General features: G+C 48.4%; 30 protein-coding genes and 1 CRISPR repeat array. Of the genes, 20 read left to right on the top strand and 10 right to left on the bottom strand.

All coding sequences use genetic code 11. The features are described from left to right. The 6 genes from ACFI32_RS13815 to ACFI32_RS13790 all read left to right on the top strand — a co-directional run. On the top strand, positions 1 to 4,030 hold a 4,030-nt coding region (locus ACFI32_RS13815; protein WP_462627192.1), incomplete at its 5' end, for a beta strand repeat-containing protein. A gap of 128 nt (positions 4,031 to 4,158) precedes the next feature. Beyond that, on the top strand, positions 4,159 to 5,790 hold the full coding sequence (locus ACFI32_RS13810; RefSeq protein ID WP_462627191.1) for a TolC family protein: 1,632 nt from the start codon (positions 4,159 to 4,161) through the stop codon (positions 5,788 to 5,790). A gap of 77 nt (positions 5,791 to 5,867) precedes the next feature. Continuing rightward, positions 5,868 to 8,051 (top strand): type I secretion system permease/ATPase, encoded by a 2,184-nt coding sequence (locus tag ACFI32_RS13805; protein WP_462627190.1) that lies wholly within the window; start codon positions 5,868 to 5,870, stop codon positions 8,049 to 8,051. A 41-nt stretch (positions 8,052 to 8,092) separates the two neighbouring features. After that, entirely contained in the window at positions 8,093 to 9,262 is a 1,170-nt protein-coding gene (locus ACFI32_RS13800) for an HlyD family efflux transporter periplasmic adaptor subunit (RefSeq protein WP_462627188.1), read from the top strand. A gap of 93 nt (positions 9,263 to 9,355) precedes the next feature. Then, positions 9,356 to 9,961 carry a DUF411 domain-containing protein gene (locus ACFI32_RS13795; RefSeq protein WP_462627187.1) on the top strand — a complete coding sequence of 202 codons (606 nt, stop codon included), beginning with the start codon at positions 9,356 to 9,358 and terminating at the stop codon, positions 9,959 to 9,961. A gap of 319 nt (positions 9,962 to 10,280) precedes the next feature. Further along, positions 10,281 to 10,667: a DUF305 domain-containing protein gene (locus ACFI32_RS13790; RefSeq protein WP_462627186.1), complete on the top strand. Its 387-nt coding sequence runs from the start codon at positions 10,281 to 10,283 to the stop codon at positions 10,665 to 10,667. A 110-nt stretch (positions 10,668 to 10,777) separates the two neighbouring features. On the opposite strand, the gene uvrA is transcribed toward ACFI32_RS13790, so the two are convergent. Beyond that, positions 10,778 to 13,309, bottom strand: a complete 2,532-nt coding sequence (uvrA, locus tag ACFI32_RS13785; RefSeq protein ID WP_462627194.1) for an excinuclease ABC subunit UvrA — start codon at positions 13,307 to 13,309, stop codon at positions 10,778 to 10,780. Between the two features lie 549 nt (positions 13,310 to 13,858). Here uvrA and ACFI32_RS13780 point away from each other — a divergent pair. Beyond that, the gene (locus ACFI32_RS13780; RefSeq protein ID WP_462627185.1) at positions 13,859 to 14,722 is read left to right on the top strand and encodes a universal stress protein; all 864 of its coding nucleotides are present in this window, start codon (positions 13,859 to 13,861) and stop codon (positions 14,720 to 14,722) included. A 136-nt stretch (positions 14,723 to 14,858) separates the two neighbouring features. Here the strand turns inward: ACFI32_RS13780 and ACFI32_RS13775 are convergent, their stop codons facing one another. Continuing rightward, complete coding sequence (locus ACFI32_RS13775; RefSeq protein ID WP_462627184.1) at positions 14,859 to 15,131, bottom strand: hypothetical protein; 273 nt, start codon at positions 15,129 to 15,131, stop codon at positions 14,859 to 14,861. A gap of 180 nt (positions 15,132 to 15,311) precedes the next feature. After that, positions 15,312 to 15,860 (bottom strand): cysteine hydrolase family protein, encoded by a 549-nt coding sequence (locus ACFI32_RS13770; protein ID WP_462627183.1) that lies wholly within the window; start codon positions 15,858 to 15,860, stop codon positions 15,312 to 15,314. Between the two features lie 133 nt (positions 15,861 to 15,993). Here ACFI32_RS13770 and ACFI32_RS13765 point away from each other — a divergent pair, with 133 nt between their 5' ends. The 3 genes from ACFI32_RS13765 (at position 15,994) to ACFI32_RS13755 (ending at position 18,441) form a co-directional block, all read left to right on the top strand. Next, a complete protein-coding gene (locus tag ACFI32_RS13765; protein ID WP_462627182.1) occupies positions 15,994 to 16,974 on the top strand; it encodes a GlxA family transcriptional regulator in 981 nt (326 codons plus the stop codon). 159 nt (positions 16,975 to 17,133) lie between these two features. Beyond that, a complete protein-coding gene (gene arfB, locus ACFI32_RS13760; RefSeq protein ID WP_462627181.1) occupies positions 17,134 to 17,547 on the top strand; it encodes an alternative ribosome rescue aminoacyl-tRNA hydrolase ArfB in 414 nt (137 codons plus the stop codon). A 96-nt stretch (positions 17,548 to 17,643) separates the two neighbouring features. Further along, complete coding sequence (locus ACFI32_RS13755; protein WP_462627180.1) at positions 17,644 to 18,441, top strand: PhzF family phenazine biosynthesis protein; 798 nt, start codon at positions 17,644 to 17,646, stop codon at positions 18,439 to 18,441. Positions 18,442 to 18,467: 26 nt separating this feature from the next. On the opposite strand, the gene ACFI32_RS13750 is transcribed toward ACFI32_RS13755, so the two are convergent. Next, on the bottom strand, positions 18,468 to 19,607 hold the full coding sequence (locus ACFI32_RS13750; RefSeq protein WP_462627179.1) for a glycerate kinase: 1,140 nt from the start codon (positions 19,605 to 19,607) through the stop codon (positions 18,468 to 18,470). A gap of 344 nt (positions 19,608 to 19,951) precedes the next feature. On the opposite strand from ACFI32_RS13750, the gene ACFI32_RS13745 reads away from it, so the two are divergent. From ACFI32_RS13745 to mobA, 6 genes are all read left to right on the top strand, one after another. Continuing rightward, positions 19,952 to 21,142, top strand: coding sequence for an MFS transporter (locus ACFI32_RS13745; protein ID WP_462627178.1), 1,191 nt, complete (start codon positions 19,952 to 19,954; stop codon positions 21,140 to 21,142). 148 nt (positions 21,143 to 21,290) lie between these two features. Next, the gene (locus ACFI32_RS13740; RefSeq protein ID WP_462627177.1) at positions 21,291 to 22,202 is read left to right on the top strand and encodes an HpcH/HpaI aldolase/citrate lyase family protein; all 912 of its coding nucleotides are present in this window, start codon (positions 21,291 to 21,293) and stop codon (positions 22,200 to 22,202) included. A gap of 294 nt (positions 22,203 to 22,496) precedes the next feature. Beyond that, positions 22,497 to 22,925, top strand: coding sequence for a hypothetical protein (locus tag ACFI32_RS13735; protein WP_462627176.1), 429 nt, complete (start codon positions 22,497 to 22,499; stop codon positions 22,923 to 22,925). 341 nt (positions 22,926 to 23,266) lie between these two features. Continuing rightward, a complete protein-coding gene (locus tag ACFI32_RS13730; protein ID WP_462627175.1) occupies positions 23,267 to 25,585 on the top strand; it encodes an FdhF/YdeP family oxidoreductase in 2,319 nt (772 codons plus the stop codon). Between the two features lie 119 nt (positions 25,586 to 25,704). Next, positions 25,705 to 26,667: a formate dehydrogenase accessory sulfurtransferase FdhD gene (gene fdhD, locus ACFI32_RS13725; protein ID WP_462627174.1), complete on the top strand. Its 963-nt coding sequence runs from the start codon at positions 25,705 to 25,707 to the stop codon at positions 26,665 to 26,667. A gap of 49 nt (positions 26,668 to 26,716) precedes the next feature. Continuing rightward, the gene (mobA, locus tag ACFI32_RS13720) at positions 26,717 to 27,457 is read left to right on the top strand and encodes a molybdenum cofactor guanylyltransferase (protein WP_462627173.1); all 741 of its coding nucleotides are present in this window, start codon (positions 26,717 to 26,719) and stop codon (positions 27,455 to 27,457) included. A gap of 117 nt (positions 27,458 to 27,574) precedes the next feature. Beyond that, positions 27,575 to 28,684: a CRISPR direct-repeat array (repeat unit 28 nt; unit sequence TTTCTAAGTCACCTGTGCGGTGAATAAG). Positions 28,685 to 28,862: 178 nt separating this feature from the next. On the opposite strand, the gene cas6f is transcribed toward mobA, so the two are convergent. The 6 genes from cas6f to cas1f all read right to left on the bottom strand — a co-directional run bounded on the left by cas6f (position 28,863) and on the right by cas1f (position 38,256). After that, a complete protein-coding gene (gene cas6f / locus ACFI32_RS13715) occupies positions 28,863 to 29,468 on the bottom strand; it encodes a type I-F CRISPR-associated endoribonuclease Cas6/Csy4 (RefSeq protein WP_462627172.1) in 606 nt (201 codons plus the stop codon). Between the two features lie 3 nt (positions 29,469 to 29,471). Next, on the bottom strand, positions 29,472 to 30,515 hold the full coding sequence (gene csy3, locus ACFI32_RS13710) for a type I-F CRISPR-associated protein Csy3 (RefSeq protein ID WP_462627171.1): 1,044 nt from the start codon (positions 30,513 to 30,515) through the stop codon (positions 29,472 to 29,474). Positions 30,516 to 30,582: 67 nt separating this feature from the next. After that, the gene (gene csy2 / locus ACFI32_RS13705; protein WP_462627170.1) at positions 30,583 to 31,557 is read right to left on the bottom strand and encodes a type I-F CRISPR-associated protein Csy2; all 975 of its coding nucleotides are present in this window, start codon (positions 31,555 to 31,557) and stop codon (positions 30,583 to 30,585) included. After that, a complete protein-coding gene (gene csy1, locus ACFI32_RS13700; protein WP_462627169.1) occupies positions 31,554 to 32,924 on the bottom strand; it encodes a type I-F CRISPR-associated protein Csy1 in 1,371 nt (456 codons plus the stop codon). The genes csy2 and csy1 overlap by 4 nt, the downstream gene beginning before the upstream one ends. Positions 32,925 to 33,642: 718 nt before the next feature. Beyond that, the gene (gene cas3f / locus ACFI32_RS13695) at positions 33,643 to 37,140 is read right to left on the bottom strand and encodes a type I-F CRISPR-associated helicase Cas3f (RefSeq protein WP_462627168.1); all 3,498 of its coding nucleotides are present in this window, start codon (positions 37,138 to 37,140) and stop codon (positions 33,643 to 33,645) included. 126 nt (positions 37,141 to 37,266) lie between these two features. Next, a complete protein-coding gene (gene cas1f / locus ACFI32_RS13690) occupies positions 37,267 to 38,256 on the bottom strand; it encodes a type I-F CRISPR-associated endonuclease Cas1f (RefSeq protein ID WP_462627167.1) in 990 nt (329 codons plus the stop codon). A 316-nt stretch (positions 38,257 to 38,572) separates the two neighbouring features. On the opposite strand from cas1f, the gene ACFI32_RS13685 reads away from it, so the two are divergent. From ACFI32_RS13685 to ACFI32_RS13670, 4 genes are all read left to right on the top strand, one after another. After that, positions 38,573 to 39,226, top strand: coding sequence for a glutathione S-transferase (locus tag ACFI32_RS13685; RefSeq protein ID WP_462627166.1), 654 nt, complete (start codon positions 38,573 to 38,575; stop codon positions 39,224 to 39,226). Between the two features lie 109 nt (positions 39,227 to 39,335). Further along, the gene (locus tag ACFI32_RS13680; RefSeq protein WP_462627193.1) at positions 39,336 to 40,049 is read left to right on the top strand and encodes a DarT1-associated NADAR antitoxin family protein; all 714 of its coding nucleotides are present in this window, start codon (positions 39,336 to 39,338) and stop codon (positions 40,047 to 40,049) included. 84 nt (positions 40,050 to 40,133) lie between these two features. Continuing rightward, entirely contained in the window at positions 40,134 to 40,823 is a 690-nt protein-coding gene (locus ACFI32_RS13675) for a hypothetical protein (protein WP_462627165.1), read from the top strand. 816 nt (positions 40,824 to 41,639) lie between these two features. Then, the gene (locus ACFI32_RS13670) at positions 41,640 to 42,002 is read left to right on the top strand and encodes a TIGR04076 family protein (protein WP_462627164.1); all 363 of its coding nucleotides are present in this window, start codon (positions 41,640 to 41,642) and stop codon (positions 42,000 to 42,002) included. Positions 42,003 to 42,142: the final 140 nt, after the last annotated feature.

The following is a 42,142-nucleotide window of genomic DNA, read 5'->3' as shown; positions in this document are numbered from 1 at the left end:
TGCGGTAACGGTGACGGGCAGTGGTGATACAGGTGATACCATTGAACTTAATGGCAATGGCACGACGCTTGGTACGACCACCGTTGGCCCAGATCAAACTTGGACGACGACTGTTGATGCTAGCCGTTTAGAAGACGGTGATGTGACCTTAACTGCGACGGCAACGGATGCGGCAGGCAATACAGCCGCGGATGATGCAGCCGCGACGTTAGATACCACGCCGCCAGCGGTTGTCACACCGCAAGTGACCGATAATGTGGCTAATGACGGTGATCTATTAGACCCTGCAGATCCGGTAGCAGAAGGTGACACCATTAATGATGCGACACCAACACTCACTGTTGCGGCAGACGATATTGAAGCGGATGCGACATTGACATTACTCGTCGATGGTAGCCCTGTCGCTGCTGATATCGTGACTAATCCTGATGGCAGCGTGAGCTTGACCCCAAATGTGCCACTGGCTGATGGTGATTATAGCTTGAGCTACCGTATCGCTGATGAGGTAGGTAATAGTAATGACTCACCTGTAGTGAATGTCACGATTGATACCGCCATTGTTGCCAATGACGATTTGGCTTATTTGGATCTGGGTGCGTTACAGACGACAACGTATCCGACCATTACTGATTCTGACTTAGATATTATTGGCGTGGCGGAAGGCACTGGTGATGCACAAAATCAGCTGTCCTTTACTGTTAATGATGGTACCACCGGTTCAGTTGATATTGTCGTGTCACAAACTGCGCTGGTGACAGTCGCGGATGCTGTTAATGTCGAAGTGTATAACAGTAGTGGCGATTTGGTTTATGTTGGTACAACGGGTAATGACCCCTTAGTGGGCAATGCACTGAATATTGAGCTTTTAGGCCTAACGGGTAGTGATACGTTGACCGCCAGTGTGATGGGGCTTGAGCCTGATATTTATAATATCGTGGTACGTAACGACGACAGTGCGCTTGCAGATCTGGTCAATGACTTAACACTGACCGAGCTTGGTGAGGCAGGGGTTGTCTTAGGCGCGGGCAATCAAGCAGCCGTGCTCGATGCGGTTGAAACTGCTCTCAATGCCGACTCAGGATTATTACAGCTTGGTACGCTTGTACGTACCTTGCTAGAGCCTGTACTTGATGGCACGACAGATATTGGCGCAGGTGAGCTGACCGGTTTGGTTAGTGATGTTCTATCGCTAGGTGGTTTGGGCGATCAGCTTGATGTGGTGCTCGATGTGGTTGCCACCGAGCTGTTGTCTAATACCTTAACCTTGCTTGAGACCACTACTGTCAGCGCTACTGTCACCGAAATAGGTTATGCAGCAAATACAGAGGTAACAGGCAATGTCATCGACCCCGATCCTGCCGTAGAAGAGGAAGCGGGTGAAGATGTTGTGACCTTGGATACTGAGCTGACCACCGTGATCAATGCGGACGGTACCTATGCTACACCAGCGGATGTGAATGGCGTGCAGACCTTTACCATTGAAGGTCTCTATGGGGTATTGGTTATCGACGCCAATGGCGATTATACCTATACCGCCAATGGCGCCACCGCCATGCCCGGCGCGACGGATACCTTTAACTATACGGTGTCTGATGGCGTCAGTACCGACAGTGCATCATTGACCGTCACCTTGTCGGGCGAGCCTGCCGCGCCGCAGGTGGATGATATCGATAACAACTATGCACAAGATGGTACCTTGCTCAGCACCACCATTACAGGTATGGCTCAAGCAGGCATTATCGTCAATATCGATGTGGATGGTGATGATGTGTTTGAAGCCACCGCCACTGCAGATGCAAATGGTCAATTTACGTTGACACTAACCCCTGCGCTGGCAGATGGTGTTACCGCAGATCTGACCGCGACTGACGGACTTGGCAATACGTCAGCGGTCACGCCTGTGATTGGTGATACCGTTATCAATGTTGCTGTCGATGATATCATCAACAATGCGGATCTTGATGCAGATGGTGCAGCTGACAGCACCACCGTTAGCGGGGCAACCGAAGCCAATGCCACCGTTGATGTGTTGGTAGACGGCACGATCGTTGCCAGTGGTCTCGCTGATGCCAGTGGTAACTTTACCATTACCTTTGCCCCAAGTTTGGCAGTGGGCCAAGCACTTACTGTCACTGCCACTGACAGCTACAACAACACAGCGACTACGGCACCGATTATCGGCACAGGCATTCTTGCCAATCTTGATACCGATCAGCTTGACTTGGGGGCGCTGGTTACCGTTATTGACGATCAAGTGGTCGTCAATGCTGAAAATACGCAACTACTTGGGTTGGCTGAAGGTAATAACAACCCAGTGAGCAACACCACCTTTAGTGTGCCTGAAGGTACCAGTGGTGATGTGGTCATTACTGTCGAGCAAACCGCGCTATTGGCTGTTGCCGATGCGGTCAATGTCGAGGTGTATAACAGCAACGGCGAATTGGTCTATGTCGGTACGACAGGAGACAATCCATTGATTGGTGATGCGCTGGGTGTTGATTTGTTAGGACTGACCGGTAACGGCACGCTGGTGGCGACTGTCTCGGAGCTTGCGCCTGATGACTATAGCATCGTGGTACGTAATGACCGTAGCGCACTAGAGACTTTGGTCAATGATCTCACACTAGAAGAGCTGGGTGATGCGGGTGTGGTGCTGGGTGCCGATAATCAGGATATTGTTTTTGATGCTATAACAGATGCTCTTGGTCCAGTCGTTGGCAATGCAGTCGTCGCACTATTATCACCTGTTTTGAGTACGGCAGGTGTTATTCCACTTGATCAAGTCATCTCTCTTGTTGAAGGTAGCACCACACTGAGACTACTTGGTGCGGTTGATGATGTACTTGATAGTATTAGCGAAACGTTACTATCCAATACCCTAACGCTACTACAGTCCACCGATGTTACGGCGACCCTGACGGCGTTCCAATATGCTGATAATACCCAAATCACAGGCAATGTCATTGACCCTGATGCCACGGCTACAGATGAAGCGGGCGAAGATGTTGCACCAGACGGTACGCTCATTACGGAAGTCACAGTAACCAATCCAGATGGTAGCGAATCTTTAGCAACGACTGGTGATGTTGGTGGGGTGACGCAATTTACCATTGCAGGACAATACGGCACGCTGGTTATCCTTGCTAATGGTGATTACACCTATACCGCTAATGGCGATTATGACTCACTTGGTCAAACCGATGTCTTTAACTACACCATCGATGATGGCGTCAGTCAGTCAGAGACCGAGCTGGTGATCACTTTAGGTACTGACACGCCAACCATTACCACTGATGCTATCGTGCGTAATGACACCGATACGGTCAATGTGATCGGTCGTGCCGTGGGTATCGATGTGGGCACAGCGATTGCCATCAGTCTGGTTGATGACAATGGCGTGACCATCAGTGGCGAGACGGTCGTGCAGTTTGGTGGCAGCTATAGCTTTACGGTCGATGGTTCTGCCTTAAACGGCGTCGTCACCACAACGGCAACCGCGCTAGATACGGACGGCACACCGCTGCTGGATGTAAACAACGATCCGATCAGTGCGCAAGACACCGATGTGAAGCAGCCTACTGACGCGCTTGGCATCACCGTGGATGCGTCTATTGACCTTGGTCTTGGCGACAACACCATCAATGTTGACGCCATTATCGATGGACAAATCAGCGGCGGTGACGGTATCGACACGCTCATCTTAACGGGCGCTGATACCAGCATTAGCCTATCGGACATCATTGAGACCGAGGTTATTGACATCAGCGGTAGTGGGGCCAACACCTTGTTTATCACCTCAGATGATGTGATTAATGCCAATGTCACAGGTGATATTTATGTGCGTGGCGATGCTGATGACACTGTTGACTTGGGTAACGTGGGTGCTGACTTGACTGAGGGCGCAGGTGCCGAAGCATGGGCTATGACCGAAACCAGTACTGTTGACGGCATAGACTACAATGTTTATGTCTTCAACAATGACTTAAACACACAAGTGTATATCGATACCAATATTGATAATATTATTTAAAATGACCAGCAAAAAAATGCCTTTTTGTTCATCTTAGAGGCATTTTTTATTTGTTTTTTTGTCTAATAAAGGGTAATGTATGCCAAACATTTGCCAGTCAAACAATAGCGGATATCTGCATACGAAATATGAAAATACCGTTTTATAAACCGTTGGTTAATAATTACCTAGCATTGTGTCGTATTACATTGCCGTTTATCCTAGCTTTTTCATTCAGTATACCCTCTGAGGCAGCCTCAGAAAATTTACAAGTCAACCAGCTGATTAATCATGCCATTAGTAGTCACCCTCGCATTCAAGCCGCCATAGCGAGCCAGCAAGCAACAACTGAAGGTATTACCGCCGCAAAATTGAACTTATTTCCAGAACCGAGTATCAGCTCAGGCTATGACCGCGACGATGATTTTGTGTCACAGGTCAATATTCGTCAGCCACTGTGGACAGGTGGGCGCTTGAGCGCCAATGTCAACCAAGCCATCTATGATGACAAAGCCGCCGTAGAAAATATCTACGAGCAGCAAAATACCGTCGCCAAAACCACCATTGACGCGTGGCAAACCTACATTCAAGCCATTGCCCAGCAGCGCATCCATTTAGATAACTTAAGCGTACTGGCCGACTTTGAAGCCATGATGCAGCGCCGCGTGGGGCAAGGCGTGTCTGCCCGTATCGAGCTGGATCTGGTGACCAACCGTATTTTGCAAGAACAGACCGCTTATCAAGGCGCGCTTGAGCAGCAGCGGATTGCGGCGGCGCGTTTGTCGCAGCTGACAGGACAGGCTATGCCGACGACAGGCAGTAGCGCCATGCCCAGTATTCAGGCGCTCAGTACGTATGCCAAGCAGCAGGCGGCCAGCCTTGAGCAGCAGGTTTTTGGACAAAATGGCATCGACAACCCATCAGTGGTCAAAGCGCAGTTTGAGATCGAATCGGCAAAACAGCAAGTCATCGCGCAGCGTGCCGCGCGTTATCCCACCTTATATGCCCAATACGAGCATGCCTATTATCATGACGACAAAGACAATGATCGAGATAACGACGGCAAGTTTTCACTTGGGTTGAACTATGCGCCCGGCGCGGGATTGTCTAATTTTGCCCTGTCTCGCGCATCAGAAGCACAGGTCAGTAGCTTGATACAAAGTCAAGAAGCGGCGCGTCGCGAGGTAATCGAAGACATTCAAGTACGTTATCAACAATTCGTCAGTGCCAAAGACCGTGAGGTGTCGTTGGTAGCAGCGGTGGCAGGCGCGCAGATGGTGGTCAGCTCCTATCGGCGGCAGTTTATCGCGGGGCGTAAATCATGGCTTGAAGTCTTAAACGCCGTACGTGAGCACAATGACTACCAAGTCCAACTGGTACAAACGCGTGCCGAGTTGCTCGGTGCGTTTTACCGCTTGCAAGTGGATTTGGGACTGATGCCGTGGCAACGCTACGCGCGCAGTCGTACCCCAGCCAACACCTTTGATCCTGCCAGCAGTATGACATCATGGCTGAAAACCAAGGCTGAACGGCTTACTCGACCAGCCACTACAGCGGCGGCTAATGAGACGCCTAGTAATGCCGACGCTTTATCTTTCGGTTATGGTCGTAATCATGGCAATGATAATGGCAGCGGATATCAGCACAGATATTTTAATTTGATAACCTATCCAGACGATACAGTGCCGCACTCGACCGATTTAGACGTCGCGATTGATACGGCTGATGATAAAGCAATGATCGAGCCAAACACTGAGAATGGCGCTGCCCATACGCCTTAAATAACAGGTGAATTTGGTTGATAACAATAGTTGCCTAACAAGGTTTTAGAATTTTTGATGATGAATAAGCGATGGTTATGAGCACACCGACAGAGGACAGCCCAGTAGTGCCTGCTGGTCTTGACACAATGACGCCTACTGGCCCATCTCAGCAGACGCAATTGGTTGAGGCGCTGCGTCACCTACTGAGTGAACAGGGCTATCCGATTGATAATATACGTCTGCAAGATGTCATCGGTAAACATCAAAACGCCACTGAGAGCGGGGCGCTTAGCCCAGAGCAGGTGTTTGACATATTACAAGAGATTGGGGTTTCTGACATACCTGAGGTGCTCAAAGCGCCTGATGCCGCCGTGCTACCATTACTGGCTTATCATAAGGATAAAGGTTGGGGCGTGATAGACAGCTTGACTCCGCAAAAGCGATGGCACTTTCGTCAAGTAGAAGCGCAGCACCATATCACAGCAGACAGCTGCACGTTGCTGCTGCGTATTCGCTTGCAGCATACCCCAAACGCGCAGTCACGCCGTTCGTTTTCAGAGCTGTTAAAAACCGATTTAAAGTCTTATAAAGGCATCTTGGTTGAAGCGGTCATTGCCACTTTTTTGATTAACTTATTGGCATTGGCCGTGTCGCTATTTTCCATGCAGGTGTATGACCGCGTGATTCCAACGCGTAGTGAATACACGCTGATTATTTTGGCCAGTGGTGTGCTTTTAGTCATCATATTTGAAGCCTTTATGAAGTTTTCTCGCGCCAAGATTATGGACAAGGTGGTGGTGGGTCTGGATCAATACCTATCTCGTGAGGTGTTTCAACGTCTGCTCAAGGTGCGTATGGATCAGATGCCCGCTTCGGTTGGCTCCATGGCGGCGCAGCTGCGCGGCTACGAGCAAGTGCGCAGCTTTTTTACCGCCAGTACCCTTTTTGGGATGGTTGACTTGCCGATGACGATTATCTTTGTGGTATTGATCGCGGTGATTGGCTCGCCACTTGTTGCGCTTGTCCCTGTGATTGCGGCGGTGATCGCATTAATTATGGGGCTGCTGGCGCGTAAGCGTATTGATGCGTTGGCTGAAGAAGGTGCCAGTGCGTCGTATTATAAGACGGGGCTATTGGTCGAGACGGTCGAAGGGGTGGAGACCATCAAAGCAGGCGCGGGCAGCTGGAAGTTTCTCTCACGCTGGCTGGATGTGATGCGTGTCACCTTAAAGAATGATTTGGACATGCGCCATGCCAATGACAATTTGACCTATTTTACCCAGATGCTGCAGCAGGTCAGCTATGTGGGCATTGTGATTGTCGGCTCCTTTGTGGTGATGCAGGGCGACATGACCATGGGCGGCTTGATTGCCTGTTCGATTTTGGGTGGCCGTATCTTAGCGCCTGTGATGGGCATTCCTAATTTGCTGGTGCAGCACTCACATGCGCGTGCGGCACAAAAAAACATCGAGTCGCTGTTTGAGTTGCCACAGGATAATGATGGTGTCAGCTATCCCTTATCACCAAGCCGTATCATTGGCGCTTATGAGTGCCGTAATGTCAGCTTTAATTATCAGGACAATGATCGTCCGGCAGTCAGCATACCGACATTGTCTATTCAGGCAGGCGAGCGTATTGCGATCTTGGGTGCGATTGGTTCAGGCAAATCAACACTGCTCAAAATGCTGGCTGGATTGTATGCTCCGACCAAGGGACAAGTATTGCTCGATGGTCTCGACATTCAGCAAGTCAGCCGTGAGACATTGGCAGAACGTATCGGCTACTTGCAACAGGACCACCGCCTGTTTCAAGGCACACTGCGCGAGAACTTATTGATTGGTATGCCTGCGCCCAGTGATGACGTGCTGCGTGATGTATTGACCAAAACGGGTCTGATGCAACTGGTATCGAGTCACTCAAGTGGCCTTGAGCTGCCCATTAGTGAAGGTGGTCGCGGACTGTCAGGGGGGCAAAAGCAGCTGGTCGCCTTTACCCGTTTGCTATTGACCAAGCCTAATGTGTTTTTGCTCGATGAGCCGACTGCCTCAATGGACAATCGGCAAGAGCAGCGCTGTCTGCAAGTATTGGCAGAGGAGCTCAAAGATCAGCAAACGCTGATTATCGCCACGCATAAAACAGCACTGCTGAATTTGGTCGATAGGATCATCATCATGGACAACCAGCGTATCGTGATGGACGGTGCCAAAGCCGACGTGCTCAAAGCACTGACCCAAAATGAACGCCAAAAAAACCAAGCCAACAAAGTCGCTAACGTCTAAATACAAATTACGCGCCATATCGTCAACAAGGTAGTCAAAGCATGTCCGAGCACAGCTATAGCCCCATCAATCCAAAAATCAGCCGTGCCAGATGGAGTATTTGGACAGCTTTGGTCGGCATTGTGCTGCTACTGGTGTGGGCGTCGTTTGCTAAGATTGACCAAGTCACCCGCGCCACAGCCACCGTGATTGCCAGCGCGCGTACCCAAGAAATCCAAGCGTCAGAAGGCGGCGTACTCACTGAGATTGCGGTTAGAGAGGGCGAGGAGGTCAAACGCGGTCAGCTGCTTGTCGTCCTTGAAGAAGAGCGTGCCAAAGCGGCCCTTGATAACAGCGCCAGCAAAATCGCCGCCCTACAAGCCAAACTTGCTCGACTAGAAGCCGAAATTTTTCAAACTCCACTGAGTTTTTCGGCATCGGTCAAAGGCTATCCCGAATACGTACAGAACCAAACCGCGTTGTACAACCGCCGCCGCCAAGCGATTAATGAGGATGTCTCCTCACTGGAAAATATGCTGGTGTTAGCAGAAGATGAGCTGAGTATGAATGAGCCGCTACTGGCTTATGGTGATGTCAGCCAAGCGGATGTGATTAAGCTGCGTCGTCAGGTAGCGGACATCGAAGCGCAGATTAACAACAAGCGCAACAAGTATTTTGAAGAGGCACAGGCGGAGATGACCAAAGCGCAAGAGGAGCTAGACACCCAGTTAGAAGAGCTGCGCGACCATGCCCAAGTGCTCGAAGAAAAGCGACTCATGGCACCGACTGAAGGCAAGGTAAATAACATCAACGTCACCACCATTGGCGGTGTGGTCAAACCCGGTGAGGTCATTATGCAGATATTGCCGACCAGCAGTGACTTGGTGGTCGAGGCCGAGGTCAGTCCCGCTGATATTGCTTATGTCAAAGAAGGGCAGGACGCAACGGTCAAGATTGACGCGTATGACTATTCTATCTTTGGCGCGATGACGGGTACGGTTGAATACATCAGTCCTGATACCTTGATTGAGCAAACCCCTGAAGGCGAAAGCGCCTACTATCGAGTGCTGATCGTGATTACAGGCGCAGAGTTCGCAGGGCGCGGTGACGAGATTGTTATTCGTCCTGGTATGACTGCCTCTGTCGATATCAAGGCACTGGAGCGGACGGTGCTCTCTTACTTAACCAAACCGATTACCAAGACCTTATCAGAAGGTCTGGGCGAGCGCTAAACACATTACTTACAAAAAAGGATATTTTTTGATAAGATAACCTTTTGTTTTATATGTATTTTTACTAATATTGCATAATCCAAGGAGTTCAGAATGCAGCCACGTATGACCGCTCTTGCCATGCTTTTACCTGCCGCTATATTTTTAAGTGCCTGCAATCAAGCTGAACCCCCAGAGACTGACGCTAGTGCAGAGCGCAATACCGATACCATCAGTATGACCGAATCTTCAGAAACTACCGATACCACGGCGGTCAGCACCCAAGCGCCAGCAGACAGCCAAACGCCTCAAGATTTGGCGGGTTTGAGCGCCGTCGTCTATAAAGACGCCAACTGCGGCTGCTGTGAACAATGGGTGGACTATGCAGGTGACCACGGAATGCATACCAAGATAGCGCATCCTATTGATCTAAGCGCGGCCAAAGATGAGTACGGCATCCCGCCATCGGCACGCTCATGCCATACGGCTGTCACCAGTGAGGGCTACGTGTTTGAAGGGCATATTCCTGCCAAATATGTGGCGCAGTTTTTGGCCAATCCACCTGTCGATGCCAAAGGTTTAGCTGTTGCTGGTATGCCAATGGGTAGCCCCGGTATGGAATACCAAAATAAGTTTGACGCCTATGATGTGCTACAAATCAATAATGATGGCAGTACTCAAGTCTATGCGCGCGTTGATGACCCAAGCCAGCAGATGTAGGGCGCTTACGATCACTATGGCATGTCCCTAATAAAGCAAGGGTAAATAGCGGTAAAAGGGGGGCAACCTATAAAGCGATAATCTTTGTCGCCATGACAATAGAAATATTATGGCAGCGTAGTGCTTGAGTATACATTGTAGGGCGATGGCCTAACCTGCTTGATGGTTTGTATTAACATGAGTCTATATCGACAGACCATCTAAACAGCACAGTAGGCAGACCTAGGAGCGCGCTATGCAAAACCGCTAATCACACAGCATAAATCCTTATCTCAAATTTACCTTGATGATTGTCACCTCCACCATCGTCATGTATATCATGATGTATTTCAATACCTATCGGTGGGATCATATTTATTTTAGCGAGACGCGTGCCTATATGGCGCTGTATATGGGCGCGGGCATGGCGGTGATCATGCTGGCCTTTATGGGCAATATGTATAAACAAACCAAGCTCAATCTGGCGGTTTACGGTATCAGCGTGGTGCTTTTCGCCGTTGGCATTTGGGGCGTGAGATCACAAGCGACCGTCGATCAGATTGACTGGATGCAGGCGATGATTCCGCATCACTCTATTGCCATTTTGACCAGTTCACGCGCCGATATCGAAGATCCGCGCGTCCGTAAGCTGGCCGATGACATCATTACTGCGCAAAAACGTGAAATCGGTGAGATGCAGCAACTGATCGATGAGCTAGACAAATAAATCTAAAATATAAATCGCAACAGTCGGCAAACAGGTGATGATGTTTTCCATACGTGTTCAGCATCTCAGCTTTGCCTACTGTTGATAGCCGCTCTCTATACCCTCTACCGTTAAGACAATAAAAAGGGCGCCGTTTTACTGATCTTTGAATCCGCCACCTCGTTTGGCGTACCTTGGGCGACGATAGCGCCGCCTTTGTCGCCCGCTTCAGGCCCGATATCAATCACCCAGTCGCTGTTTTTTGCCACTTGCATGTCATGCTCGACCATGATGACCGTGTTGCCATTGTCTACCAAGTTATTTAACTGAGCCATCAGGCGCGCCACATCTGCGGGGTGCAAGCCTGTGGTGGGTTCATCAAGGATATAGAGGGTATCGCCGCGCTGGGTACGCTGTAGCTCAGTGGCGAGTTTGATACGCTGTGCTTCACCGCCTGACAGCTCTGTGGCAGGTTGCCCCAAACGCAGATAGCCAAGCCCGACTTGTAGCAGCGCATCCAGCGCCCGCATGATGGCTGGCACGTCCTTAAAAAACTCATGCGCCGCTTCGACGGTCAGATCCAGCACTTGGGCGATGTTTTTATCTTGATAGGTGACCTTAAGCGTTTCTGGATTGTAGCGCTGACCATGACAAACAGGGCAGGGCGCGTAAACACTGGGCATAAACAGCAACTCCACACTGACAAAACCCACCCCTTCACAGTTGGGACAGCGTCCTTTAGCCACATTGAATGAAAACCGTCCAGCATTATAGCCACGAGCGCGTGCCGCATCGGTGGTGGCAAACAGCTTGCGCACATGGTCAAACAGACCCGTATAGGTCGCCAGATTGGAACGCGGCGTACGACCGATGGCTTTTTGATCGACAGTGACCAGTCGTTTGATGTGTGTCAGTCCTGCTGTGATGCGGCCACCTGTTGGCACGTCTTGCTCTTGTTCAAGCAGCGCTGCTTCGTCAGTTGCCACCTCGGTTGTGACTTTTTGTCCCAAGGCCGCTTGTACCAAGTCCACCAGTGCTTGACTGACCAAGCTTGATTTACCTGAACCCGACACCCCTGTCACCGTGGTCATCACGCCAAGCGGAAATCGCACATCCAGCTTTTGCAGGTTGTTGCGTTCAACGTCCGCCAACTCAAGCCATGCGCTAGGTGTCCGCACCGCACGTGGCGTGTTGGTCAGGTGGGGAAATAAAAACTGACGAGTACGCGACTGCTCAGCCTCTTTTAACCCTTCAAACGGCCCACTATAAACGATTTGTCCACCATGGACGCCGGCATCAGGGCCCACATCGACGATCCAATCGGCATGACGAATCACGCTGACGTCATGCTCAACGACAAATACCGAATTGCCCGCCGCAATCAGGGCATCAAGCGCTTTGAGCAGCGCTTGCGTGTCGGCTGGGTGCAAGCCTGCGGAAGGCTCGTCCAAAATATAAACCACGCCAAACAGCTTGGAGCGAATTTGGGTTGCCAAGCGCAAACGCTGTAGCTCCCCTGGTGACATGCTTGGGGTGGTGCGCGCCAAAGACAAATAGCCCAAGCCAAGCATGGTCAGCGCCTCAATACGGCTGAGAATATCACTGGTGATACGCTGCTTGACGATGGCTTTCTCAGGATTGGCAATATGACTATTTATGGCGTCATCGTATTGATTGTCTGTCTGGACACGGCGCAATATGATTGCCAGCTTTGCTAAGGTCAGCTTTGACATCTCGCCGATATCAAGCCCCGCTATGGTGACCGACAGTGACGCCTGCTTGAGCTTTTTACCGTGACACGTTGGACACTGCGATATCTGCATAAATTGCGCCACTCGTTTTTTGGTACTGGCGCTTTGGGTACTGGCGAACGATTTAAGCACAAAACGTCTGGCACTAGAGAATGTGCCCATATAGCTGGGCTTTTCATCATTCTCAAGCGCTTTTCGGGTTTGCGCCAGATCATAGTCGCGATAGACAGGGACCGTGGGTGTCTCATCGGTAAACAATATCCAGTCGCGGGTTTCTTTAGGAAGCTCACGCCACGGCACATCAATATCATAGCCCAGTGACAATAAAATACGGCTTAGGTTTTTGCCTTGCCATGCTGGTGGCCATGCCTCGATGGCACGTTCGCGAATGGTCTTGCTATCATCAGGCACCAGCAGCTCTTCAGTAACTTCAAACACGCGGCCAATACCGTGACAGGACGGGCACGCGCCCTCAGGTGTGTTTGGTGAAAAGGCATCGGCATACAAAATATCTTGGCCAGCAGGATAGTCGCCAGCGCGTGAATAAAGCATGCGTAGCGCGTTTGAAATGGTGGTGATACTGCCGACTGACGAGCGCACCGAGGGCGTACCGCGCTGCTGTTGTAAGGCAACGGCGGGTGGCAACCCTTCAATACTGTCCACGTCGGGCTCATCGACTTGATCGATCAAGCGCCGCGCATAGGGTGAAACAGAGTCCAAATAGCGATGCTGTGACTCGGCAAACAGCGTGCCAAAAGCCAAAGAAGATTTGCCTGATCCTGATATCCCAGTAAATACCACCAGCGCATCGCGCGGCAAATCCACATCGACATTCTTGAGATTGTGTACCCGCGCCCCGCGTACCTGAATGCCTGTTTCGGGGCGGCTATGGTTGTGTTGAGCATTGGTCATGTTGGTGTGTTTTGCAGTCATTGGGTCTTTAGGCGGCATGGGTAGGTGATCCTATTTATTATTTTCTTATTCATTATTGTGGGTCAGCAGCGGCTTATCTTAACATGCACCCGCTCAGCCATCAGATCAGCTTACGCTTGAGGCACATAAAGGGGTAGAACAAATAACACAGCAGTTTTTCTATATCATAAGCAATTAAATAGCCTAAGCAGATAGAATTATAAAAAATAGTGACCATCTACCAAAATCAGTACTTGATGCAAAGAACACACCCATAACTTTAATAAACAAGTGTTTTTTGTTATCTAAAAGTATCATCAGAGCGTTTGAAAAAAAGAAAATTAAGATTTCTACAAGAATAGATACCAAAACCACAAACTTTGGCAGTGATTTACGCGTGACAGCAGCGGCCACCATTGATACAGTGATAGTGGATAAGTAAGGCAAATATGATCAGCCAAGCATTGATCAGTGCCAAAAAGGGTATTGAGGCCGCGCAAACTGGTGATCATACATTCAAAATATATCGATAAATAATAGGAACAACTGATGACAAAAGAACAGCATGTATTGGCCTGTATTGACGGCTCTGCCGTGACCGAATCAGTCTGTGATTACGCCGCATGGTATGCAGGCAGGCTCGGATTGCATGTGGCTTTGCTACACGTCAGTGATCTGCCAGCATCCAGCAGACGTGACTTATCAGGGGCTATTGGCATTGACAGTCGCAAGTTCTTATTACAAGAGCTGACCGATCTTGATGAGCAGCGCGCGAAGGTTATCAATAGTTATAGCAATGCGCTCACCAAAGATGCCAAAAGCCATTTGCAAACCAGGTTTAAAGACACTGAGATTTGTACCTACCAGCGTCATGGCAAGCTGCTACCCTCTATTGAGCATTTTAGCGATTGTAACCGTGCCATTGTTATGGGTCGCCGCGGGGAAGACCATAAAAACAGCCGCCTGAATATCGGCAGCCAGATTGAGACGGTAGCGCGCGGCGTCGATGTGCCCGTGATGATTTGTTCAGAAGCCTTTGTAGAGCCAACCTCCTACATGATCGCTTTTGATGCCAGCGAAATGGCCATCAAGGCCACGGATATCATCGCAAAAAGCCCGCTGCTAAAAGATCTTCAAGGTCATATCGTCATGGTGGGTAACAATGGCGGCTCAGCCAACGCCAGCCTATCCGATGCTGCAGATAGAATGCGCGCAGCAGGCTTTCGTATTGAAGCACATAACGTGCCAGAGGCGACGGCTGTCGATGGCTTGCTCGACTTTCAAGCCAAAAATAATGTTGATATCATTGTGGTCGGCGCTTATGGGCAGTCAAAAATCAAACAGTGGTTTTTGGGCAGTACCACAACAGAAATTCTTGCCAGTACGCTATCGCCTGTGATCTTGGTTCGCTAATGGCATCAATAGTGTTGACATGGGGACAGCACCAACGCCATACCTTTGGGTCTGGTGCTGTCAATGCTTGTAAGGGTGATTGTGACGATGATATTTAGGTTGGTTCGGACAGACGCCCTCAAAAGCCCATGACAACCTAAACCTGATGACGCTGACCATCGTCTGGCACCAGCGCACGCTGCTTATCCAGATGCCTCTCTTCAATAAAACGGCGCAGCTCAGCCTTAGATAGTGTGCCATGATTGACCGTATCCATATGCACGCCTATGATCTGAGCGTTAGGCGCAAATTGATAGGCGCGGTACATATCCTCTTTACCTATGATGATGCCATCGTCAAAAGCAATCAGCTTGGCATAACCCGTAGTAAGCACCACTGCATCAGTGTCATTTTGCGTAAAAATCGGCATGTCACGCGGGTGGGTTAGCAAACGTGGTACATGCTGTTAAAACCACTTAGTAGTAGTGTGGTACTGGTCAGTGATTTGGCGATAGTCATCATCTTTACCTGATTAGCGCTCTTACTCGTCAGTTTGATCATTATCTTACTTACGTATTTATTGCATCAGCCGCTTGTCTAAAAACAGCTATTAACTCGCAAGCCACGTTTGCGTATTGACCACATCAATCGCCATAAACTCAAAGGCCGCCATGATAGTGGCATGAACGTGTGCAGCTGGCACCTCAGTACCATCAAATACCAAATCCATCGTGGCACAAGCATCTGTAACGGTTGTAACGCTATAGCCATAATCAAAGGCAGCGCGGACGGTGGCGTCCACACACATATGGCTCATCGCACCAAGCACGGTCACCTCTTTGACACCTGCGTTATCGAGTATCTCTTTGAGCGGTGTGTCGCGGAATGAATTGGGATAATGCTTTACAATGACGGTTTCACTGTCTGTAGGCTTTACCTTCTCATTGATTGCCGCGCCATCGCTATTAGGGGTAAAGATAGGTGCATCAGCATGTGGTCTCTCGTGACGAATATGGATGACGGGATGACCGTTTTGACGTGCTGACTCAATGACCAAAGCAGCATGAGCAGCAGCGGCTTCCATACCAACGAGTGGCAATTTACCTTGGGGAAAGTATTCATTTTGAATGTCAACAACGATAAGGGCTTGGGTACTCATGATGATTCCTCTTTTTTATGCCAATGTTTTATAAAAGTGTTTGGTGCAATTGCCTGTCTAGACGTACAGTTTACAAGTGCTGTGCTACACTAACGAGTGGCTGTATCGATACATAAGAGGTCAATAACGACATATGAGTAAAAAGCCTTCGATAGAAATTGCGATAGTGGTCTATGACAAGGCGCAAATGGCTGCCGTTCTCGGGCTGACAGATCTGCTTATCGTCGCCAGTAAAATTGCCGCCAAGCGTCAAAACGCTGAGAAAATGCCGTTACAGGTCAGTCACTGGGCGATTAGTGAGGCTCAGCAGCCTACGGTTACGTTTTCTAGTGACCCTAATAATGTGGGCGCATTGACTGCCATTATTATTCCGCCGACGCTTGCGGCACCTATTGAGCAGAAAGCCGCCATGCCTTGGCTTGAATGGCTCAAAGCACAGCATGCACAAGGCGTTATTTTGTCATCAGTATGTGCGGGCGCGTTTTTACTGGCTGAAACAGGGCTGCTTGCCAAACGCGCTGCCACCACGCATTGGGGATATGTAGAGCGCTTTAGTCGCCGTTTTCCTGACGTGGCACTCGATGTAGATCGTATTATTATCGAAGATGGCGATATTGTGACGGCTGGCGGCGCCATGGCGTGGACAGATTTGGGACTGCGGATGGTGGATCGGTTTTTGGGTTCACAAGTGATGGGTGAGACGGCTCGCGCCCTGCTGATCGACCCATCACGGCGTGAGCAATGCTATTACAGCGCATTCTCGCCCATTCTCACTCATGGTGACGCGGCTATTTTAAAAGTGCAGCATTGGCTACAACGAACCAATGCACAACATATTGATTTGGCAACGCTCGCCCATTGCGCCCAGTTAGAGAAGCGGACGTTTTTGCGCCGTTTTCAAAAAGCAACGGGCATGACCTCAACCGAGTACTGTCAACGATTACGCATAGGAGACGCAAAAGACCAGTTGCAGTTTTCTTCGTCTCCTGTTGAGCACATTGCGTGGGAGGTGGGTTATAGTGACGCCAGTGCCTTTCGCAAGATATTTAAACGCATCGTTGGTTTGACCCCTAGCGACTATCGGCGCAGATTTACGATGGATAAAGGGCGATGATCGGTTAAGCGGTATGACTGACGTGGTACGGTTTAGCCATGCGGTTATGAATATCATCGTGTGTCTGCTGACGTTACCATCTATCAACACAACCTCATTGCGTCTATGGTGGCGGCACGTTAGGTTGATACTTTTATACGTCACCAGACGGTACTGACTATGATCATCATCAATAACCACATTCACCTAGCAGAGCAAGAGGTCGAGATTCAAGCGATCCGCGCTCAAGGGGCAGGCGGGCAGAATGTTAACAAGGTCGCTACTGCCATTCATTTGCGCTTTGACATTGCCGCCTCTAGCCTGAGTGAGACTATCAAGGCGCGCTTATTGGCCAGTAACGACAACCGTATTACCAAAGATGGCGTACTGATTATCAAAGCGCAACAGCACCGCACCCAAGAAAAAAATAAACTCGATGCTTATGCGCGCCTGCAAGCCTTTATCGTGGCTGCAACGCGTGTGAACAAAACTCGCCGACCAACCAAGCCCAGCCGCAATGCACGCCGCCGCCGTACCGATCAAAAGACCCAGCGCGGCAAGACAAAAGCATTGCGCGGCAAGGTGGATTTTTAGAATCATTTGCCGTGTGTGAAAATATGTTCAGGTTAACGTTTTGCTGCTACCATGAGTGCACCATCATCAGCACCGCACAACATAAAGGAAAACAAGATGCAGCTAGAAATCAATATTATCGACACGTTTACCGACCGTTTGTTTCAGGGCAATTCAGCTGCAGTGATCATCACTGATGATTGGCTGAATGATGACGTGATGCAGTCGATTGCCACCGAAAACAATTTGTCCGAGACGGCGTTTTTGGTGGTCGATGAAAAAGGGGTCTACCATATTCGCTGGTTTTCACCGATTATGGAGATTGACTTTTGTGGTCATGCCACGTTGGCCTCCAGCTTTGTACTCTTTAATAAATATCCTGACTTACAGGTGATCGAGTTTTTTGCTGACGCGGTCGGTACGATGTCCGTGATAAAAACGGCTTCTGGCAAGATACAAATGGACTTCCCCAATACCAAGCCTGCACTGATTGATGATATTCCCAAAGCGCTGCTGGCAGGGTTGTCTATCGCACCAGTATCGGTGTATCGCAACCATCAAGCGTATTTTGTACTGTATGATCAGGTGTCTGATGTGCTGTCCGTGCAGCGCGATAATGAGACGCTGGCACAACTGGCACCGCGAGATGTGGTGGTCACCGCACAGTCCGAGTCATCAAGCTATGATTTTGTCTCGCGTTATTTTTGGCCAGCAAATGGTGGTGATGAAGACCCGGTTACAGGCTCTATCCATACAGGGCTAGCACCTTTTTGGGCAGCGCGTTTGGACAAACAAGAGCTGGTTGCCTATCAGGCGTCGCGTCGCGGCGGTATGCTTGACTGTGTGGTGAGTGATGATAGGGTACTGATTTCGGGCAATGCGGTACACTATCTGACAGGCACGATTACCATTTAACCCGCCTGCCAGCGCTCGATTATTTATCAGGTCGGTAGCTGTTGACCAAGCTTGATGGCGGCACCAAGGCTTGCCGCTGTCTTTTCGATATTGTCATGGCCTTGTGCCAATATCGTCTCGATTGAGTCGATCTTTTGGATGCTGGGCATCACAAGTGCAAATGGCTCAGGTAAGGCCGCTACGGCACTGTCCACGCTACCACAGATGGCAATAACGGGCGTATCATGTGCTAGAGCCAACTGACTGATACCACCTGCCACTTTGCCCATCAAGGTTTGTTCATCGAACTTGCCTTCGCCAGTGATGACCAGATCCGCCTCGATAATATGTGCTTCAAGATTAAGCCGATCAGCAACGGTATCAAAGCCTGATTGCAGCGCCGCTGCGCAAAAGCTCATCAGTGCATAGCCAAGCCCGCCTGCGGCGCCTGCGCCTGCCACATGCTGATAATCACCATAGCCTTGCTGCTCAGCGACTTTCGCAAAGTGCCGTAAGCTGTGATCCAGTGTCTCGACCTGCGCCGCATCTGCGCCTTTTTGCGGGCCAAACACAGCGGACGCCCCTGAAGTACCGCATAGGGGGTTGGTCACATCACAGGCCACTTCAAATATGGTCTCCGCCACCGCTGACTCAAACTGCGCGGCATCGATATGATGTAATGTTGCCAGTTGCTCGCCACCTTGCGTCAAGACCTCGCCCTCACTGTTCAAAAACCGCATGCCAAGGGCGGTCAGCATGCCCATACCCGTATCATTGGTGGCACTGCCGCCCAATCCCAAAATGATACGCCGCGCGCCTTTATCCAGCGCATCTTTGATCAGCTCACCTGCGCCGTAACTACTGGTTTTTAGTGGGTTGCGCTCGTTGCTGGCGAGCTGCTGCAAGCCGCAGGCTTCTGCCGTTTCGATGACTGCGGTACCATCAGGTAGGAGTAAATACTGTGCGTCAATCGGTCTCATTAAAGCATCCTGCACTTGCACGGTTTGCCAGCTGCCGCCGAGTGCGTAAGAGAGTACCGCTGCGGTGCCTTCGCCGCCATCGGCCATCGGTAGCAAGGTATAGTTTGCCTCAGGGAAGCTCTTAGCAAAGCCTGCGCGAATGGCGCGGCACACGTCCTGCGCCTCTAGGCTTTCTTTAAACGAATCAGGGGCGATTAATATATTCATGGCAGGCTCAATAATAATGATGGTAAAAAATAATAATGATGGTAAAAGTAGTGACGGTATGAGGTATCAGTCATGATTAAATGTACCGCATTTTGTCGTGCAGTCAATACATGTCACCGTAAAAAGCGGACATCAGTTTATCTATTACCAGCGGTGTTGTCTTGATTTTTAGGGGTATCAAGCCTATGCTGGCGACCTTTAACGATCATGATTGACTGGTTGTCATGACCTCTACCGCTATAAAAAATGAATACTGCAATGAACAAAAAAATAAAATCACGACCAACTTTTGAGGCTACTGGGTTACCTAATACGCCGAATATCGGCCTAGGAGGGATGTCATTATGAGTCACTATCACGACACCACCGCACCCGCTAGCACCACTGAGCGCCTGCCAATATGGCAGCTGTTGGCGTTTACCTTAGCAGGGTTTTTGGCCATCATGACCGAGACCATGCCAGCAGGTCTGCTGCCGCAAATCAGTACCGCGCTGGGCGTTTCTAAAGGGCTGGCAGGACAGCTGATTACGGTATACGCGCTGGGGTCAGTGCTGGCAGCAATCCCCATTATCGCTGTCACGCGCAGCTGGAACCGCAGGCGCTTGTTTATGCTGGCGGTCGCAGGACTGCTGGTATTCAACGTCATCACGGCGCTATTTAGTCAATACAGTGTCATCCTCGCCGCGCGCTTTGCCGCAGGGATGGCGGCAGGGGTGATTTGGGGTTTGCTGCCCGGTTATGTGCTGCGTATGGTGGCGAGCAATGTGCAGGGGCGGGCGCTGGCGATCGCTGGTGTGGGGCAGCCGATTGCGTTAGCGATTGGCGTGCCGCTTGGTACGTGGCTTGGCACGATGTTCGACTGGCGCGGCGTATTTTGGATCATGTCCGCGCTGACGCTGCTGCTACTGGTTTGGGTACGTGTGGGCGTGCCTGACTTTGCAGGTCAATCGACCAAGCAGCGTTTGGCGATTGGGCAGATTTTTATGATGTCTGGTATCCGTCCTGTATTGCTAACCTTGTTTATTTGGATTGCCGCGCACAACCTGCTGTATACCTACATTGAACCGTTTTTAGATACTGTTGGGTTGTCAGCGCGTGTGGATGCGGTCTTATTATTATTTGGTATGGCGGCGATCGTTGGGATTTGGGGTATTGGGTTGTTGGTGGACAACTGGTCACGGTTGTTAACCCTTATTAGTCTCAGTTTGTTTGCCGTTGCAGGTTTGATGCTGGGTATTTGGTCGGGTGAGATCATCACTGTACTGCTGGGTATCGCATTGTGGGGGTTGACCTTTGGCGGCGCGCCGATCTTGATGCAAACGGCGCTGGCGAGTGCGGCAGGCGACAATGCCGACGTGGCACAGTCGATGTTTGTCACCGTGTTTAATTTGGCCATTGCGGGTGGCGGCGTGGCAGGTGCGGTATTGTTGCAACACAGCGGCGCACTGTCGCTGCCGTGGGCGGTGGTGATCTTGGCGCTGGTTGGGCTGTGTGTGGTTTGGGTGTCCAAAAACAGCGGCTTTCGGACGCAATAAACGTCGTAGCGCAAGGCCAGTATGTGATATGTTAAGTTGATAGTTTATCCACATCTCAGTGCCATGCCAGCGACTCAACCAGCCCAAAATAGGCAGCATATTGACCAACGTTACCAGATTTGACCAAACACATGAGGAGGGCGCTTTTATGCCCACATCTATACCCACAACCACGCATCATGACCATGACCAATCGCACCGACAGACAGCGCTGAGTGCGACGACCCAAATGATGACAGCGCTACAGCGTTGCCGAACATGGCTGTTTGTCCCTGCCAGCAAGATGGCGCTGGTGCCCAAGGCGTTTGCCAGTGGCGCAGATTGCGTGATTGTTGACTTAGAAGATGCGGTCGCTGATGCACAAAAAGCCGCTGCGCGCAGTGACCTACAGCGCTATTGTGAGCAGCCAGAGCATCGCCCGATTTGGGTTCGGATCAATCGCGCTGGTACTGAGGCGTTTGATGCCGATGTGGCCATGTGTCGCCAGTTATCAAACATTGCAGGCGTGATATTGGCCAAAGCACAAACGGCCGCCGATATCGAAGCGGCGCATCAGGGTACCAGATTGCCAGTCATCGCCTTGATAGAAAGCGCGCTTGGGCTGCATCATAGTGAGCAAATGGCAACTATAAAAGGGCTGCTCGGCTTTAGCTATGGTTTTTTGGATTTGTGCAACGATTTGGGGGTTCAGGTCGGCACGCCATCTGCTGATATCATTGCCAACCAGATTCGCTATCAGCTGCTACTGACGTCACGTATCCATCAATTACTGCCGCCGATTGATACCGTTTATCCTGATTTTAATGATGTGCAAGGCCTTGAGGCACGCGTGCACTTATGGTCGCAAATGGGGCTGTCGGGCATGCTGTGTATCCATCCCAAACAAGTGGCGACGGTGCAGCAAGCGCTGACGCCCGCGATCAGCGATATTGATTTTGCCAAACGGGTGGTTGAGACCTATGAGCGTAGCGGTGAGGCGGTGTTTGAGATAGATGGCAACATGGTTGATGCGCCAGTCATTGCTCGTTGTCAGCAGTTGTTAACAGGGGACGATGCTTAAGTGACATGGTATTGTTAAAAGTTTGCAACGGTGTACCAATAGCCATTTATTTATGATGATTTGGTATGCTATTATTCTGAAATTATCTATCGTGGGTTTAATAGTTTTGTCAGTGCGTTGGTTAGCCAATAACCAACAAAAAGCATACGCCAAATCTTGCAACTTCCAGCACGATATAAAATAAACTCTGGTAAAGCGCATGAGCCTGTACTCCGACATCCTCATTTGTGCCTAATCAAATATGCCCAGTTGGGCTTATTTTATACTTTACTGTCGGAGTTATAGGAGCCAAATATGCCATATCAAACCACCCCGCTTTCTGTCTATACTCGCCGTTATCAGCCGCGTCATCCGCTCGCACAGCATGCCATCAGACAAATTGATGCCAAGCAGCTGCGTCCGCAAGACATCATCCGCGCCATGGGCTATCCGCTCAGACATACCTTGCCTGCCTGCGAGCGTTTGCGCCATGTGCTGTCTGATAGATACTTGGGTCTGGACAACAGTTATGTAGACAGCTATTTTAGTGCGCCCGATTTTTTGACCACATTGCTTGCGGTGCTAGATCTCTCTTGTGACGATTTTGAAGATGATATTGCACGCATTCAATATAACGTCGAACATTTATCGCGCCCATTACAGGCGTCTGCCACATCAGCCAAAAGTCATTTTGACTTTGAGTCGGTCACATGGCAGGTGCGCCGCGATCACACATCAGCTTGAGACACACCAAGCGCCAATGACGCATAAAAAACCACTCAAAGTTGGGCTGCTTGGTACGGGTTAACAAGTGCGCAATTTAGCGCCGTGTGCTTTGGCTCTCATATCACTTTGTCGTTAATGCCTGCTACTGTGACGATACCTGTAGTGCTATGAGTAACGCTGCACGGCGGTTTTGTGTCATTTTCTTTACAGCGGCCTGATAGCGCTATTGATGCGCGCTGAAGTAGTGCTACTATAAAGTCATCATGCATTGCTGTTGTTAATAACCCTCTTTTCTCTCGCCTTTAGCTTACATTGACAATCACGCGTCAGCATCACTCATTCAAAAGGTCTGGTCTATCATGCGTAAAATTCCTGTTTATACCCATCCCGCCGCAGGCTGGTCAGCCTTGGTTTCCTCTGGTCGCAAGCTTATGGACTATCAAGCCTTTTTGCGTGGTAGTATGAGCGTGCTCAGTAGCAACCAGCCCAAAAATGGCTTTGATTGCCCCGGCTGCGCATGGCCTGATCACAAGTCGCATAAGATGATTGATGTGTGTGAAAATGGTATTAAGGTACTTGCCAGCGAAACCATGTCGACACGCGCAGATGCCGAATTTTTTGCCAAAAATAGCGTAACGTCACTACAAAAATGGACAGGCTATGAGCTGGAGCACATTGGCCGTTTGTCTGAGCCGATGTATTATGATGCGGCGCAAGATCGCTATGTGCCGATTGCGTGGCAAGACGCTTATGCCCGCATTGCTGAGCAGTTAACAGCGCTGGCGTCCCCTGATGAGGCGATGTTTTATACCTCAGGTCGTGTGACCAATGAGCCTGCATTTATGTTTCAGTTGTTGGTACGCTGCTTTGGTACCAACAACCTACCTGACTGCTCCAATATGTGCCACGAGCCGACATCGGTTATGCTGGGCAAACAGCTGGGCGTGGGTAAGGCCACCGTGGTTTTAGAAGATTTTGAGCAAGCCAAGCTGATTTTGTTGTTTGGGCAAAACCCTGCCACCAACCATCCCAGAATGCTAGAAATGTTGGCGCACGCACACAAGCAAGGCTGCCGTATCATCTCTATCAACCCGATGCGCGAGCAAGGTCTCACCGCGTTTAGAAATCCGCAAAAAGTGTCGCACATGACCGTAGGCGGCAGTGATGACATGGTTGATGAAGTGATACAAATCCAAATCGGCGGTGATGCGGCGTTGCTCACAGGTATGGCAAAATGGCTGATCGACAATGACCATATCAACCATGACTTTATTGCAGCGCATACCTCAGGGTTTGAGGCACTTAGCGACTGGCTACAAGCACAAACGTGGTCGGATATCGAGCGCGGCTGCGGTATCGAGCAGCAAGCGATCATCAATCTGGCTCACCTCGTGGCAGAGAGTCCAGCGACCATTTGTACATGGGGCATGGGCATCACCCAGCATGTGCAGGGCGAAGACAACGTTGCCATGATTACCAATCTACTGCTGATGATGGGCATGATTGGGGTTGATGGGGCAGGCGCGTCCCCTGTGCGTGGTCACTCCAACGTGCAAGGCGATCGCACCATGGGCATTCATGAGCGTCCCAAACAGAGTTTGCTCGACAGCCTTGAGCGTGTCTTTAATCGCACCATGCCGCAAGAAGCAGGCCTAGATGTGGTTGAAGGAGCCAAAGCGTTGATACAAGGTCGTATCAAAGCCTTTATGGGCATGGGTGGTAACTATGCTGTGGCCGCACCCGATTCCCACGCGATCAAACAGGCGCTAACCAGCACAGAATTGAACGTCTTTGTCGCTACCAAACTCAATGAAACCATGCTGCATCCGGGTAAGCACAACATCATTTTGCCCTGTCTGAGCCGTACAGAGCGCCTGATTACCAGTCAAGGGGCGCAGTTTGCCACTATTGAAGACTCTATGTGTCAAGTGGTACCCACTCAAGGGCAGTTGGCACCCATCAGCGATACCTTACACTCTGAGGCGCAGATCGTCGCTGACATCGCCACCCATCTTTTTGGTGAGGACACCTCAATTCCGTGGCAAAAAATGAGCGCCAATTTTGACGTTGTACGTGACTATATCGCTGACGCTATCAAAGGTTTTGAAAACTTTAACCAGCGTTTGCGTGAAGCAGAGCGCGGTTTTCACCTTTATCACCCTGCGCGCCATCGTCAGTGGGAAACAGACAGCGGTAAAGCCCAGTTTGAAGTGCCGCAATATCCCATCACTTATGTGGCGGCAAAAATGGCAGAAAAAACCGCAGAGAAAACCTCAGTCGCCCAAGCAGAAGCGATAGAGAGTGTTTGGCAGTTGACCAGCGTGCGCAGCCATGATCAATTTAATACCACCATTTTTGGCTATCATGATCGCTACCGCCAAACCAATCGCCGCGATGTGCTGTTTATGCATCCTGATGAGATCAGCCGTATGGGGTGGCAAAAAGGCGATAGAATCATGGTCATACGCCAAGACAACACCCAGCAGCAGCGCACCTTTGGCCCCTTGGTGCTGACTGAAATGGATATCGCGTCCAATGCCGTTGCCAGCTACTATCCTGAGTGTAATGACTTTATGGACTTGGACAATCATGCGCCACAATCACGCACACCATCATATAAGTCCGTCACTGTAACGCTTGAGCGTTTGGATGAGGCGGGCTTAAGCGCTGCCAGCTAGGGCACTAACTAATATCTAATATCAGTCTATAACAGGCGATATGGCGGTGACACACCAGCATATCGCATCTTTTATCTTTATATCATCGAAGCATATGACTCCAGCGGTAAGCACAGATCATGGTAGAGACCCCCACGCACACTTTGGCCGACAAGACGCCTCAGCAATATACTGAGCTGGCAACAGCCGACACGGCGCAACTTGCCCGCGAACATCTTACCTACAAGCATCATTATCGTACTGCCGCGCAGCTTCAGGTTGACGATATCACCGCCAGTCTAGCAGTAGAGGCCGCCATCGCGATCATCATTAACGGCGTTCATTATGCAGTGTTAATGGCCAGCCCGTGCCAGCTCGAATATCTGGCAGTAGGGTTCTTGTTTAGTGAGGGACTGATCGAGCATCGTCATGAGCTGCTCGATTGGGACGTGACCAAACTTACCGATACCTCAAGCCTACATACAGCGACCCTTGGGGCGAGTGATATGCCGCAAGCGATAGAAGCCCTCGCTATGCAGCTGACCGACTACGATGCCTACACGGTAGAGCTGGTGCTGAGCCAGCGTTGCCACCAGCGGATACAAGCGCAAAAACGCCAACTGGCAGGACGGACAGGCTGCGGTATGTGCGGCATTACGGGCCTCAGTCAAGCGCTACCTGATCTAAGCGCTTATCAGCAGTCCCAGCAGCACGTGCGACAGCAGCAGCCAAGCCTTGACCACTTACTCATCATTAGAGAGCGTATTGATACCGCGCAGCATACCCATCAGCTCACGGGGGCAGTACATGCTGCCGCAACCATGTATCAAGGGCGGCTGCAACTGTTTGAAGATGTGGGTCGCCATAATGCCCTTGATAAGCTAATCGGCTGGCAGATCAAGCATCAATGCGACGTGGACTGTGTGGTGATGACCTCGCGCTTGTCGATTGAGCTGGTACAAAAGTCCATTCGCATGCGCCTGCCGTGGCTGGTAGGGATGTCTGCGCCGACCAGTACCGCGGTGCGCGTTGCCCAGCACTATGGACTGGGTCTGGCAGGATTTTTGCGTCACAATCGCGTGACCTACTACTCAGGGTTGTGACAACTTTTTTATGTTATGGCTGAGTGGGCTTAACACAGGACGATAAACGATGCAGAATACTCAGGCTGTGCTGGCGGGTGTCGTGATTTTGGCGGGTGGCAAGTCCAGCCGCATGGGTCGTGATAAGGCCACGCTGTTACTACCAAGCGGTGAGCGGCTGATTGATTATCATATTAGGCAGGCAAGACGGCTTAACGTACCCATCATCGTCGCCAGCAATCGTCGTGAGCTTGTCATGGATGCCGCTGTATCAGCACCGATGGCAGATCAGATCAGCATCATTAGTGACTACCAGCCTAGCACACTCACGGACAATGCAGGGACAGAAGGGCCACTGGCGGGCATTGCAGCGGCGCTGGACATGCTAGCTAATGGACATAAAGATAAACAACATACGCCAGCATGGCTGCTGGTGCTCAGCTGTGACAGCTTAATCACTGCGCCTATGCTGTGGCAGCAGCTCAGCACTCAGATGCATCAAACGTCTATCGCCGCACCCGATATCAATTGCGCGTTTGGCGCGCGCGAAACCTCCTCACAAACCCCACCTGACACGGTTAATAATACCGTCATCTGCCTCACTGATGACACCTATTTGCATCCACTGCTGGGTCTGTATCACTTGTCTCTCGCTTCTGATTTAACAGCCTATCTAGACAGTGGCGAGCGGCGCGTGATGGCCTTTATCAAACCAAAGGTGCAGACCATGCGCTATCCGCAAGCATGGCAACCGTTGACCAATTTTAATACGCCAAGCGAATTTCAGCGCGCCTGTGCGGTAAATGTTTAGCAGCAGCGACGGTGCTTTCTTTGCGCTGCTATACGGAGGGAAGCAATAAAGCGCTGGGAGCACGTTATCCCGATGCAAGAAAAAATGGGTTATCTTCTGGCATGCAATTTTTAACGTGGCTCAAGTCACCTGTGCGGTGAATAAGTAAATCAAGTTATCGAACAACTCAATGACATATTTCTAAGTCACCTGTGCGGTGAATAAGACTGATAGCAGCGTCTTTTAGTGCCTTGATGTTTTCTAAGTCACCTGTGCGGTGAATAAGATGCCAAAGTTGCTATGCGCTGCTTGGCTCCGTTTTCTAAGTCACCTGTGCGGTGAATAAGCAATAGGTATCCCTGCATTATCGCTTGAAGCATTTCTAAGTCACCTGTGCGGTGAATAAGGGTGATGGTGTTCGAGTTGGTACTATCCTTGATTTCTAAGTCACCTGTGCGGTGAATAAGATTATAATATGAAAATGTTGAAAAGTATTAAATTTCTAAGTCACCTGTGCGGTGAATAAGAGATATTGCGCGGTCTTTATAAATTACCAAAATTTCTAAGTCACCTGTGCGGTGAATAAGGTCTATACCTGACCTTGTACTAATACAGCTCGTTTCTAAGTCACCTGTGCGGTGAATAAGAGCACTACAGTTGATACCAAAAAAAACCAATATTTCTAAGTCACCTGTGCGGTGAATAAGTGGCAGCAGGTGCGGCTGCCGCTGATGTGGTGTTTCTAAGTCACCTGTGCGGTGAATAAGTCAGTCAGTCAGCAATCAATCAGCTAAAACTTTTTCTAAGTCACCTGTGCGGTGAATAAGTGGTCGTGAGTGGTACAGGCTCAAAGCCGTCCTTTCTAAGTCACCTGTGCGGTGAATAAGTAACGATTAGTGTCTGCGCGTCGCTAATGGTATTTCTAAGTCACCTGTGCGGTGAATAAGATACGGTCATCAAATTGACGACCACCGCACAGTTTCTAAGTCACCTGTGCGGTGAATAAGGTTAGAATGGGCTTTTTTTACTTGGGGCGGTTTTTCTAAGTCACCTGTGCGGTGAATAAGCATGGAATCGTCGCGCTTCTATTTCATTGATCGTTTCTAAGTCACCTGTGCGGTGAATAAGTCTGCTACAAAGGATTTGCGCTCTTTCGTTTCTTTCTAAGTCACCTGTGCGGTGAATAAGCGACCACCCTCGATATAAGTTCTCTTTCGGATTTTCTAAGTCACCTGTGCGGTGAATAAGAGGAATTATACCTCGAAAAAATCAGTTATCACAAGGCGTGGCGGGCAAAAACCCTTATTTTACCCTCCATTTTTTGCCTTGGTATAACTGTTTGATTTTTATATAAATTTTTAAATAGTCAAAAAAAAGGGTTTTTACGCCCTTTTTTTGGGTAATTCGTCATTACCATTAATTTAGGTTACCAGTGCGGGACGGTGACATTATCTTTCATGCCATTCATGCCATATACAGTAAACAACCCTGATGTTGACTCGCTACAAGATCGTTGTAAAATCTTTAAGCGGTAATCACTGTTATTGGTTTGACTGTGCATTTGAATAAAGGGCAAGGGCATCTCAGGTTGGCGTTTTGCGACAGTAGCCATCGCTTCCTCATAACCAATCGATAGCTTTTTCGCTAATGCTTGCGCCTGTATCTCTACAGGTTTAAATCGATAACGATGTACGCTGACGTAGCCTTTTAGTTTATCAGTAGGCACCTCTTGAATACTTTTGACATGCACATAATCGGTAAGTCGCTCTAACCATTTATCGAGATTTAAGGTGTCTAACGCTTCTTTGCTAGGCGCAAAAACCCGCAGTTTTAATCCAAGCTTGGACGATTTGCCGTTTTTATCATAATGATAATCAGGAAAGCTGACCCCAATCGACGCAATACCGTGCGTATTTTTTATATCCGCTAGGGCAATATGCAACTGGGTAAACAGTTTGCTCCAGATAAAGTAAGGCGCAATATCAGGATCAGGTAAGATGGTCAGCACTTGGTAATGGGTCATCTGACTCATAACTTACTCCTTACCACTGGCACCGAACACGCCGCCACGGATAAGCACACCCATGACGTAGTGCTGCTGCTCGATGTCTGGCGCATCACCCTTGAGTACCCAATTATCAAACAACGTATAAAAGTCCATTTTAGCTTTGGGTTGGCGGAACGCCGTACCTAGCGTGGTCACTGCGCCATAAGGTTCGATAGCGATAGGAAACTGGGCATCAGGATACCAATTATCAATAGTGCGAATGGCGTTACTGACTTTTTGAGAGTGCATGCCTGCTTTGCCGTTTATTTGGTACAGCTCTTTTGACTTGGTTTTGCCAGTATCGAGTACCAACTCTTGCGAGGGGTAGACCTCTTGTCCATAGCCTACGGTTGCATAGGCTTTGATATACAAAATGATAAATGCTTCACCGTCTAAGCCCTTTTTGATCAGCGTTGCTAACTTGGACAAGTCATCACTGCTGCTATCGAAATGCTTTAACGGCAGTGATTTGGCCTCAAATGTAAAATCATGCTGAGCGCCATCCACCGCACAGCTGACCTCAACGGTGATACTCTCTGCCCCCACGCGATTGCGCCACAACCAGCGTGCATTGGCAATATTATGCGCATAGCGACGCGCCAATTCGCCCATACCTTGGCTATCCAAATAGCCTTGTACGGTCGCTTGTAAGGCCTGTTGATAGGCTTGATCGTTACAGACGGATGGCTTGCCAGTAAATGGCAATACTTTGCAGCTCCAAGTGCCGACCAATGTATCACAGCTTTCATCCAGTGCGGCTGAATCCACGCGTTGTAAATTGGCTTTCTCAATTTCGGCGTCCAGCTTGGCAGGGTCATTGGTCACCGTGTTTTTTAGTCGGTTGCTGATCGTACCGCGCACCGATTTTTCTTTGATGGTGACAGCCGTGGGCGAGGCAAAGGCAGGCGTGTCTGCTTTGGTTGCTGGGTTGGTGCTGGTTATTTTTTTGGTTTGCGCAAAAAAAGCGTCTGAGATGTCCAAATTACGTTCAAAGGCAAGGACAGAGGCAGTTTTTAAAGTTGATTTTGACATGGGGTACTCCGTGATGATGAATGATTAACAATAGGGCGTGAACATAAAACATATGAAAAACGTGATATCACATATCGGTGTGCTGAGTGACGAGATACAGGGCATGGTCTACATCGTAGTGATACCGCCAAAAGGCATTGGCAATGTCATGGTTGCCGCCAATAGCAGTCAAACGCTGCGGGTAGACCCATTTGCCCAAACTATAAATGGCCTCGACATAGTGGCTGGGGTATTCAGGGTTGCGGGTATGTTGCATCACGCCCGCTTCAAAACGCTCAGAGATGCCTTGATAGCCGATGGGCATAGGTACCAGCCAGCCGTGGCCTGTTTTACGCGTCATAGGTGACCATTTGGTATCGCCGTTTTTTTGGGTTTTAGGAATATGATGCAATGCGCAAACGTCTATCAACGCATCGAGTGGTGTCGCGTCTGGATTGTCAGCTTTTACCTCATCAATAATGTGGGCAAAGTCACTTTGGGCATCCATTAAGACAAAAGCAGGCAGCAGATGTGGTATCACAGCGCTGATATCGCTACTGTCAAAAAACTGTACAGGCTCAAATCTTGCCATACCCTGTACGCTACCACCTGCCATACGCTGCTGTTGAATCCACTGTTTGGTTTGCTTGACAGCATGGGCTTTTTGCTCAGGGCTCAAAAGCTGCTCGGCCAACAGCTCAACCACAAAGCTCATGACCACACGGCATTTGCCCTCTTCAATGATCGAGGCAGTTTTGCCATCCTTTTTGATGGGGTTGCGTGTTTGGTTGAATGTATAATTGTGATAAGTATTAGGGCGATATATTTGCGGCTGACAGTCATGGCAGGCCAGCAGAACACCGCCCAAAGAGACCTCAGACAGTCGCTCATCATCCGCCATCTTACGTGACATGGCATGAAAGCTGCCCAAAAACCCAGTGATGGCAGGGAAACCATAGGTCAACGGGCTAGAAATGGTATTCGCGCCCTCAATGACCACTTGTTTAAACAGCACATAACCTTGCACACTGACACTGTGGTCATCATCGTCTATACGGCTCATAAAAATACTCCTTTGCCTGCGCGCTCGTAGCGTTTTTTCATATCTTCAATCTCACGCTCCCAGTCCAAATGTTCAGCATCACCAAAATCGCTGGCTATAGCTTTAAATTCAGCCTGCATTAAAGTGTTTAACCAACGCGCAAAACTATGGACAATCTTGCCATGCCACGCGTCGTCTTGCTCACGCTCAGATTTAAACTCGTCTTCACCCTCAAGCTCAGCACGTTTGGGGTCGAGCCACAGTTTTTCAGCACGTTCCAGCTCATAGTCTTTTGACCAGCCAGCGGGCAGGCTGGTGCGGATATCTGCTGCTGCGGCAAATATTTGGTATAACACCTCGTCAATAGCACGTTTGCGAGCCTCTCTAACATCAACGATATTACGCGTGTCTTCGATGGACTTAAAAATACTGTGAATCGCCTCGCGCGCCTTATACTCCATGCCTGTGCTAAAGATACTGCTGGCAAACTTAGAAAGTTTAAAACCACGCTCGCGCTTGATGATGGGCGGTAGTGAAGGAAGTAGGTAATTGCGTCCGCCTTGCTTGCTCATGAGCAAGCTAACGTTTTGTGGTTTGGTGCCGCCCAGCTGAAGCGTCGCTAAATCATTTAAGCTGACATAGGGCCGCTGCTCGGCTGTTTTTTTAAAACGATTGTCACGGGCTGTTTTGTTTTCATCAGAAAACTTAAGATGGTTGATGCGCTGATAGACTTCATGGGTGAGGACAGAAGGGTATAGTGGAATAATAGTGGTGTATTCAAGGGCATCGAGGTCTACGCCTTGATAAGCATTCGTGACCCACAGCGTTTGTTTGTTGCGCTCATGGGTGACAGGTTCTGTGATGCGGTTTTGCAATGCCTGTTTAAAGGTTGTCTGGTACGTCTGCGCGAGTTGTCGGTCGCTGGCCAAAGAATGAATAAAATCAGGATCATCAGCCAAAATAAGATCACGGATTTTGGTTGTCTCGTCTACTGCAAAGTCAAAAAAAGCAGCAAGGGGCAGGGCAGCGGCATTACCATTGGCATCGAGATAACGGCTGTTTATGGAATGCGTGCCAACGATCGTGTCAGGTAAAACGGTTGTGGCTTTAAAACTGACATTGTCACCTTTGGCATCAGGATGCACTCCTTTTGAAATATGCGTGCCAAAACTGAGCTGCTTTGCCATACGGGTTGCCGCATCAGGAACCCAATTGGCAATATGGTATTTTTCTTTGGCCAGTGCCAATTTGTCAGTGAGCTCAGTGATTTTTGCAGCGTCTTTGCTCTCGATCGCCTTTGCCAACTGCTTTTGCTCAGTATCGGTCTTTTTGTCATATTGGCTGGCAAGAAAAGCGTTGACAGCATTTTTATAGCTATTATCTTTCATAATTCTATCCTTACCTTTTAAAAAGCAAAAAGGCATACGAGTTACGCATGCCTTTAATAAAAATTAAGTTTAGACTATATATAAAGCTCATAAGGGTATTTACCATATAAAAGTTAATTGGTAAGATAGGGTTGATTTGACTGCCATCATAATCAACCCATCACCTAGCGACTAAAGTTAGTACGAGAAACTTTATCCGCGAAAGTTATCTATCTATTCAGAGTGACCTATATAACCAAGATAGGTATTTTGTTTAGATGGGCAACTTTCTATTTTGAGTTTGAAACTTGGTAAGATAGGGTTGTATGACTGCCATCATAATCAACCCATCACCTAACGACTAACCCTCATACTAAAAGTGTCATCCGAAGTGCTCAGCTATCTATTCAGAGTGACCTACCTCACGAGAGTAGGTGTTTTGTTTAGCTACCTCAGCGCTTAATTTGTAATTTACTATGTAAGGCTATCTTTGTCAACCTATTAGTGCCTAATAATATTTTAGATATTTCCATGTACTCTATATATAGTAGTATTGTTTGTTTGATAGATCAAGTGTTTTTGGTTATCATGGTATAGTTTTCCAAAACCGCACAGGTGACTTAGAAATATTATTGCCTTATTATCTTTTAAGATAAAATTTTCTCCACCGCATAGGTGGCTCATATTAGAAGCACGGTTCACGCCGTGCTTTTTTATGCTTATAAAACGGCAATGCCATTCACTGCCTGACAAAACCAAAAAACTCGTGAAAGGCCCAGCCACGACTGTCTCTGGTGCTGATACTGTCAAGTGATACAGACGAGTAGGTAATGGCCAATGAGCGCAGGCTCTTGTCACCATGTGATGATTGCAGTTTTTGTAGCTCATCAGTCAATGATGGGGTTAACCACGGTTTTATCTGGGCATTGGTAAAGGTTGCCGCTAGTGGCACAATCACTTGGTTTTTTTTGCTGGAGGTTGTCAGACCCTTTTCAAACACATCTTGTGCATAGTAAGCATCAAAGCCAGTCGTTGGCACCTCAGTGTCTTCATCATCATGCAGCATGCGCGGAATCAATAACCAATCGTCTTGTGGTATACCTGCGCGAAAAGGGCTGATCTGCTGCAAGTGTGTGTGGGCGCGATTGGCAGTGGCCTTACTGTCCCAGTAGGCATTGACATAGTTAAGCTTAGGATTGTTCAACAGCTGACGCATGACATGGTGTTCAAGATCGCTTAGCGTCTTTATGGTTTTATCGTGAGTGGCTTTGATTCTCGGTCTGGCATCCACTTGTGCCAACTGCTCTGTTGTCATTAACGCTGTGAGATCATAACTTGGTGGCTTAAACAGCGTGGTCTCAAAGCCTAAATGGGTAAAAATGGGCTGTCTACCGTTTGGGTGTTTAAAGTAGCGAATGTTGTATTGCAGCAGTAGCATATTAGGTGTCGAGGCTACTTTGTCAGGTCGATGTCGCCAGATACGCCCCGCCAGCTGAATGATGGAGCGCATAGAGGAGGGTTCGACGATCGCCCAATCATAATCATGATCGCGCCCGACCTCAGCAACAGGGGTCGCAAGCACCATAAAAATATGGTTTTTGGCAGGATGGCTGGCAAGGGCTTGCTGAATGTCGGCATGGTCGAAAAGGCTGACGTTGGGGTCGGTACGATCAAGGATATGATCCAGCTTGTGTTCTAATGCTGTGCGCAATACTAACAGCTGCTTGGCGTGGTAGCAGACGACATGTACGACTGTCTCATCGGGCACACTGATACGCTCAGCATCAAACAGCTGCGCGGCGATGGCTTGAATGTTATTGATATTGGCAATGCGTATTAAGCCGACACTGGCGATTGTGTTGACAGTAGAGGCTGGCGGCCATCGACCTGTATGATGGTGTTCAGTATGAAGGCGGACGGCGGCATTGACTAAATATTGAGCCAATGCCTGATAAAAGAGGTTGTCTTGATCTTTGCTGTAACGGGCGCAAAAGGGCAGTATGTCTGCTTTGCGTCTGATCGGTTGCCCCACCAGATAGCGGGCGCGTTTATCACAAAACTGCTCATGCTGATCTTGAAAATCGCTAACCTTGGCACATGGCTTAGACATCATCGCTTTGGGCTGTTCATCAAACCACGCGCAAATCACTTTTGGGGTCGGTTTGTTTTGACTTTGATTAAACAGTTTGCGTCCTTCCATATACGCTTCAAATAGTCCTGTGACCAAATCAGGAGTCAGTGTCGCGGAAGAAAGCAACACTCGCGTACCAAACAAACCCGCAAGATGTACCAAACGCGATAGCGCAGGCAAGTCGGCTTGATCAAAGTCATCAGGTTCATCGAGTATCAAATCACTGCTAAGTAAGCGCAGCATAGGGGCAATGTATTTACCACCGCGTTTGCATTCGCTCGCTTGGATAATATGGTCAACGGTGCAGGTGACGATAGGGGCAAAGATTAGATCACGTGCTTTAGGACTGGCGATGACGGTGTCCAAATTTAATGCGTCATAGTCTTGATAATCAATGTCACTATCGACTATTTCGTCCAGCAAGTCTTCGCTAGATTCACTCCCAAAGGTCTCAGAGTCATTATCGGGTTCATGGTCTTTTGTGTATTCACCGATAATGTCGGTAAACGCTTCACTCTTGTTATCGTATGCCAGCTCAAACAGTTTTTTGTTGGCGCTACCACCGACTAGTATGGCTAGCTGATCGCCTTGTAGTTTTAGATTGTTGCGAAAACTCAGGCCTGTTTGCAGTGTTAAGATACGCAAGCCTAGGGCAATGGTAAAACGTGCGCCTTTTTTGGGATCGGCTAGGGCGTACATGATACGAGCATTACCAATGGTTTTACCTGCACCTGTCGATGCCATATTGACCCCAAAAAATCCATGCTCACGCGTTTGTTCTCGTAACTCAGCGCTCATCTTAAAGGCTTGATTTTGCCATTTAAATCGCTCTATTCCAGTTGGTTTGGCTAATGGATCATGGTTACATAAGCGGGGCATTTCGCTTGCAATAATAGGTAGGACACGGCAAAAATGCGCGGTGAATGCTCCAACACCTAATAAATGCTCCTCTAATGATTGTTTGACAGTATGAGTCTTGGCGGTGCGGTCGGTATTGGCGGCTAGGTTTTTAAAATGGCTATCTACTTTGAGACAGCGATTATCGTCCTCTTTAAGACTAGAGTAATTGTGATCGCCGACCATCAAGCACAGACGTGATAAATGTAGTAACAATGGGTCGCTAATGGCATGCTTAGCGCCAACTGCTTGCTGACTGATTTGCAATAAGGCAGGATCATTTAAGGCTTTTTTAGACCAACGCCTGAGGTTCTTTTGCCATACTGGACTGTTAATGACCAACTGTTCAAAGCGCCAAAAATCTGTTAATTGAACGCCAGTCATACCGCCTTCTTTGACTGACAGCAAGGATTTAGGGTTTTTTACCCAGTAGTCAAAGGGCTGTAGGCTGCCATAAAATTGATTTAAGCTTTGTTTGATAAGCGCGGCTTGTTTTGGTTGCTGAAAACGTTGAATGGCGGTTGCTGAATAAAAGACACTGTTAGCAGGGGGCAGGCGGTGGTGGGTGACAATCAGCCAAGCGACCCACTGGGCCAGTGGTGGCATTGCTTGTATATCGACGGTGTTTTGATTTGTATTATCCAGCAGTTTCTCTATATCGTGGGTTTCTAACCACTGATTTAACTGCGTGAAGCGCTCAAGCCATGCCTCATCAGTGGGGCAATCAGCTATCATCAGTTCAAACAGCTTTAATGATACCCATTCATGTCGGTAAGGATCCCCTTGTTTGCTGCCTTCTGTTAGCTTTCTTTGAAAGCCAATGGTGGATTTGCCAATGTCATGTAGTAAGGCGGCGAGCGTCGCGATAATTTGTATGCTACTGGCATAAACCCAATCATTTTCCCATTCACTATGTAGGATGTTTCGTTTGGTACGGTTTACAGGCACCACACCAACCTCATTAAACTTACGCTTATTACCCACGACCCAGACCAGTTCAGTCAGTTGGCGGGTTTTGTTACGATGACAACTGACCGCAGTCGATTTGGTTGCCGATTTACGTAATAGTTGTTTGACGGTCTTAAGACCTTCTTCGGTAATAGCTGTCTGCCAGACATTATTGCCAATCCGATTGGCAAAGCTATCCAAGATACGTCTGGTGCGATTCAGCGATTTTTTCTCACATTGCGAGACAAAGGTGACGATCATAATGTTGAATCTACCTATCTATTAGCCGTTGTATTTGAATGACTTCAAATCAAAGTTTATGCGAAAATACTATTTAAAGCATTTCCCTTGCGAAGCTAAAATTGCAGTGCAATTTTTATACGCTTCTCACCACTCATTAGTCATTGCCAACTGTTTTACCACTTCAAACTGATAATCGAGCGCTTTGTGTTTGGTAAATATATTCAGGCATTCTTGCCGAAACTGCTGTTCACTCATGTTTTCGCTGGCACAGATAAAGGCGAGGGGTAGCACCAGTGCATCTTTGATAATATCGGCAATATCAAATACCAATGCTCCGCGACGAGTCTTACCATGCATCACCGCAAAGCCGTGCGGAATGCCGAGCGTCCACGCCGTCGTTGCGCCAAGGCCATAGGCCAGATAGTTGCCGTGATTGAGAAAGCTGTTGGCTTTATCGATACCGTCGTGTTCGCGGGTAAAACCATCATAGCCTGTATTTTTGGCAGCTAGCTTGTATAGCTCCTTAGTCAATCTGGCTTCTAATTGTAATAAATGCATCACCTCAGTTTGCTTATCGATTTGCCGAATATTATCCTTAAGCAGTTTTTGTACTGCATCGAGATTGCTGTCAAAACCCCAGCGCTTAAAATCACTGTCTTTATTCCAAACCGTTTGCAGGTAAGCAAGGCGAGCAAGTTGCAAATGTTTAGCTGCTGCTAGACGCTTGTCATCATCCCACCACCAACTCATCCAGCCTTGGATATATTCTGTCGGACGATACTCGCTTTGCGGCGTCATCCATTCGACATAGACTTCTCGTTCTGCGCCCATGAATAATGGTGATCCACCGCCACCGCAAAAACCAACCAAGACCCCAGCTTGTGAGAGCAAGCGCATCGCTGCTTGGGTGATCGATGTGCCTGTACCGAGCAGTATGGAAGTGGTATTAGCGATAGGAATGTTGTAGTAGAGGTTGGCTTTGTCATCTTCAGTGAGGTACAAGACGCGGCCGTCTTTTTGCATCACGCGGCAATGAGAGAGGTAGTAAATATTGGCACGTTTGGAGTGCAAAATAGTTTTAAGGTCGGATGATGCAAAACGGTTATCAGTATAGGCGTTGGTAGGTTTTGGCATAAATGATCCATTGATGAGTATCAAATAGATGGGGTACTCTGCTTACTTTAGCCAAATTATGTTGAGTTAACAACAATTAAAAACATGCTGGCGACAACTGTTGTCGTTAATGTGCATGATAAATGATAATATGAGCCACGATCACCGATACGTTTTAATATGACCGTGACAAAATTCATAATACGCACCATAAAACAGTGATCATGCAAAAAAGCCATGCGCTGTAGTGCCAGTTACAAGACGGATAAAATCGTCTATCACGCCATTTCGTTTATCATCATTTCATTGCCAACACTGTCCAGTTAAAAACATGCCTATGACTACCGCACTTCCTATTCTATATTCGTTTCGCCGCTGTCCTTATGCCATGCGTGCCCGCTTGGGTATTTTATTTGCCAAGCAGACGGTACAGCTGCGTGAGATTGTATTAAAAGACAAACCTGCGCAGATGCTGGCGATCAGTCCAAAGGGTACTGTACCTGTATTGCAGCTGGCAGAGGACGCAGTGATCGAAGAGAGCATAGAGATTCTACTGTGGGCGCTTGAGCAAAACGATCCGCAAGGCTTAATGGATGCACGTGTTTTGGATCAAGCCAAATTACTGATTGAACAAAACGATCATGAATTTAAATATTGGCTCGATCGCTACAAATATGCCGACCGTCATCCTGAGCTGACTCAGACAGAATATCGGCAGCGTGGCGAGGCGTTTTTGCAGGTGCTGGAAGACTTACTGAGCAATCATCACTATCTACTGGCTGATCATATCACCATCGCCGACATAAGCATCATGCCGTTTATCCGCCAGTTTGCGCATGTCGACCGCACCGTGTTTTATGATCTGCCATATCCGCAGGTGCAGCAATGGTTGGATCATTGGCTGTCGCATCCGCTATTTTTGCAGGTCATGACCAAATTTGAGCCATGGCAAGACGGAGACAAGCTGGTATTTTTTCCGCCCCAGCAGTGATACACGTGCTGATCGACTATCCTATATATTCGTTATATCATTCATCCAAAATCATTTAGAACAGAACACTGATACAAGGCGCATCGCTATGCAACAACGACACACCCCTATGCAACAAAAGCAACCAGCTGTAGAGTACAAACCAGTGTTTATGCCTAGGGTCAACAGTGACAACTTGGTAAAAACCGACATGGTCAGATTTGAGCGCCATGTAGGCTTTGCCAGTCGGCAAAAGAAAAAATCGATCAACGACATTCATCAAGTCATTCGCAAAAAGTATGGCTTTAACCATGTGTTAGAGATGTCTAGCAAGTCGGGTGATAAATTGAGCTTTTTACTCAGTCCGCTCAGTCTCAAGCTCACCCGCGAGCAGGATGGGGCGCAGCACAGTGTTGAAAACGCGTTGCAGGCCAGTAAGGTCTTTGAACACGGTGGTCCTTATCCTGACTTGCTGGATGTCGCGCCAAGACAAGCCAAAAAGGATGAGAGATTGATCACCACAGGGGAGCTGATTGGCTATGATTACTTTGGTCAACAGTGGCGTGTCGAACCATTAACCGCTTTTTATGACTGGCTCTATGTCAATGCCCTCAAACAGCATCCTGAACTGCATGACGCGGTGATGCAGTATCAAGCTTTTACCGATATCAGCTTTAATCCTAAAAAGGCTATCCATAGCACCGCCTATGCATTGGCGATGTTTGTGGCATTAAACAAACGTGATCTACTGGATAACATCGAAGATCCAGCGGTATTTTTGAATCTATATCAAGCATTTAAAGTGAGTAACACGCAAGATCTGTTGGAAGATGGTTGGTTTTGACCATAACTCTCATGCCAACCCACCAAACATGTTTGAACCAATCAATACCTTTTATATTTTATCCAAAGAACAAGGCCGCCTGATATGACCAATACTAATCCGTATAACTTTGTGCCACTGCAGCCAACAGGCAGAAACGAGGCAGATACTGCCAATACTTACGCGCCCGAAGATATGATCAAAATCTATGAGCAGCAGTTTCTGATTCAGGTGCCTCAAGACTCGTTGGCTGATTTTTTGCCAGCGCTAAAAGCCTTTTATGATATTGATGATCACACCTTAGATGTCAGCGCGGTTATTTTTGAGGCCATCGCTGATGCGCGTATTATCTACAATCATAAAATTCAAGTGGGCGACCATCAGATAGTCGGCGAGTTGATAGAAGAGGCGATCGAATATGATGAATATCAAGAGGGTAGTGAAGACATTCAGGCGTACACCTTAGAGTGCCAGCGCACCTTTTTTATCAACGATGTCGCCATACCGTATCACTTTAATCTGTTTATCTATGGTGATGGTTACTCCACACTGACCAAAAAAGAAACGGTGCTGGAGAAAATGTACTGGTTTGTTAGAGGCCGATTTGAAGAAGAATTGCTGGATGATACCGAAGATAATGACAGCTTAGACAGCATCAACGAACAGCTGGCCAGCTTGGGTATCGAACCAATGGATTTGGTGACCACTGACGAGGTCATCAGCCATGTGGAAAACAATCTTATTGATGATGCGATGGTAGATGAGCTGAATCAGTTGCTTGATGCTGCTGAGTAGAAGGGCAAGAGCGGATTAGGGTGTGTTGAACCTTCAAAGTTTTAACCAAAGGTAAGCACAAGCTAAAGCCACCGTAGTGAAGCGAACGAGGCCTTTTGGTGCTAGAACCTAAAGACTAACCGTTCGCTATTTTTTTGCCATAATTTATTCACATGCTCAACACGCCCCCATAATTTGGGCATTATAGCATTACTTATTGCCCTTGCTTATTTTGCTACTTGATTGACTATGTTTAGCGTATGACCGTCATGAAACGCAAACGCTGCCCAGCATGCAAAGCTGTACCATCGTACTGCGTCTAAGCCCTACTGTTTGCAGAAAAACAAACCACATTTAAACAGACGCTGGGGTACTAATTCTCAAAGATATAGATCAACACCAACACCGCATCTGTATGTGCTTAATGCCTTATTAAAAAATGCCATAAGTATACATAATACACACATAAAAATACCTAATTAGTTTTGACTATCAAATTTATCAATAAATATTTTGCCATATTTACCATAGCATAATGACAGGCGTTTGTGATAGGGGAAAAATCCAAAAAAATATATTGTTGAATATTCAAATATCTTGTATATTAATTATGGACGCAAAAAATGTAATATATAAATTACTTAAAAGAATTAACAATAATGGTTAATTTTTTGAGCGGAATCTTTTGTCTATAATTTTTTAGTATTAGATCTCTTGCATAAGTCATCGCTAGCCCTTGTGACTTCGTTAGTTAAAGTCAATAAACTGGTACTTTTGCAAGAGGTCTATTCTCATTTTTTAAAAGCGTCTCCAAACATAAATAGAAGGATCTAAACTATGTATGATGACGAATATCCACTATATGATTTAAAAGTGACGGTAATCAAAAGTAAAGACGACAGACCCATGGTATGCAGGCATATTGAAGGCGACTACTTTACGGTTACTGAGGACGATTTGATCGAGTTTGGCGAAGGCGTCCGCTTCCCCATGTATTCTTTAGCCGCAATCCTTCCCCTACTCCCTGCCAAACAACGGGAACTGCATAAAAATGATTGGATGGGTACAGACGCTATCATTGCCTGCCCAGACCCCAACTGTGGCGGCCAGTTTTTGATTACACGTGGTGAAAAAAAGACATACCGCCACAGTGACCAAACCGTTACCAGCCTATCTGGCAATGAACCTCTAGGAGCATAAAATGAGTACGGAACGCTTTCAAATACGACCTGATTTTGACGTCTGTAGAATGCCAAAAGGTAACTGGCAAATTGTCAATGACCAATGACCATAGTGGCATTGACTTTAATGAACAAGATTTAAACGAACACTTTGAGATG

This window comes from Psychrobacter sp. PSi21, from assembly GCF_054960615.1.
Note: the sequence above shows the minus strand (reverse complement) of the source record. Positions and strands in the feature narration are given on the sequence as shown.

Bases quoted from the DNA above. Each gene is read 5' to 3' on its own strand.
- ACFI32_RS13810 (WP_462627191.1), top strand. From the start codon at position 4,159: ATGAAAATACCGTTTTATAAACCGTTGGTTAATAATTACCTAGCATTG.
- ACFI32_RS13805 (WP_462627190.1), top strand. From the start codon at position 5,868: ATGAGCACACCGACAGAGGACAGCCCAGTAGTGCCTGCTGGTCTTGAC.
- ACFI32_RS13800 (WP_462627188.1), top strand. From the start codon at position 8,093: ATGTCCGAGCACAGCTATAGCCCCATCAATCCAAAAATCAGCCGTGCC.
- ACFI32_RS13795 (WP_462627187.1), top strand. From the start codon at position 9,356: ATGCAGCCACGTATGACCGCTCTTGCCATGCTTTTACCTGCCGCTATA.
- ACFI32_RS13790 (WP_462627186.1), top strand. From the start codon at position 10,281: ATGATGTATTTCAATACCTATCGGTGGGATCATATTTATTTTAGCGAG.
- uvrA (WP_462627194.1), bottom strand. From the start codon at position 13,309: ATGACCAATGCTCAACACAACCATAGCCGCCCCGAAACAGGCATTCAG.
- ACFI32_RS13780 (WP_462627185.1), top strand. From the start codon at position 13,859: ATGACAAAAGAACAGCATGTATTGGCCTGTATTGACGGCTCTGCCGTG.
- ACFI32_RS13775 (WP_462627184.1), bottom strand. From the start codon at position 15,131: ATGCCGATTTTTACGCAAAATGACACTGATGCAGTGGTGCTTACTACG.
- ACFI32_RS13770 (WP_462627183.1), bottom strand. From the start codon at position 15,860: ATGAGTACCCAAGCCCTTATCGTTGTTGACATTCAAAATGAATACTTT.
- ACFI32_RS13765 (WP_462627182.1), top strand. From the start codon at position 15,994: ATGAGTAAAAAGCCTTCGATAGAAATTGCGATAGTGGTCTATGACAAG.
- arfB (WP_462627181.1), top strand. From the start codon at position 17,134: ATGATCATCATCAATAACCACATTCACCTAGCAGAGCAAGAGGTCGAG.
- ACFI32_RS13755 (WP_462627180.1), top strand. From the start codon at position 17,644: ATGCAGCTAGAAATCAATATTATCGACACGTTTACCGACCGTTTGTTT.
- ACFI32_RS13750 (WP_462627179.1), bottom strand. From the start codon at position 19,607: ATGAATATATTAATCGCCCCTGATTCGTTTAAAGAAAGCCTAGAGGCG.
- ACFI32_RS13745 (WP_462627178.1), top strand. From the start codon at position 19,952: ATGAGTCACTATCACGACACCACCGCACCCGCTAGCACCACTGAGCGC.
- ACFI32_RS13740 (WP_462627177.1), top strand. From the start codon at position 21,291: ATGCCCACATCTATACCCACAACCACGCATCATGACCATGACCAATCG.
- ACFI32_RS13735 (WP_462627176.1), top strand. From the start codon at position 22,497: ATGCCATATCAAACCACCCCGCTTTCTGTCTATACTCGCCGTTATCAG.
- ACFI32_RS13730 (WP_462627175.1), top strand. From the start codon at position 23,267: ATGCGTAAAATTCCTGTTTATACCCATCCCGCCGCAGGCTGGTCAGCC.
- fdhD (WP_462627174.1), top strand. From the start codon at position 25,705: ATGGTAGAGACCCCCACGCACACTTTGGCCGACAAGACGCCTCAGCAA.
- mobA (WP_462627173.1), top strand. From the start codon at position 26,717: ATGCAGAATACTCAGGCTGTGCTGGCGGGTGTCGTGATTTTGGCGGGT.
- cas6f (WP_462627172.1), bottom strand. From the start codon at position 29,468: ATGAGTCAGATGACCCATTACCAAGTGCTGACCATCTTACCTGATCCT.
- csy3 (WP_462627171.1), bottom strand. From the start codon at position 30,515: ATGTCAAAATCAACTTTAAAAACTGCCTCTGTCCTTGCCTTTGAACGT.
- csy2 (WP_462627170.1), bottom strand. From the start codon at position 31,557: ATGAGCCGTATAGACGATGATGACCACAGTGTCAGTGTGCAAGGTTAT.
- csy1 (WP_462627169.1), bottom strand. From the start codon at position 32,924: ATGAAAGATAATAGCTATAAAAATGCTGTCAACGCTTTTCTTGCCAGC.
- cas3f (WP_462627168.1), bottom strand. From the start codon at position 37,140: ATGATCGTCACCTTTGTCTCGCAATGTGAGAAAAAATCGCTGAATCGC.
- cas1f (WP_462627167.1), bottom strand. From the start codon at position 38,256: ATGCCAAAACCTACCAACGCCTATACTGATAACCGTTTTGCATCATCC.
- ACFI32_RS13685 (WP_462627166.1), top strand. From the start codon at position 38,573: ATGACTACCGCACTTCCTATTCTATATTCGTTTCGCCGCTGTCCTTAT.
- ACFI32_RS13680 (WP_462627193.1), top strand. From the start codon at position 39,336: ATGCAACAAAAGCAACCAGCTGTAGAGTACAAACCAGTGTTTATGCCT.
- ACFI32_RS13675 (WP_462627165.1), top strand. From the start codon at position 40,134: ATGACCAATACTAATCCGTATAACTTTGTGCCACTGCAGCCAACAGGC.
- ACFI32_RS13670 (WP_462627164.1), top strand. From the start codon at position 41,640: ATGTATGATGACGAATATCCACTATATGATTTAAAAGTGACGGTAATC.